We start from the raw sequence: 55765 nt of genomic DNA on the forward strand, positions 1-55765 counted from the left end.
AGGAATAGCCCCAGCAAAATTTTACTGGATATTCCGGAGTAAGCGTATCAGTTTTAGCATGCTGTTTAACAGTCTAACGGTTTGAACTGTACCAATGGTTAGTACCTTAGCTGTCACAAAAAATTACACGTAATAACCGCATTTGTTCAAATTTAATCAGTACCTTTTATCATTAAAGAATACGCCCAATGAAGGTATCTGTAAACAGAAAAAATATCACTTTTAGTCCTGACCCCTGTCGAGTAATTGCACGTTTTATGTTTTCAAGTGAAGAACGGGCTATGAATATCATTCGTTTTGTACTCGATATGAATGAGAAAGATGTTTCATTTGCTTTGCAGCAGACATTAAGGGATTATTCGATGCGACATCGAAACATTTCTAAAATATTCGAGAAACATTTTAACAGAGTCTCTCACATATTAAGGTATATGCAAATAGAGCCGGATACAATTGCTTTTTCCACTAAAATCTTAATTGGATCTTATTTTACAATGGAGTATTCCATTGAATCAGCTGCTTTTTTTAATCCTTCTATGGTAGATCATCCTGACCAAACGGAAATAGGGCATGATCAAAAAAGAGTGATCATAAGCTTTAGAGCTACAGGTGAAGGGCATATTTCATCTATAGTTTTTAGAACAGGGGTACTGAGTAAGGGCGACCATATTACGCTTGAACCAATTGGTAATATGTTAGAGGAGGCGGAATACATTTGGAGGTACACCTATGACAAGAAGACTTTTGCGCGTAAAATTGAAGAAATGCAAGATTTTCATAGTATTATCCCTCCTGAATTAATTTTGGATAAGTTGAATGATCAATTTACCTACGGAGAATTGCATAAATGTATTAAGGAAACAAGGACATCGGTACATTTGGAAAAAGATAAGGAATACCTTTATAATCAGATAATTTGGTTAGCATCATCTCATTATGAACTTCAGTTTTCGCTGGATACGAATATCTCGGAAAGAGTTATATTTCCAGTATCAGCCAACGAAAAAAATGGTATTGAAGATGCACGATTTGTTAAATTTAAAGATGAGGATAATAAAGTAACCTACTACGCCACCTATACAGCCTATGACGGAACTACCATTCTGCCTAAACTGCTGGCAACAGAAGATTTTTATCATTTTAAGGTAAGTCCGCTGCACGGCGATATCGCTAAAAATAAAGGTATGGCATTGTTCCCTCGAAAAGTGAATGGAAAATATGCCATGCTTTGCAGGATAGATGGCGTTAATAATTACATTGCTTTTTCGGATAGTATTACCATATGGAGAGAGGCAAAAATATTGCAACAACCTAAATACTCCTGGGAACTTATTCAAATGGGTAACTGCGGCTCTCCAATTGAAACGGAGGATGGATGGTTGGTAATAACGCATGGTGTTGGGCCAATGCGTGAATATGTGTTAGGTGCGGCATTGTACGATTTAAATAATCCTGAAATTGAAATAGGAAGATCTAAAACACCACTTTTGATACCAAATTCCGAGGAAAGAGAAGGTTATGTACCTAATGTGGTATACTCTTGCGGTTCAATGGTGCATAATGATCAATTAATTATACCGTATGCCATGTCAGACTATTCCTCTACGTATGCAACAGTAAACCTGAAAGAACTTCTTAATGAATTAAAAAATTCCGTATAACTCTAATGCCAAAAATAAATGGAGTGCTTATAACCAGCATCGTAGGAGCCACAATTATTCATGCATCTTGCGGGGTAAAGAAAGCAGGAGAATTAAAAAAATGAGTAATCACCCCAACTTTAAATGGTATAATATATCCATGCTATAGTTATGGGCAACCAGAAAAATACGAATAGCTTTGTTACAGAAATGTTTCAATATGAATGATTGCTTAGACAGAAAATATCAAAATTGACAAAAAAGTATGCGATATGGTGATTAGCATAAGGAACTTTGAACAACAAGACTATGACCGTTGCGAAGAATTGGTAAATGAAGCATGGCACTTTGATAAAATTATTGCAGATAAGAACTTGAGCAAAACAGCGTTACGGATGTATACAAAAGGTGGACTATGCTCTGGCAATATGAATCTTGTAGCTGTGTACCAAGGTAGGGTTGTTGGTTTTCTATTTGGGCTAAATCATTTAGCTAAAACAAAGCCCCGAGGAAGAATCAGGCTCGCGTTAGATGCAATCTTTTCTTTTAATTTTAAGAAAATGGATAAGGTTGAAAGAAATAAATTTATAAAAACACTGACTAATCATAACAAAAATAGAACTATAATAGAGCCAAGCAAAGCAAGCGAAATCTGCTTATTTGTGGTATCTCAAGATTTACGTGGTAAAAATATTGGCACTAAATTATGGGAAAAGTTTAGAGATTTTTGTATTGCAACTGGTGTTAAGAGAATTCGAGTAGAAACCAATAAACTTGGTGCAAGTAGCTATTATGAAAAACAAGGTTTTACACTAGTAAGCGATTTTGATTCAACCTTACATGAGTTAGCCACTCCAGGAGGACAGGCATGTATGTATGAATATTTTTGCAACACAACTTAAAGACAAACACAAAAGAAAGAATAATGGTAGCACACAACACTTAGCCTCCAATAAAGCGTTTCTTGCATACGCTTTAGATTGGAGGGTTTGTTGAACTAAACAATCTCTCGAAAAACAGATGATAAAATTATTAATTTTTATATAGTGGTTTCAATCGCTTTTTTTGAGCGAAAATAGCTGTAAGGTGCTGTTCCTTATTTTTTGTACGGTGCAAATAAATCGAGCTTTTTTTTAAGTCAAAAAAAATGAATCAGTTGCAAGTTACGAAGAAATATCTATCAACTAAGTTTAATTTAATTGTGAAATTGAAACCCTTTCTATATAAAAAGGAATATAAAGTAAGGTCATTTTGTAGTGATGTACTATTTTTACCCTAAGCTCCCGCAATGCGGGTTTAGTTCAACATGCTATATATTCCATCTTCTTTGCCGCAGGCGAAACACAAAAAACACGTAACATATAGCCATACGTAATGTTTAGTCGTTCTCTTAAGGTATATTAAAACACATTAAAAGTGTGAATTATATAACTTATTAACAGTTATATGTAATGTGCTAGCGCATAAATAGCCTTAACTTTATAGTATGAAAACTTTATTAAATATCATATCCATGTTACTATTTGTTATCTGGGGAATAATTTATTTTGGTTTTGATACCTCTGCAAATGTGAATATTCTGCCAGTAGTAGCGGGGATTGTTATACTTGTAACAATAGTTTTTAATAAGAAATTATAATATTGACTTTCAAACCAGAATCCATGTATCCAAAATTAAAAAATGCCACCTTATATCCGGGCTGGACTGATGATTTTTTCACAGCTCCGTTATGGCCGGATAATAAATGTAGTGTAGGAGTTTCCTCGCCAGCTGTTAATGTTAAAGAAGATGAAAATAAGTTTGATATTGAAGTTGCCACGCCAGGTTTGGAAAAAAAGACATTGAGATTGAACTTAACCACAAAATTCTGACTATTTCGTCGGAAAAGATGGATAAGAAAGAAGATAATACTGAAAAAATAAAAATAACCAGAAGAGAATTTTGCTATACTTATTTTGGTGAATTTTTTACTTTGCCAAACAGCACAAAAGAAGATGGGATTAAAGCTTCCTATAAAAATGATATAGTAAATATTTAGTATCCCTAAAAAAGAGCAAGCAAAGGATAAGGGCCTAAACGAATAGCAATAGGATAAGAAAAGTTCCTGAATAAGGAACTTTTTGCTACATTAATAGCTCGTAGATAATTATTTATGAATAAGAAAATTTTATGTAAGCTGAAAGGTCTAGAATTTCTTATTGTGATTGCAAATACCAAAATATGAATGTTTTAGAAGATAAAATTATTGAGTTTAAAGAGCAATATGAAGCTAAAAATGAATATTACCAATCGGCATTAAAATTTCTAATAGATCAAATAGGCTCCATTGAAGGAGTTGAGTCCGTTTCAGGAAGAGTAAAGGATTACCAAGAATGTATCACCAAATTTGAAAGAAAATACTTACCCAATATCAGTTCGGATAATACGACATACAAAATATTAGACTATTTGTCTGATTTTATAGGTATAAGAGTAATTTGTTATTATCTGGAAGATGTAGATAAAATAAGAAAAGGGCTACACAAAATATTTCACGAGGTAGATATTACCGATAAAACCTTGCTGCTTGAAAGAACTGAGGATAAATTTGGTTATAAAAGTCTTCATCTGGATTTAAAGTTAAAAAAGAATGGGAGCAGAGTTTCAGATAAGGGCAAATACTATAAAATACAGTTTGAATTACAGATACGAACCATTATTCAGGATGCCTGGAGTATTTTAGATCATAAAATAAAATACAAAAAGAGTATACCACATAGCCTTAAAAGAAGGATTAACCGACTTTCGGCATTGTTTGAAATTGCTGATGATGAATTCCTTCATATAAAAGAAGAAATAGCCCTGGAAGAAAATAGAATTAATCAGCGTATTCAGCAAGGGGCAGATGTAGAGATAAATAAGCCCTTGGATGTGTTTAGTTTTTTGTTTATTGCTTTAAAATATTTTCCCGACTATAAATTTGTTGAATTTAAGGTAGATGGATTTGTTCAGGAATTGCTTGGTGTGTACAAGTATATGACTGAGAGTGAGTTGAATGATGCGTTGGTCAAGTATTTATCTAAAACGGATTTAATTGCTGAGAAAGAAAAAAGGGGCTTAAATCCTTATAACATAATCAGGTATTGTTTATATTTAAGCAATGTTAAATTATTTCATCATATTCTATCTGATTATCAAAAACAGATAGTGCATAATTTAGATGTATAGCATCAGTTTGATATCAATATTGGATTATCAATTATTTCCATGGAGTATTTTACGATACACCTTTAAGTAGCCTTCTGTCATTTTTTGTCGGCTAAACATAGATGTTACCCATTTTGTACATTCATTTCTGTTGATATGTTGAATGTGACTTATGGCTTCAATGGCTTGATCTATGTTTGAAACAAGAAAACCTGTTTTTTCATGAAGGATTAGTTCGGGCATAGAGCCTTTATTGAAAGCTATAACGGGCGTACCGCAAGCCATAGCTTCTACCACGCTCAAGCCAAATGGTTCTTGAAAACTAATGGGGTGTAAAAGGGCACATGCCTGGCTTAACAGCTTCAGGCGTTGCTTTGGGCCGGAATTGCCCACATACACTATATCTTCATCATTGATATATGGTTTTACTTTTTGGTTAAAGTATTCTTGATCTTGTATAAAACCGGATATGACAAGTTTTCTTTTGGTTTTTTTCGCAATTTCAATGGCTTCGTAAGTACCTTTATCACGATGAATCCTTCCAAAAAACAGCAAGTAATCATCAGGCTCGCCGCTGAATATAAATTCGTTAATGTTTATCCCATTGTAAACGGTGGCCTCGTAATTAAGATCTGGGTTACGATTAGAATCGCTAATGGAAACATAATGACTGGTGCTATTATATTTCTTAAAAACCGGAATGATTTTTGGCGAGGAAAAACCATGAATTGTTGTAACTATGGGTGTTTTAATCAGGCGCGAATAGCTTAATGGTAAGAAATCGTAATTATTGTGAATAATATCAAATTGATTTGCTTGTTCCATTAAATGACTAATGTGCAAACACTCCGCTACTTTAGGGTCTATAGTAGTATCTTCGGCATATGCATGTTCGCAAACCGATGACAATTTGCCCTTTGTGTTAGAATCTCCTGTAGCAAATAAGGTTACATCCATACCTTTATCAACGAGTCCTTCTGTAATATTTGAAGCGACCTGTTCCCAAGGCCCATATTTTAACGGAGGTGTCCGCCATGCTATGGGTGCAAGTATTGCGATTTTCATCTGTTTGTATTTTAATTTTTATGGCCAGGCGGCACTACCCAAAGATAATCATCTTCCCGTGTGCGAAAACTTTTACCATGGTCGTTTCTTGTGTTTTAAATTAGTATTCCCTAGGAAATTAAACTGAAGGTTTCGCGATTTCCCTTCGTTCAACAAGTGATAGGTGCAAAGTATAATGTCTAATGATCTTATTGTTCACTTTACTCTGATTTATATGGCAGGCCTGCTGTTCTGTACACAATGATCAACCAAAGATTCAATATTAGCCGTTCCTACGCACATTACCGTGTCGGCACCTCCCCAGTAAATTTTCACGCTTCCATCATCTTCAGGTATTGCTCCACAACAGAATACTACATTATGCACATAACCTACCAACTCGTACTGTTCTTCAGGTTGCAAAATCCATTCATCACCAACGGCAATGATTTTGGATGGATCCCCTAAATCATGTAATGCAGCACCTAAGCGGTATACGCTTCCGTCCATGGTAGGAAAAACTCCATGATAGATATTTAACCAACCTCGAGGCGTTTTTATGGGCGTTGCTCCGGGACCTATTTTCATTTCATCCCAATGATATTGCACGGGCTTCATTATAAGTTTCGATTCGCCCCAGAATTTTAAATCGGGAGAATAGGATATCCAAATAGACCAAGGTGATATTTCTGAATGTGGACGATCCAGTCTGGCGTAAAGGCCGTTAATTTTCTCTGGAAATATCACCACATTTCGATAATCAGCTTCGGTTATAAACGTAAACCTTTCAACAGTTTCAAAATCTTTTGTTTTTGCCAATCCTATGCGCACGCCATGTTTTGAATATGCACTGTAGGTAATCAAGTATTCGTTATCCATTAAAACAATTCTCGGATCCTCAATGCCATAGGCTTCATACTCTTTATGCTCACCCTGAGCTGAAGGTTCCATAAAGGGTGCATCTTCTACCTTAAAACAATACCCATCTGTGCTGGTGGCTTTTCCCAAAATACTTCTTCCGTTGAGCTTGTGGGATCGAAATATCATAATATACAATCCCAGGTGCTTTACTACAGCAGCATTATGCACTGTTGCCACTGGATATGGGACATCATCCTTAGTAAGAATGGGGTTGTTTTTATATCGTTCAATTACCATGATTATTTATAATTCGGAATCTGTAGTTTCAAATAACTTGTTTTGGACGTAAGAAATAGATTCGTCATGTTTATGTAACTCTTCATGAGCTTGTAAAACCGTTAAGTGAGAAATGAGATACGCCAATGAACTTTCAGCACCCTGGTTGCGATTAACCCCATAACTTTCAAATCCATCGCAACAGCCATTGGTTTCAAAATCATATAAACTCATTCTAAGGTCATTTTCTCCTAAAAACCATAAAAATGAAGTATATAGGTTTTTAATGTATTCTTTATTTTTAGTAACTAAGAACGCCTGATGATACATTAAGACCATGGCCATTGCATCAACGGGTTGCTGTGCATAAACGGAACGTTGCTCATCTTTTTTATACCATTTTTCGTTACCTATAACAGACAGGTAGTTATCTTTAAGGGTATGTGACGTCAAAAAATCAATGCTATTAATGGCTACCTTTAATACGCTATCGTCATTTAAAAATTTAGAAGCATGTAAAAGTGATAAAGGCAAAATTCCATTATCATATGCAAGTAACGACTCGAACCAATGCCAATTTTTTGAATCGTTTTGTTCGTAGTGCGTAATGAGCTTGTGCGTCATCGTTCTAAGCCTTTCGGTCATAGAATCATCGCCAGGGCTTGTTTTAAGGTAATAGCACAATCCAATGATAGTATTTGCTATGCTTCGGATAGATGTTAATTTGTTGAAATGAGGGATGGCATTATAAAATATTTCCCGTCCTGTTTGGTAATAGGCGTCATTGGGCGCATTGGCCATCAGATAACCCAATGCCCAAATGGTGCGTCCAAATGAATCCTCAGAACCTACTTCGTCTAAATAATTTCGATTGAAACTTAAAAAGTTTTTGAAAGTTCCATCGTTGTTTTGCATGTAATGAATATAGCTTATATAAATAGGGGATAATTCCAGGGCACGTTCATCCTTTATTTGGCGATAACACATTAACACCATTAACAAAGCCCGTGCATTATCATCTAAACAATAACCTTCTTTTAGGTTTGGGATACCAAATTTTGCGTGTTGTATTATTCCGGTATCATCCGTTAATCGATTAATATGAGCAAGAGAAAAGGGTGGCATAATTAGCAGGTCTAATATGGTATCCTTTTTTTTAATTTCGTTTGCACCTTGTTCAGCTACTTTTTCTAAAAGAACAATGTATTTTAAACCTGTTAAAGGCCATGTAATACTTTCTCCATACTCCAGCGCCTTTCTTTTAAGCTTGTTGAGTTTGGCAGGATGGTCAAGAAGATCTTTTATTATGACAGATAAATCTTCCGAGTCGTTGAAATCAAAGAGCTTGCCTCTGCCATTGGCCAATAATTCTTCGGCATGCCAATAGGGGGTTGAAACAACAGCCGATCCAACGCCTACAGCATAGGAAAGCGTTCCGCTGGTAATCTGGGCTTTGTTTGTATAAGGTGTTATATAAATATCGGCCGCAGATAAGTATTTAAAAAGATCTTTAACATCTAAAAAATCATTTAAAAACACCACATGTTTTTCTAAATGAAGACTTTTAATAAGACGCATTAAATATATGCGATATTCTTCGCCGGAATACCTGAATACATTAGGGTGGGTTTTTCCCAAAATCATGTAAACAACATCTGGATGCTTTTCAATTATAGCAGATAACGCCTTTATAACTGTTTCAATACCTTTGTTACGCCCCACAAAACCAAAGGTCATCAGCATTTTTTTATTTTCGAGTTTTAACTCCTTTTTTGATTGCTTTGCGTTATATTTTATATCGGGTACGCCATGATCTATAAATTCAATTTTCTCTGCAGGAACATCGTAAATATGGATTAAAAATTCGATAGCTTTATGGCTCATTACCACAATTTTTTGAGCCATCTTACATATGGCGGCTAAAATCGCTCTTTCATTATAACTTGGCGTTTTTAAAATGGTATGGAGTGTAACAACCAAAGGAATTTCCAATCGATGTAATAAGGGTAGTATGTATACTCCACTTTGTCCCCCAAATATACCGAATTCATGTTCTAGCACACAAGCATCAGCACCACTATGATTGATGAATTTTGCAGCTTGTAAATAATCCTCCTGACGTTCTTGCCTAATGATCTGTTTAACCTCATCGGGGTATTTGTAGGTGTTTGTAAAATCGTTCATGGCCACTACAAATCCTTCGTTTGATAATTCAGGTTTTATACTATTGTTTACAACCGAATTAAACAGGTCGTGAGTAAATGCACCAATACCACATTCGCGCGGTGGGTAGGTGCCTATAAATGCAATTTTCATATCTTTTAAAAAATTAGTATCATAACACAAGCGTCATGTTTGTTAAATATGGAGTCTGTGGGGCTGAATCTATGTAGTTGTCCTTCTGAGTTATAGTGTTTCTCAGTGGTTTTTTTAGCGTAAAAACAAATACCCAGGTAGTTATAATGGCAACAGGCATGGTTAATGATTTACTTAGCCATGACTGTTGCAGTTAATAGTGCTATTATTACAATTACAGCACCTCGCTTTTTTTCATTTTTTCTGCACGTTTAGCTTCCTTGGCAGCGCGTTTCTGCTTTAGGTTTTTTTGAGGAGCCTTTTTGCTGTTTTTTTTACCTTCTCTATCTTTTGACATAATGTATGTATTAATTATTAAAGTATATATTTAATGTGGGGATAAGGGTAGGGTGAATTTTATTTCACTACCTTGGTTCATATGAGTGGCTATCCCCATTTTTCCCATATGAAGGCCGATAAACTCTTTGCAAAGCATTAGACCAAACCCGGTGCCTGCCTCTCCATTGGTGCCCAGCGACGATATACTGTTTTTGGAGCTAGATAAGGTGTTGACTAGTTTTTCATCGATACCAACTCCATAGTCTTTTATGGTAACCTCTAGGAATCCATGTTCCCTTTTTGACATTATATCAATATCCCCATGTTCAAAAGAATATTTGATGGCATTGTTCATCAGGTTACGCAGTATGCTTTTTACCATGTTTTTATCAGCATAAATCTTGTCTGCTTCAGAAACGGTTGAGATTATACCAACATGTTTTTGCGAGGCAAATAATTTAACGTTCTTAATTTCGTTGGCTAAAATCTCATTAAAAACAAAATATTCAGGTTGATACGACTTACTAATGTTTTTAGAATTAGCCCATTCAAGAAGGTTGTCAAGCATAAAAAATGTATTGTCAGCAGCTTGTAAAGAGAAAGTAATGTATTGCTTAATTGTGCTTTTATCCAGATCCAAGACTTCTTCTTTTAAAAGACTCAAAAAGCTAATAATGGTGCTCATTTGATTTTTTAAATCATGACCAATTATTGCTAAAAGCTTTTTATTCCCGGCTATCAGTTCGTTCTGTTTTTGCTGATGGTTTTTTTTAAGCTGGAATACTTTTGAATTTTCAGATGCTGCTATGGTATTCTTCTCTTTCATGCATTTAAAATTTATCTTTCAATGGCCACAAAGGACTTCGAAGAAAATTCAATAATCCCAGATGTTCCTAATATGCTAAAACTCATGTTTGTATTAGGCAATCACCATTTAAGCACTATACGATTTAATCATTCTGTCATATTGGATGCGTCTTCTTTTTCAAATAGAAACGGATTCATAACCGCTTTTAATTACAGTTGAAATCATTTTAAACCTTTCTTTCGCTTTAATATTATTAGAGGTATGGGCAGGAATTATTATACCCTCACCCGTATTAAGCCTATTTGACTTTTTGTCGATAATAATCTCTGCAGTACCTTCGATAATTTGAATAAACGTATCAAACGGAGATGTTTTTTCGGCCAATGCTTCGCCAGTATCAATAGCAACCACATTTACATTTCCGGTTGTTCTTCGGAGTATTGTTTTGCTCACGACTGAATTTGAAATATATTCAATCATTTCAATTAAAATGTGAGATTTCGCTTTTTCGATTTCAGGAGTATGCATAGGTACCTATTTTGTATTAAAGGTATCTCATTATAAAGGCTAATGTATTATACAATTGAATGTTTAATTTACATCATTCACACATTTTTGAAACAGAGATATTTATTGGGTAGAAGAGCAAGTTTAAATCAAAGCGTTAACCCACATTGCGTAGATCCGCCCTCGAAAACAAAAAAATCTGTTGATAACCTATGTATTTATCAACAGATTTCGCCAACGCATTTTCTATTGCGTTGAAATTCAATAGATTTATTTTTTTTGTGTTTTAGTGTTTTGAAATGTAGACCTACCTGGTATGTTATAAAACATGTATTTTTTAAATATTTTTTGTGATCTTATAAATCAATCAAAATATTTACCGTTAACAGCTTAATATTCAACAAAAAAGAAAGCATGAAATAGAAAAACAAAAATCCGTAGTCCTACCTGTCGAAACTTTGAAAATTGATTTGACTAAAATACAAATACTTACGAGCCTTACCCTGCAAAAAGGGTTAAGAAATAATTTTTGCGATAAGTGAGTGTAATGTTAAGCTTGCTTAGGTATTACCAAACGGAGCAAAAATCAATAGAAGTAAAAGCTGTTTGAACGCAGTGGGCCTGCCTGGCCGGCAGGCAGGTTCTTTTCTTATGGCGAAGAGCACGGATTGTTAACTTTTTCATGTCAGCGGCGGTGCAAATTGTTTTTCGTCTGCAGCTAAGGCAATTGGAGCGTGCTTTTGTCGGTCATCATTGATAAATTATAGTCCATAAACGATTCGAAAGTGATAGCCATAAACTGCAAATGTAATTGCTTCTATGAATAGTTTAGGTCTTTTAACTAAAGTCCATACCAACAGCTTCCAATACTCCATTCTTCCCTTATTAACTATACCAATAACATAAACAGATTTAAGGAAAGCGCCAAAAAGGGAAAAATTGATTTCTTTTTGTTTGTTATAACTGTGCTTATAGTTTAAAAATAATTGCCTTACTCTTTGGTAATAGGGTTTAGATGCATAAATGGAATGAATAATTTTTTTATACCCCAACATTAATTCATCGTAGTCCATCTTTGGTATAAAATTCATTGATGAATCGGTATTGTTTCCTGTTGATTCTTTTGTTAATCTGTTTTCTGCGCACAGACGTTGATACAGAAGTGTGTTTTTAGGGGCATTTAATAAACCGACCATTGCGGAAACAATACCACTTTTTTGAATGAAGTCAATTTGTCGCTGAAAGATACTGGGGGTATCACTGTCGAATCCAACAATAAAACCTCCGGAAACCTGTAATCCTGCTTTTTGTATTTCTTGAACTGATTTAAGTAGGTCTCTATTTTCATTTTGAACCTTATTACAATGATTAAGCGATACTTCATCAGGAGTTTCTATACCAATGAATGTAGATGTAAAACCAGTTTCAGCCATAAGGGCTAACATTTCTTTATCGTCAGCTAAATTAATGGAGCTTTGAATATTAAAAACAAATGGATATTTGTGACTGCGCATCCACTGTTTTAGCTTAGGCAGGTAGGCTGACTTTATCTCTTTTTTATTGCCAATAAAATTATCATCAACAATAGAGACAGACCCGCGCCAGTTAAGCTTGTATAGAGCGTTGAGTTCCTCAATGAATTGATTTGGGGATTTCATTCTAACCTTATGTCCCAAAAGAGTTGTTATTTCACAAAAATCACATGAAAAAGGACAGCCTCTTGAAATTTGCACGTTCATGAAGGCGTATTTCTTCATGTCTAATAAATGATAATCTGGAATTGGCGTCATATCAAGGTTTGCATACATATCGGTTTTGTATACTCGTTTAGCTTTCCCCGCGGATAAATCGGTCATAAAAATAGGTAAAGTAATTTCAGCCTCATTCAGAACGAAATAATCTATTTGCGGATAATTTTTGTATTCCTGGGTAAAAAGGGGGCCGCCAGCAACCATTGGTGTATTTAGGTTTTCACATTTGTTAATTACCTTATTAACCGATTCTTTTTGGATGTACATGGCACTAATAAAAACATAATCTGCCCACAGTATATATTCATCTTTTAGCAAAGTTACGTTCATATCAATAAGCTTTTTCTGCCATGATTGAGGTAGTAAAGCTGAAACTGTAATCAATCCTAAGGGAGGAACAGCTGCTTTCTTTGAAATAAACTTGAGTGCATGTTTAAAACTCCAGAAGGAATCAGGATATTGGGGGTAAAGTAATAATATTTTCATGATGACTATCTGTTACTTAACTATATCTGGGTATAGCTTAAAAGTTGATAGCAAAGTTCGTGACATACCGCTTAAATATTGTTATATTATTCTATAAAATATTTACATCATTCACATCTTCAAGCGTGTCACGTCTTTTGTTTTTCATTATTTTGAAGCGAGATGGAGTGAGACCTGTTATTTTTTTAAATTGATTTGACAAGTGTGCCACACTACTATAGTGCATTTTATGAGCTATTTCGGTAAGGTTAAGTTCGTTATAAACAATGAGTTCTTTCACTTTTTCAATTTTATGAGTCAGGTAAAATTTTTCAATAGTTATTCCCTTAACTTCCGAGAATAGGTTAGCTAAATAAGTATAGTTGTGATTAAGCCTTTTACTTAAATAATCAGATAAGTTTACTTTTATTTGATCATCAGTATAATGTACTAATTCAATAATAGTATTTTTTATTTTTTCAACCAGAATGCTTTTTTTATCATCCATCACAAGGAGCCCGGATTTTCTCAACGCTTTATCTAATTGTTTAATTTGTTCCCGCGATAATTCACCAATAATATTCGCCTCTCCAATTTTTACATCAACATATTGAAGACCTAGTTTTTCAAGCTCCGATTTTACTACCATCTGGCAGCGAATACAAACCATATTTTTAATGTAAATCTTCAACCCGTTATAGCTTTAACACATATTTCAAATGACTTATTTAAAGATACGACATAAACTACATATTTTGAAGAAATACCTATATTTATATATCCTGTAGATTACTATGTTAGAGATGTTATATTTTCTTTTTATGGCTTAAACTTCCCATCGCTGCCAACAAATCAAATGATAGCTGATGAACTGTCAATTACTAGGGTTAAGGTAAATCAAATTTTATTTTCAATATACTATGAGGGGGATGTTTTAAGAGAGAAACCTTTTCAAATTCAAAACTTTGTACATGAAATTGCTATTTGTAATTCCATTTGATGAAACTGCAAATAGCCCCAATAATAAATATATGGCTGATATCGATGGTAAAACATCGGCAGTAAGGTTGATTTTGCCTTTTACACCATGAGTAGGAGAAATAATAAATTTTGATTTTATTGAGGAAAGTATAGGTTTTAATCGTGGTCAGTTCCACGATGCAATTTTTAATAATACAGGTGGTATTCAGGAGATTGCAATTGTAACCTGTCCTTGTAAAAACGAGTATCAAAGATGGAAAAACTCAAGATAGAATACGAGCTAGATGAGCTAAGAAGAAAAAGGTGGAGAAATATGCAAGCTTCTTGATTAGTTAAATTTCCCTTTCGGAGATATTTTTTGCAATAAAACATCTATGATAAATACAAAATAGGCTACGTTGTCTCCGGCTCATTGCAGGAAATTATTTTTGACTGGTATGTAAATAGTGGTTGCTAGGGTAGCTGTGGCGTGCAGAAAGTATTGAACCGCTTCTTTAATTACGACCTTAAATTAGATGGCATTATTGGAAAAAAACAGTTAAAGCGATTAATTCTTGTCCTTTAGCAGCCTTCTTCTCAAAATAGGCAGGACTCCATTCTGTATATGCCTTGTGCGTGCTACTCAGATGATCTTTATTGATAATGTATATACCCATCGCAGGATTGCGTTGATGGGATGCTATTCGTTCATGATTATATAAGACCTCCGCAGTTGATTTTGTATAATGAATCTGGGTTGATTTTGCGATATATCGATAAGGCACATTGTAATAGTTCTTATCAGGTGAGAAATACGCATAACCCATTTTTTGCACCTTGGCTCTGCGATAATCTTTAAGTTCGTAACCCGATGACGGAAGCGGTTTTAAGTAGCTTCGCTCAACCGATTGGAAGAGTTCCTTTCTGCTTGCGCCTTTGCGTGTGAGAAGGCGATTATTGTAATCGAGAAGCAATTTTTTAATTTCCTGATTGAGCTCGTCCAGCGAAAAGAAAGTCATCTCCCTTAAGGGAATAATAAATGCGTTGATAGGCTAATTGGACAGCATTTTCGACCAATGCCTTGTCTTGGAGCATAGCTTCGGGTAGGGGTAATAAAGCAGTTGTAATGGCGCGCAAAGTCTTTAAATGACCTATTGATGTCTGGTTCGTATTTAATGGCTGTGGTTACTGCCGATTTTGAGTTTGTCCGATACAATGGCCTTGGGAACGCCGCCATAATACGCCAGGGCATAACCTGCTTGTTATCATATTTTTCCGTTTTTGACTATATGAGGTTTCAATGTAGGTGTATTGACTGTTTGGTAAAATCGCAACAAATACCTCTGCCGGGATTGGTTCTCCGGTCTCTTTATCGGTAATATGTAGCTTCTTCCCTGCATAATCAATAAAGACCTCATAGCCTGCTATATGCTCTATCTTCATCGAGCCCTTTGTCTTTGGATGCTTATGGTTATAATGCTCCATAAACTGGGTATAACCATAAAGCTTTTTTGACTCATGCCGATACGCATTGTAATGAAACAGAAAGGTAAAGCCCGGGTGGTTACGAGCTTTATTTACCTTCTCGAAATAGAGCATTACTTCATCGTAACGTGCATTTTTTATGGTAGTGTTGGCCAAATTGGTAGTTACTGAAGAAAACTCAACAGATAGTAAGGAGCTTTTAGATGTATTATTAGGTATAAGTGATGAAGGACGTGACAGTCTAATAATCGAAGCCACAACACGTACCGCACTTCGCAAGGGAGATTGGTTAATGATACCTGCATACAAAGGGAAAGCACTCAATAAACATGTTAATATTGAGGTAGGGAATAGCCCTGAACCATTGCTATACAATTTAAAAGAGGATATCGCTCAACAATACAATCTGGCTAGCGAAAATCCTGAGAAACTTAAAGAGCTAATGGATGCTTTTATCGAATTAAGAGGGGCAGATTACACTAAAACACAAAAGCTTGAGTTGAAATAAAACTCAATTAAATAAAATCAATGGAGGCACTTGTATGAATTTGTACAGGTGCCTAATTTTTTTTGATCATTTTTAATTCTAACTAATGTGGGGTAAAATAATGTAAGTACTAGGTAAAATCAGCAAATTAATTCAGTGATACATGTCATTTCCTTGTATTAATCAAAAGTATATAAGCATGGAATTTGAATTTTTACCTTTAGCATTGGTATTATTTGCGACCCTTTTTCAGGGCTCATTCGGTCTTGGAATGAAGTTTATGGACCACTTAAGTGGGAAGCCTGGTGGTTAGTCCACTCGTTGTTTGCAATGATTATATTGCCAACAGCATGGGCATTAATAGTAGTGCCTGACCTATTTTATAGCATTGCTCAGGCTCCTGTTGATATTAAAATCATGGCCATGATATTTGGAGCAGTGTGGGGTATAGGAGGTATCATGTTTGGTAAAAGTGCTCCATATATTGGCATGTCATTAACCTATGGTATTGTGCTAGGCTTATGTGCTGCAGCAGGTAGTCTTATACCATATTTTATGAAAGATGATCCTAATGCGGCTGCTCTCCGTATGTATTGGGAGGCGTTATTGTAATGGTAATAGGTGTAGCTTTAACTGCTTATGCAGGTATCTTACGCGACAAACAAAGCAACGAACAAGAAGGTAAAAAGATAAATCTTAAAGCAGGTCTTATAATTGCTGTTTTGAGTGGGTTCTTTTCGGCTTTTCCGGGAATTGGTTTTGATGCAGGTTTTGCAGAAGGTAGTGGTATTGGATATTATGCACAGGAAGCCGGAGCAACAGCGCGCAATAGTAGCTTAGCAATTTGGGTGGTTGTTCTGTGGGGCGCATTTATTTTAAATGCCATGTATGCTATCTTTTTATTGTTTAAACACAAAAGTTGGAATTCATTTAAAAAGTCAAAATCGGGCAAAGCATACATGTGGTCTATTGTAGCTGCTCTATGTTGGTTTGGTGCCCTGGGTGTATACGAACAGGGAGCTACTCTAATGGGTAATATGGGCTCGGCAATAGGCTGGCCAATTCTTATGGGTGGAGGCTTGATTGTTAGTAATGTTTTGGCTTACTTCAATAAAGAGTGGACAGGTGCTACAAAACCGTTTGGCTGGTTAATGTTTGGCGTAGTCGTCATTTGTATAGGAATGATCATAATTGGATATTCTAACACGGTTGGCTAGTTAAATAAGTGATGAACTTGCTACTGGAAAAAAATGAAAATAAAATATTTAGAGATCTTTGTATTAAATGATAAGTTGGATAAGCCATTTTATTTTTCTCAATGGTCATATAGTGAGCGAAAAATATCTTTGGTGAAGTTAACCACTGACGAAGGTATAGTAGGATGGGGAGAAGGATACGGGCCAGCTGATGTTCTGGCCGCTGGCGTAAAGTTATTGTCGCAATATGTAATAGGTATGAATCCATTAGATAATGAGACTATTGGGGATGTAATGTATCGCCGTTCTTTGGATTATGCTCGCCGAGGTATATTGGTAGCCGCCACAAGTGCTATTGATATGGCTGTGTGGGATGCTAAAGGAAAGATTTTAAATGTGCCGGTACATCAATTGCTGGGAGGTAAAAAACGAGACATAATCACGCCTTATGCAACAGGTTTATATTTCAGAGAAGAAAAAAATTTAACTCAGGCTTTGGCATATGAAGTTATTGAGTACAAAGAATTAGGATATAAGGCTGTTGAGATGAAGGTAGGCATGACCATTGAATAGGATATTGAGATGGTACGTGAGGTAAGGAAAGCAATTGGTGATGATATGGAACTGATGGTAGATTCTAATCATGCTTATAATTTGCGCGAAGCCATAAAACTTTCAAAGTCCATTGAGGATTATGATATCGGCTGGTTTGAGCCACCTGTTTCTCCGGAGTTTTATAATCGATATGCAGAATTACGAAATGCCACAATAATTCCAATAGCCGGAGGAGAATGTGAATATTTAAGATGTGGATTTCATCCGCTGCTTCGAACAAATGCTGTGGACATAGCGCAGCCTGATATTGCTGCTTGTAGCGGATTAACAGAGGTGAAAAAGATTTCAGTTCTAACTTCAACCTATGGCAAAGAAATAGTGCCTCACAGCTGGGGAACATACATTGCTATTTCGGCTGCCATGCATTTTATTAGTAACTTGGATAATGTGCCTGGCCGTATGTTCAATTCAAATTTCTGGATGGAACATGATCGAACAGATAATGAGCTTAGAGATAAGGTAACCATTCCTGATTTTGAGGTTAAGAATGGAGAAATCAAGGTTTCGGATAAACCCGGTTTAGGGGTTGGTATTGATGAAGATGCACTTAAGAGATTTTGTAAGTAAATATTAAAAATTTTATCATATGAATTTCGGTTATAAAAAAATGTATATTGGTGGTAAATTAGTTGATGCCATCTCAGGAGTCCAAAAGGATATCATTAATCCTGCACTTGAGGAAGCTGTTGGTTCCATTGCTTATGCCCAAAAAGAAGACGCTGAATTGGCTTTAATTGAAGCCCAGAAGGGTTTTAAGGTATGGTCATAGATGCCACTTAAAGAACGTACCGAACGGATGATGAAACTTCGCGCCGAAATATTGAAACGTGAAGATGAACTGAGAAATGCCGTGGTATATGAAATGGGTAAAACCTATGAAGTCGCTGCTGAAGATGTGGGATTACTGGCTGATGGATTATAATTTTACCCGCAAGCCATGAAAAATATGCACGATGAAATTATTCCTGATTCGGAAAATACACATCATCACCAAATAGTAAATTTACCTGTGGGTGTTGCAGTAGCTTATTTAGCCTGGAATTTTCCTTTACTAAATGTAGGCTATAAAATTGGGCCTGCATTAGCAGCAGGTTGTTCTATTGTTATTAAGCCTTCTGAATTATCGCCTATTTCAGCCTATTTGGTTGGTGAAATTGCTGAAAGTATCAATTTCCCGGCAGGTGTTATAAATGTAATTAGCGGGCCGGTAAGCGAGGTTGCCACTACCATGACCAAAAGTCCGATACCTAAAGTGCTCACCATGATTGGTTCGTCTGCTTCTGGTAAACGAGTTATTGCAGATTCGGCTACAACCGTTAAACATGTTAGCCTTGAGCTTGGAGGTAATGCGCCATTTATTGTGCATAAGGATGCTGATTTAGAATTGGCCGCAACATTGGGAGTCGCCTTAAAATATGGAAATTCAGGTCAGATATGTGTATCCCCTAATCGTTTTCTAGTTCATGAAGAGGTTTATGATACTTTTTTAAATACCTTTAAAGAGAAAACCAAGGCACTTAAAATAGGTTTTGGTATTGAAGAAAAGCCAGATATGGGACCATTGGTGACCAAACATGATCAGGAACGGGTATTGAAAATGGTGGCCGATGATGTGGCATCTGGAGTAGATTTGGTAATGGGCGGTAAAGTTCCTGAAGGCTTTGATAAAGGTTTTTACGTTGAGCCAACCATACTTTCTGGTATTAAATGCGATAGCCGTTGTTTTCGTGAAGAAATTTTCGGACCTGTTGCTGCTATGATGAAGTACGTTACAGTAGAAGAAGCGATTGAATTAGGTAATAATACGGAATATGGTTTAGCATCCTACTTATTTTCTAATGATCAATCAGTCATTCGAAAAGTATCAGAAGAACTCATGTTTGGTGAGGTGCAGGTGAATGGTGTTAAGTATGCCATCTATCTTCCCCATGGCGGTATAAAAGAAAGTGGAATTGGACACGATTGCTCATACCTGGCACTTAATGATTACCTGGTTAAGAAACGTATTTCAACAGCATTGTAAAAAAAAGATTTAAGTATCAAGATACAAGAATTATACATCATGTAAATCATCTCGTTACTTGCTACTCACTACTTGATTCTATAAAATGTACACATTTGATAAGCAGGCTATGAGGCCTGAAATGATTAAACGAATTGATGACGCCGGTGTAATGGCAGTGTTGGTGGTAGACCATGTAAAACATGCTGTGCCTTTGGCAAAGGCCTTATTGGCCGGAGGTGTCGATGCCATTGAATTAACGCTACGCACACCTGTTGCTATAGAAGCTGCTAAGGCAATCAAAAAAGAAGTGCCTGAAATGACGCTTGGTTTTGGAACTGTTTTGTCTACCGAGCAGGTTAAAACAGTTGTAGATGCTGGTGCAGATTTTGCTGTAGCACCGGGATGTAATCCTAATGTAATAGCGGAGGCTCGAAAGCAAGGCTTAGATTTTGCTCCGGGTATAATGACACCAACTGATATTGAAATGGCAATCCATGAAGGCTGTCGGGTTTTAAAACTTTTTCCTGCTGAAACTTCTGGAGGAATGGCACACCTGGAAAGCATGGTGGCACCTTATCAATACCTTGATCTTAAATTTATTCCCTTAGGAGGATGTAATATGGAGAATGCCCGAACTTATTTGGAATCGCCATTAATAACTGCCATTGGTGGCTCCTGGATTGCAAAGCGCAAAATGATACTCGATGAAAACTGGGAACTCATTACACGTAATGCCAGAGAAATACACACTTTAATTAAGGAGATTCGTAATAAATAACAAATCTACCAGTTGCTAAATACTAACAACTGGTAGCTAGAAGGTAAAATCATGAAAAGAATTATAACATTCGGAGAAATAATGGGGCGTATATGTCCTGAAAATTTTCAGCGCTTTCGTCAGAGTATGCCGGGGAAGTTAGATATGACATTTGCAGGAGCTGAAGCTAATGTGGCTTCTTCAATTGCTATGCTAGGGGGCAAAGTACGTTTTGTAACCGCTTTACCAAATAACGAAATGACTGAGGCCTGTTTACAAGTACTAAAAGGAATTGACGTAGATACTACAGGAATTAAATTGACAGATTATGGTCGTTTTGGCTTATACTTTGTGGAGCGAGGTGCCAATCAGCGTCCAAGTCGTGTAATGTATGATCGAGACTATTCTGCGGTATCCATGACAAAAGGCGAAGCCTACGACTGGTGTGAATTGCTGAAAGATGGAGCCTGGTTGCATACTACTGGTATTACACCTGCTTTGTCCGAAGTTTCTGCGCATGCCACAGAGGTTGCTGTTCGAACTGCAAAAGAAAAAGGCTTAACGGTGTCATGCGATTTAAATTTCAGAAAGAAGCTTTGGCAGTGGCAAAATGGCACATCGCCAAGTATATTGGCTGAAAAAACAATGCGTGCCATTCTTCCATATGTGGATGTAGTAATTGCCAATGAGGAGGATGCACACGATGTATTGGGAATATCTGCCGGCGATACAGATATTGAAGGTGGTCAGTTGGATATTGATAAGTATGTTGATGTGGCTAAAGAAGTTGTAAAGCAATTTCCGAATGTAAAGAAAGTGGCAATCACCTTACGTGAGAGTCTATCTGCCACTCATAATAATTGGGGAGCCATGCTGTATGATGCAGCATCAGATACGGCTCATTTTGCGCCTTTAAATGAGCAAGGGGAATACATGCCTTACGAAATAAAGGCCATAGTTGATCGTGTTGGTGGTGGTGATTCTTTTGGCGCTGGTTTAGTTTTTGCTTTGAATACGCCTGAATTGTCAAAACCAGATCAAGCGATTCGATTTGCCGTGGCAGCCTCCTGCTTATGTCATTCCATTAATGGTGACTTTAATTATTCATCACGTTCTGAAGTAGAAGCCTTAATGGGTGGATCCGGATCAGGTCGTGTTGTACGATAAAAAAAAATGAAAATGAGATTATACACATGCGCAGGAGCCCTTATTTTGTTGTTGTCTTTCATAGCTTGTTCAACAAAAACTGATAAAGCACAAGCTCCACGACCAAATATTGTGGTTGTTATGTGTGATGACTTAGGTTACGCTGATGTTGGTTTCAATGGATCAACAGATATAAAAACACCTGCCTTGGATCAGTTAGCCAATGAAGGAATGAAGTTTACTTCAGCCTATGTGATTCATCCATTTTGCGGCCCCAGTTGTGCGGGTTTGATGGTTGGTATATAATTGCAGAGGCCAATGGAGAGGAAAACAGTGAGGTATATCCGTATGACTTAAAGGAATTGGCTGAAATAAATAAGAAGCCTGAAAGTCAATACTTTTTCCAGGTAAATAGTATTATTTCAGATAAGGAAGAAAGCTTGCCGCTTTTACCTGGTCAGGATGTGTTGCCCGATTTCCCTTTTTAACCTTTGAGGGGAGCGTATAGATGAATATTTTCCTTGATAAATTTGTTTCAGCTTACGTTAGTCTACAAAAACAAATTTTCAGTTTAGGACCTCAGCACTCCAACTGAATTGCTAATAGATTACTTTTCCAACCATACCGCTCACCACTTAGGTTGGTTTAAAATATAGACAAAAAAATGTTGGTAAATATCGCATACCGCAATATTTACTCTAAAATGATATGTTTTAATACAAATCCTTAATTTTCTCCATGTTCTTTTGAATCAAAGCTTCCGTTGTTCTCGCATAACGCTGAGTCATTTTTGTGCTGGAATGACCTAAAGTCTTTGATACAACCTCCAAAGGCATATTGTTTTCTAAGGCAATGGTTGTAGCCAAGGTATGTCTGGAAGTATGGGTTGATATGGGTTTATCAATACTGCATATGGTTCCAATTTCTTTCAAGTAGGCATTCATTTTTTGGTTACTAAGAACTGGGAGGACTGCGCATTTTTCAATAAGTTCCGGTTCGTATTCATACTTGGCCATTAACTTTTTGGCAGCCTTAATGACAAAGATGGTACTCATCTGATCGGTCTTAGTTCTCTTTTTATGAATCCAGGTAATTCCATTGCCATCTGTTGTGATATGCTCGCGTTTTAGAGATTTGGTATCGGAAAAGGCTAGTCCGGTAAAACAACAAAAGACAAAAACATCACGAACCTGTCTTAAGCGTTCCATGCCCATTTCCTTATGGATGACAATATCCAGTTCTTCTTTGGTAAGATAAACTGCATCAACTGGCTTTAGTTTGAATTTAATAGTTGCAAACGGGTCTTTAGTCATCCAACTATTTGCTAGGGCAATTCTGACTATCTTTTAAAGTTCTTCAGGTATTTGATAGTTGTGTTATGGGCGCATTTGCGTTCTGGTTTAAGGTACAACTCATAATTACAGATAAACTGGTGATTCAGGTCTTCCAAAGCTATGTCCTCACGTTTATATTGCCAACGAATAAAACTGCCTTTTTCTGCTTTTTATTGCACACTTTTGCACATAAAAAACCCTGTAAGTGTTGACTTATAGGGTTTTGCTTCGTTTTGCTTAGAAGCTATGTGGAGAGAGAGGGAACTGAAAATTTGCTTTATGTGCCCTATCTTCAATATTTTACGAATTCAATTTTTAAAGTCCTCTGTAAGTCCACCAAAAATGGGCAAAAATGCCCGTTTTAAATGCGTTTCAATGAACTCATTTCCCTCCAAAAGTAGCAAAAAGGAACCGAACCTAAAAATGGATTTTGTGTCAAGTTTTTTGATCAGAAAACTTGACGTTTGGAATTGAGAAGATTTAACGAGAGTAAATATTGGCAAAATTTACACTCGTTATGTTTTGAAAGGTAAGAACTACTCTCTTTAGAGGAATTAAATCTGATGTTTAAAAGAAATTAAATTTAGCTTATAAAGATCTCCTTATAATTTTCCTCAATAATGAAAACTTCTTCTTCAGTAAGTTCTTCAAAATGATTTTCTCTCTTTTTCTTTGATAATTTTCCTTTGCTTTGATTTAATAATTTAATAAGAAGGTCAACTTTTGTGTCGGGTAAATTAATAAAGGAATTTATTCTGTTAGTTAACATGACGTACTTTTCCAGGTAATCAATTTCCTCCGGAATAATTCTATTAATTGTTTCTTCAACGCATTCATAAAGAAATTCAGCTTGACGGGTTAAATCAAAGTAACGATACAAATCAATTGTGTCGTTTAGTATTTTTATATTATGGTCGGAAGTAGGTTCCCATTCAATCAAATCGATTCTTTGAGATGAGAAATCTTCTAATACATCCTGGTAATCACTAATTCGATCTAATATTGCTGATGAAACAGGGAATATCATGTCTCGTTTTGTATAACCCATCCATGTTAAGATGTGATGTATCAAATACCTGTGTATTCTTCCATTGCCATCAGAAAGAGGATGGATAAACACAAAGCCAAAGGCAATGGTAGTTGCTGTAAGTATGGGATCGTATTCGCTGTTTTGAAGAAGATTATTTGTGTTTAATAATCCATTCATTAGAGAGGTGAGATCTTTAGCTTTTGCGGATATGTGATCAGGTATTGGCGTATAAGTTTCTCGGTCATGTTCACCAATAAAGCTTTCATCCTCCCTGACGCCCATATTTTTTAATTTCTTAGAACCAATTACTACATGCTGGAGGCGTTCTATTTCTGATAGAGTCAATGGTTTTTTACCTGCTTGTCCTATTGCTTTACTCCAGTTTCTGGCTCGCATACTTGGAGGATATTCTCCTTCTATAGCAAAAGAGGCTTTTGAATCTTTTAATAACAGGAATGCAGCAGTCCTTTTAATTAGCTCTTTATCGTTATTGTTTAATCCTTTATCTATGGAATCTCTAATATTTGTAGAAATATATTTCTCAAGTTTTTGGGTCTTTCTAATTAGAGGGCAGAACTCAGGTGTTCCAGGTAAGTTATTTTTTATTCGATGTCTGGTAGAGTTTTTGGTTGGACCAGGATACTGTTGCTTTGGATTTAGTACTTCTACATAAGTACCTTTTTTTAAGTTAGGGATATCAAGTTTTATTCCAAATAACCATTCGTATAAGAACCAAATTTTTCTAGCGTATTGTCCGGTTGGTTCGCTCAAAATATATTCCTTTATCTCCTCTTCGCCAATAAGTTGAAACATTGATTTTAGAATTAGTAAATCAATGCCTTCGTATTTTAAAGCAAAGACAATATGACTTATAGGATTACTATTGGGTTTGTGTCTCTTGGTGAACACTTGCCACCTTTTTGTACTATATCTTTGGTACTTATCTGTAATTATGGATAATTGCTTGGGGGTAGGTAAAACCTTACCTGTGTTTTGCTCTAATTCTTGAAGCATAAAAGCATAACCAGCTAACATTCCTTCTTCAGGGAGTGATTGTCCGTGAAAAATACTTACTTTTTGTGAAAAACGATTACTCATGTGCCTAAACTATGAATTATAGTTACGAAGATAACATGAAAAACAATTACTTTCCATGAAAAACAATTATTAATTAAATGTTTTTATGAAAAGTGGTTACGGAATCGTTTAAAGGAAGCTGTTTTTAGGAAATGAGTTGTTTTGTATTGCTTTGATATATAGTTATATGTCACTATATACTAAAACTTCCACATCGCTATATACTAGATTTGATACATAGGTATATACTAAAAATGCTACAGAGTTAGTTTGTTGCGATAATTAATTACAGTTTCTCCTTAAATATGTTTGTATATGAGATGAATGGATTATACCTTATCGGGTATAAATAGGCCAATATAGTTGAGAATTATACCCGAAAGGGTATTGCTAAATAAAATTACAATTCTCCAAACTCTTCCTGACCAATACAAAAATGTTCCAGGATAAGCTCCAGTTCTTTGTGAGTAAAATAATGGGCACGTTTATTACGTGTCAGCTTATCAAGCTTAGTGCTTAATTCCTGTGATAGCTTTATCTCCTTTCGCAGTAATTGCATGGCGGAAGTTGTGTTTGAACTTTGAGGGTATAGCTTAACAGCTAAATCTTGTTTAATATTTTTCGGGGTAATATCATCGTATTGCGTTTAATATTATTCTACTTCATTTTGATGGTTGTAAAATTATATTATAAATCACAAAACGAACGACTTACGACTGTGCCAATTTGCGACACAACTATGCCAATCACTACCATTTAGAACATTTTTTTGTCTTCATACTCCACAGACTCTAAAGATCACCCCAAAAGCATCTAAAATATACCCTCATAAATGAAGCATTTTCACCATTTAATGATAGCTGCTGTTTTCATATTGGTGGTGATTTGGGTTAAGTACTATTGATAATGAGCAAAGCATCCACAAAGTACTCTCATAAATTTAGGAAGCATTCAAAAAGCACGCTTAATATACACTACAACATAGGCAAAGCTCTAAAAAGCAAGTACAATATACTCTGGATATGGTCTGTATATACTCTGAAAGTACTCTGAAGCTTGAAAAAGCACTCAAAAGCTATCTGTTTATTAGCTCAGATAGTGCTTTTGAGCTTGATTTCCCTAGGTTTTCTGTAAGTTTTATCATGATTTTCCCAAAGAAGTCCTTATAGCAGCTCAAATTCTTCCTGACTAATACAAAAATGTTCTAGGATAGCTTCCAGTTCTTTGTGCGTGTAATAATGAGCTCTTTTATTTCTTGTCAGTAATTCAAGTCTGTTATTCAATTCCGGTGACAATTTTATTTCTTTCCGGAGCAACTGCATCGCTGCATTAATATTTGAGCTTTGTGGATATAATTTAATGGCCAAATCTTGTTTTAATATTGTTCTTCTAAATATCATTTTAGTGAATCATTTTTGCGTTTTTCTGATTCAATTATAGAGAAATAGAATGCAATTTCAAAAGGAATGTAGAACATGGTAATAAATAGTAATAAAAGTAAAATCAATTGATTTTTAGATAGTAATAAATGGTAATAAATAGAAAAATGTCAAGGTTTAGAAGTGTGAAGTAATTTAGTCTGTACTCAGTAATATTTACTTGCGCTCAATTAAAAACCGCTAAAACGATAAAATACGATACAAAACAATTTTTTACTTGCTTTTACTATATTAGTATTTTTCAAAAAGGCCATATTTCAGCTGCTAAATTCAAGAAATTAAGGGTAAAATAGAAGTTCAGATATAAATGGTACTGAAAAAATCATTAAGTTTATTAATTAATTCAGCTTAAGTACTTAGTATCTCAGACCAAAATGAATAGACCTCACTTATATTTTAAAAATCCAGTTGAAGGAACAAGAACGTTAAAAGGACGACCAGGAGGAGGTGGAAAAGAAGATGATGAGAGAAATGCAAATCCAAAGGATTACCGTTTAATGGCATCTAATTTTTCTGATTGTCTTGCGAGATATGAGTCTGATTACATGGAAAGAGTTGAGGCAAGAACGATTGAGGTTGAAGATCATTTTGATTCCATAGAACTGAATTTCTTTGCTGGATTTGATGAAGTTAAATTCAAAGCTTATTACATAGATAATTTTGGGATTGAGTTATTACGATTAACTCATTTTAACCGTAAAGGGTTATTTGCAATTGAAGATGAAGAGAAGTTTGCTTCTTTTTTTCAGCAGCTAAATATTTTCATAAGCAATCAAGAGAATAATCTTAATAAACAATTTGATGCAAAAATCAAGTTTGTTAAAAGTTTCAAACTGTTCTCTACAGATGAACGATTAGGAAATATTAATAATTATAGTGTTATCCATTTGTCTTTTATGGGAGTTAACTCATTTATTGAAGATGACGTAATCGCTCCACAAAAAGAAGCTTTGAAATTGTTTCTTGAAGAAAACAACATTAAGTATGACTTTGATGAACAATTTGGAGAAGTATATGATATTCATGAAGACCTTCTAAGGATTATTCTTGATAATTTTGATTTTATATATGCCACTTGTTCTGGTTCCGGTGCTATAGTAACACCAAGTAAATTTAATATACCCAAACGTGAATATGGATTTGAGATAACTAATGCAGAGGAAGAGCTTCCAGTAATAGGAATTATTGATTCAGGTGTATCTTCTCAAACTCCTTTGTCTTCAATATTAGTAGGTGATGATGGTGAATATGATACAACTGGAACAGGCTCTTTTTATGATAGTGCTGACCACGGAACAGGGGTAGCTGCATTCGCAGCCTTTGGAAATAAATTAATTCCAGGTTATAACGGATTGGTGGAGGCTGATGCAAAAATATTACCCATTAAAATAATCGATGGTAGCAATGGGGCTATCTCTCAGAAGAAAATTGTTGATTTTATCCGGGAAGCAAATTTAGTTTATGGGGTTAGGATTTTTACTCTTGCTATTGGCTATACGGATTTTCCTTTAAAAGATAATCAAGAGTTTTCATCATATGCAGCTATGCTAGACAATGTAGCAGCAGAATTGGATATTCTAATTTTTATTTCTACAACCAACCACTTTATTAATAATTTGGAGATTAAAGATTATCCAAATAAATTTCAAATTAGCAATGCTAATATAGCTCCACCAGCAGAGAGCATGAATAATATGACAGTAGGTGCAACGGCAAATAATTTTGATACCAATGGAGTATATGGTCTTGCTGGAAATCATACTCATCCGGCATTATATTCTCGTAAATTCCATTATGATTTTGAGAATAAAGATGTTTTTAATCAAGCTACAGTAAATAAGTATTTAAGTAAGCCTGATATATTGATTGGTGGTGGAGATTATTATGAAACTTCTTTGTTTGGCATGGATGTTCTTGATGAGCAAGGTAAAACTTGTTTGGAAGTACTTTCTTCTGATTTAAGCGAAAGGACATTTCTAGCATTGGGGACAAGCTATTCAACTCCTTTAGCAGCAAATGTGGCTTCCAGATTGCTTAAAATATATCCAGGTATTAACATGCAAAGTGTTAAAGCACTTTTGATCAATGCATCTGAAGAAATAAAGTTAGGACAAGAGTTCAATACTTTCTCAAAAACAATGACTAGGCGTATAACAGGTTATGGGGAGTTAAATAATCAAATTTTATTTTCCAATAACAATGAGGTAACAATGGTTGTTGAGGATAAGGTTTCGGTTGATGAAATTAAATTATTTCCTCTAAATCTTCCAGATTACCTGAATATTGCCGAAAGAAAAAATGGACTATTGAAGTTTACAACGACTTTGTGTTTTAAATTTCAACCTAAAACGGATAATCAATTATCGTATTGTCCTATTCATCTTACATATGCCATAGGTAAAAATGTGGATATTGAAATGTCACATATTGAAGAACGAGAGAATAAGGATGGGGAAATTCGTCAGGTGGAAATTCAGGATGGTTATAATGGCAGTAAAAAGGACAAATATTGTTTAGGAAATAAAGGTTGGGTACAAGACTTTTATTATAGAGAAAAGATAGTGAGTAATGTACAAAAACATTCGTTTAATGTTAAGCGTCAGGATATTATCAATGAAGAAAATACTTTTAAAGTAGCAGTGAATGCAGCGTTTCATAAAACTATGACCGATGCAAACAAAGAAGCATTTAAACGAGAGATACCTTTTAGCTTGATTATCAAGATAGAACAACAACCTTTAAAGGATGAAGAACTGGATTCTTTATACGAAGGATTAATGGCTGTTAATGAACTTGAGATAATGGGTAGAATTGACCTGGAAGCCGATTTGGAAAGCTAAAGCAATTGTTATTTTGTTAGAGGTTCTTTTTCCTTTTCAAGAAGAATCTTTAAAATGTCAGTATTGATATAGTACTCTTCTTTGTTATTAGTATGACTGTCAAACAAGGTTCTTTTGATAGCCGTTAATATGGCCTTTTGAACTAGATAATACGATAAACCTTCAGATAAATTGACAACTTCGTTTAACTCCTTTTTTGTTTTGAACATAAAAGGCGTTTTAGAAATAGTTTTATCAATTAATTCAGATAGCTGTTGCTTATTGGGCAGATCAAGATTGACTTTTAGATCAAACCTTCTAAGTAAAGCATCATCTAACATTTGTAATTGGTTAGTAGCCGCTATTACAATACTATTTTGAGGTAAATAATCAAATAACTGAAGAATTGTATTAACAACCCTTTTCATTTCCCCATGATCCTGGCTGTAATCCCGTACTTTACCCAAAGAGTCAAACTCATCTAGGAAGATAATACAATTTTCACCTGATGCTCTTCGGAATATCTTGGCTAAATTTTTACTTGTTTCTCCTAATTTAGAAGATACGATAGCACCCAAATTAATTACATACATCATTTTATCAAGCTCTCCAGCCAGAACATATGATGCCAATGTTTTGCCACAACCGGAAGGACCGTAAAATAGAATTCGATTTGAAACAGGTAAATCAAATTGCTTAAGAATATCAATACCTTGATGTTCTTTTACAAAGTATTTTAGTTCCTCATGAATATCCTCTGAGCAAACAAGATTTTCAAAGGTATAATCAGAAGTCAGCTTTTCGATAATGAGTTCGTTGATCTCCCTATCGTCTTCACGTAAAAAGTATTTCTTAGAACCTACTTTTGTCAGACCTTTTGATTGTTGACTACGCAATCCTTCTTTTAAAATGGATTGTAACTGCAATGCAAAGTTAGTCTTCTTGGTTTGCCTTGAATAATCTATTAGCTTATTCAACACTTCAAGAAGTTGTTCTTGATCATTCTCAAGACCATATCTAGCAATATCTTTTATGTAATCAAACTGACTCATTTGGGCACAAATGTACTTATAAAGATAATATATTAACGCACTTGAGGAAAATAAGTTTGACTAGAAGTTTTTATCGTATCAAAATTATTGTTAGATATTCAGATTAACCTCTCTTCTAATTGCCCCTTCCATGTCATAAACCCCTTTTTGTCATCTGAGTAATCATGAAATATCCTGCTAAAATTTTCTGGTTGATTTTCAATGAAGAACTGACGTCCTTTATTACGGATGATGCTTAAGTCTTTATTAATTGAATTTAGGTTAGCCTTCAACTTACTTTTATCGATATGCCAGATATACGTAGCTTCTTCTGTGTTTAGTGTTTCTGCAACAATGTAGTAATTTTTTTCACCCTCAAGCAGAAATACAAAAGAAAAGGGAGAAAGGATGAATCTGATTTTAAGGATATGTGATAGGTGGAGTTTTAGCAAGTATTTAATTTGTCTGTAATGTTTAACGGATTCATCTTTAAGAATCTCATTGATTAGTTCATCCTCCGAATTATAAATGCCATTTCCGTTTTGGAGATCGTTTAAATCGACAATATTTGAGGTATTGGACTTTTTAGAGCCCAATATGTTCTTGTTTAAAAATTGAAATTTAACGCTGTCGATTATTTTAGAATTAATCTTGTTAATATCTGGTGACGTAGCTTCCTGAGCAATTAATTTATCATCTTTAAATTCAGCATAAATATCAACCTCAATATTCTTGATTTTTAATTGTTTGGCAAAATATGATTTCAAGATTGTGAATTCTGGTCTGATAGTGTCATTGTCAATTGAAAATTCGATGAGTTCTCCGGTTTCCTTGTCAATGTAGTTTAAAAGAATACAACCATAATGAAACTCTAAATCATCAAATTTAAGTTTTACCCTTTCTCTAATTTCATTAATTGTTGGTTTATCTTCTTGCTGATTATCTATGTCATCAAATAAGGATCGTAACTTTTCAAGCTTTCTATAATGCGCATTCCTTTTAAGGAACATCTTATTCAGGTAATCTATTTTGTAATCCCTGTAATCGTATATGGTTGGTGTAATTTCAGAACGTTGAACACGTCCAATATACTGGATTAGCTTTCCTTTAAAGGAGAAAGGGTACGCTAAAAATAACCTGGAAACATTTTGAATATCGCTTCCCTCACCAAAGAACTGTCCGGTAGTTATTAATACATCATAGCTACCTTCATTTAATATTTGCCACTTATTTTTTCGGGAAGTTATAGAATCCTCTCCACTAAGGGTAATTGTTTCGTATTGTTGTTTAAGAAATTGATTCAAAGTATTAATATGCTCTTTCCTCTCAGTAATAACGACACATTTGTTTCCGTTATCCAGTTCATTTTTAATATCATTAATGATTTGTTTGTTCCTGGCAGAATCGTGTATCAGAATTTGAGAGAGCGTTTCAAAAGAATCTGTCTTTGAGTTAAAAGGAACATCAAGATCGGTGTTCTTGATTATTACTCTTGCTTGCTGACCATTATTAACTTCATTGGGCTGAACTTCGCATATGGTGCTACCTAAGTGTATGGAAATTAGTTTGTCCTCAGTGTGCTTTCGAAACGGGGTAGCCGTTAAGCCATATAAGTAATAAGCGTTTAATTTATTGATGGTATCAGCAAATGATTTAGCCGGAATGTGGTGGCATTCGTCAATTATTATTGTTCCAAAAGTATTTACTAAATCATTAGAACCCTCTTTGTCAAGTTTCTTTGCAAGAGATTGAATCATTGCTACTGTTATTGATTCACCAATTTTTAATTTTCCTTGTCCGATAATGCCGATTTTGTGTTTAGGTATTCCTAAGAATGTTTGAATACTATCGATCCATTGATCAGCAATTTGCTTCCTATGTACAACAATTAACGCAGGCTGTTTCTTTTCTGCAATCAGTTTTAAACCAATAATAGTTTTACCACTACCCGGAGGAGAAACAATAATTCCAAAATCTTTATTCGAAGTAGCTTCAATAGCTTGCTTTTGGTATTCTCTTAATTGAATATCGCATGAGTAGGATATTTCCTTACGATTATTTCGTTTGTCAATAAATTCAAAGTCAATTTTACTCTTTGTGCAAAACATAATGAGTTTTCGTGCCATACCACGAGGTATCAAGACTTCATTATCATTTTCTTCGATAAAATTGAAATACCGATCAATATTATGCGTACTCTTACCAAGCTTTTTCTTTATAAAATATTCGGTATTAGTGAAATTTAGTTCCTCTTTTAAAAAGTTTATCAGCTTAGTGTTTATGCCGGATCTATTAAGGATGATTTTATTACGGAGCGTAATAGTTAATTTGCCAATATTTTTTGGTATTGATGACGAAATGGACTTAGGATTGGATTTGTATTTTGATAGTATAGTTTGAAATTTTTCAGATGATAGACGTTTTATACTCTCCAAGAATTGCCATTGGTTTTCAAATGCTTCAAAACTTGTTTCGTCAATGAAACAGTTATTTTCTTGGGCTAATGTATGTCTGTTAAAGGGAAGAGCAATTAAGTTGCCAAAACCTTTACCCGATAGATAATCCTGATTAGGGAACAACCTATCAAAGCTTGAGTATTTATCAAATTCGGAGATAATTCCACATCCTTTCAATAGTGCTATAAATACTTTTCTGGTTTCTATTGCTGGTAGTGGACTATCAAAGAAGATCCAGACATGTGCTCCTTTTCCAGACCGTGAACGTTCTATATATGCTGGAATATTGTATTCGTTGCACTTGTTTTTAAACATCGAGGATTCTTCCTTCCAATTTTCTTTATCAAAGTCAGCCACTATAAACCAAGAGGTGTTATCTTCTAAGAGAGGATAGATTCCAATAAATTGTTTTCCTTCAAGGTGTAGTTTTATTTCATTGGGAGTAAGTTGTTTTTTTACCTTATCATTAAAGTTGGCTAAAGTTCCTCCTCCAATTTTGTGTTGTTTGTATACGTATGGATCATAGCTGTATGCAGGCATATAACCTGTCTTACTTCCCTTCTCCCAGCGGATAGCAAAAACGTCTTTACGACACCTAAATAGTTGCTGAATAAGTTCTATCTGATACTCTATGTTGCTCATTTAATCTTTAATAGCTAATCTCTACAAAGAAAACAATAATCTGTATTAAATTTGCTATAGATATTGTAGGATGAGCCTCTGTGATAATATGATTAAAATCTTCGAGGATTCCTCATGATGTAATCTGAAGCTTGTTTCTCAATGTCGGCTAGATTGAAACCTCTGTTTTCTGTAAGCCATTCTTCTAATTCTTTTGTTTTGAAATATAATCGTTTGCCTCTCTTATAGTGAGGGATTAAGCCTCCACTTGTTAGTTTGTAAATGTAAGACCGAGAGAACCCTGTATAGGCAGCAACCTCATTGATATCAATTGCTTTTTTAAGGTCATGTTCTAGCGCCGATTCTGTTCTTTGTAAGGACGCATATTCTTTAATTAAATAATCTGCAAATTCAATTAAATCTTGCTTTGTAACTGTCAAGCTTATTTGTTCAGGCAATTCTTCGATAAGATTTCTCATGACGATGTATTTTGAATTTAATTACTGAGAATTAAAGATATCAAATCAACGATTGTAATTGAGGTCTGTTATTAAATTCCTCATTATTGATTAAATTTAAATAGCTCTAGTGAGGCTATAAAAACAAATTTTCAGTTGTGAGGCTCAGGCCTCCAACTGAATTTTAATAGGCTTTTTTCAATTGGGGTAGAAGGATTAGTATTTAACGTTTCTACAAGTAAAAACGTTACATGTATCAAAAGCAAAGCGAAATATTTTACCCAAATTAACATTTTATCTTTTCAATAAAAATCTAGTATATATATTGCATGTAGATGTGGAAAAGTAACGTTTTTACCAGTAATAACGTTACATGTTGTGAATTTGTAATATATTTGCAAGCAAATGAAAATAGCTGAATTAGTTAAATATAGAATTGATCGTTTTGCAGAGGGGTATGTGTTTACCTATTCTGACTTTAATGTAGATGCTGACAAAGAAAGTGCATTAAAGATAGCATTGTATCGTATGGTCAAGTCGGGAACAATTGAAAGGCTATCAAAAGGTCGCTTTTACAAGCCTAAATCAGGTATTGTTAAGAAGTTAAAACCCAATGAGTACGAAATCGTTAAAGACCTCTTAATCGATGGAGGTAAGGCAATTGGCTATATCACAGGATATTCCGTATTTAATAGTTTAAAACTATCCACACAAGTTCCCAATGTCATCCAGATAGCAGTAAACTTTGATAAAAAAGGAATTAAAAGAGGTATATACACTGTTAAGTTTGTTCGTCAATGGAATAAAATCACAAAGGCAAACATACCGTTACTTCAATTATTGGATTGCATCCGTTTTATTAAAAGTATACCGGATACAACTGTTGCAAACTCAATAAACAGGATTACCCTCTTATTAAAAGAATTACCTGAAGCTGAAAAAAAGCAGCTAGTTGAATTAGCTATTAATTATCCTCCATCAACCAGAGCATTATCCGGAGCAATATGGGAGCAATTAGGTTATAATGATTATGCCAGTAAACTTCAAAAAACATTGAAGTCTACAACCTGGTACTCTTTTAATATTCCGCAGGAATTATTGCCTAACAGATTAAAATGGAAAATAAAATGACACTACATACAGAAAATGAATTGTTTGAAGCGGCCATTAAGGAAACTGCTGATAGTTTGGGCATCAAAGATTACTTCATCGAAAAAGACTATTGGATTAGCCTGGTATTAAAACGACTATCCGAAAGCAAGTATGTAGATTTGGTTGTGTTTAAAGGTGGTACATCTTTATCGAAGGGACATAAACTGATAAACCGCTTTTCTGAGGATGTTGACGTAGCTGTAATTCTTACTCCTGGAACGAGCGGAAACAAGATAAAAACCTTAATCAGAACGGTTGAAAAAGAAATAGCAACTGACTTATCAGAGAAAGAAATAATAGGTGTTACCAGTAAAGGTTCTCGATTTAGAAAAGCTGTATATGAATTCCCGGTAACCTTAATGCAGAAACAAAAATCAGCGGTTCCGGAATCAATCATCGTTGAGATTAACTCTTTTGCAAATCCATTTCCATACAACAAAGTTGGTATTCAAAGCATGATAGGCGAATACTTGCAAAGCCAGAATCAAGATGAGTTGGTTAAAAAGTATGATTTAGCAGCTTTTAAAGTTAATGTTTTGGATAAAGAGCAGACCTTAATCGAAAAGTTGGTATCGCTAATTCGATTCTCCTTCGATGAAAATCCTATTGAAAGTATTTCTGGAAAAATAAGGCACTTTTACGACCTTTATTACTTACTTCAAGATGAAACTTGTAACAAATACGTAAACTCTGATGAATTCAAAGCGCAGTTTCGCAAAGTGCTGGCACACGACCAACAGCAATTCGATGAACCATCAGGATGGAACAAGAAAACTATTCAGGATTCCCCTTTAATAAAAGATTTCGATTCAATTTGGGAGAAACTGAAATTAACCTACACCAATGAGTTGTCGATGTTGGCGTATTCAGAAATACCAAACGAGAAAGATGTGGCACAAAGATTTAAAGAATTGATTAAAATATTAGCTGAATTATAGAGAAGGAATATTTTCATATATAGGGAAGAGTTTAATGAAACAAATTTTAAGTTGAGGTGCTGAGCACCTCAGTTGAAATATTCGGTACATTTCAAGTAACACTCTATAAAAGCAAATTTCGGGTTGATACCCTCAGGCCTTCAACTGAATTGCTAATAGATTGCTTTTCCAACCATACCGCTCAGCACTACGGTTGGTTTAAAATATTCACGAAAAAAAGTTGGCAAATATCGCATATCGCGATATTTACTCTCAATGTTATGGTTTAATACAAATCCTTAATCTTTTCCATATTCTTTTGAATCAAAGCTTCCGTTGTTCTCGCGTAACGCTGAGTCATTTTTGTACTGGAATGACCTAAAGTCTTTGACACTACTTCCAGTGGCATATTATTTTCCAATGCGACTGTTGTAGCAAAAGTATGTCTGGCCGTATGAGTTGATATCGGTTTGTCAATACCGCATATGATTCCAATTTCCTTTAAATAAGCATTCATTTTTTGATTGCTGAGAACGGGGAGAACTGCACTTTTTTCAATAAGTTCCGGTTCGTATTCATACTTGGCCATTAACTTTTTGGCAGCTTCAATAACAAAGATGGTGCTCATCTGATCGGTTTTAGTTCTCTTTTTATGAATCCAAGTAATTCCGTTTCCATCAGTTGTAATATGTTCTCGTTTTAATGACTTGGCATCGGAGAAGGCTAATCCGGTAAAACAACAAAACACAAAAACATCACGAACCTGTCTTAAGCGTTCCATGCCCATTTCCTTATGGATTACAATATCCAGTTCTTCTTTGGTAAGATAAACTGCATCAACTGGCTTTAGTTTGAATTTAATGGTAGCAAATGGATCTTTCTTCATCCAACTATTGGCTAGGGCAATTCGCACAATCTTCTTAAAATTCTTTAGATATTTGATGGTAGTGTTGTGTGCACATCTACGCTCTGTTTTAAGGTATAACTCATAATTACGGATAAACTGATGATTCAGGTCTTCTAAGGCTATATCTTCACGTTTGTATTGCCAACGAATAAAATCCTTGGTATGCGTATAACAGGTTTCGTAACGTTGAACTGTATCAGGAGCGAAGTCTATGCCAATTAGCTTTCTGGCATTGTCGTTATGTTCCTGGAATACTTTTAGGATGGTGCGTCTGGTTTCCTTCTTACCAACAATCTTCTCTTTGATAATTCTTGGAGATACCTGTTGATTATCCATAATCAGGAAATCAAAGTAGGATTTAATTTTTGAAGAGTGAAGCTCTATTAGTTGATTAACTTCCTGTGATTTTTCAGAACTGCCTTTTGCTAATTGTTTTGTTTCGTTCCACTGTTTAGGTAGAATACTTTTCTTTAAGGCGTACTCATCTCTTTCATTTGTTAATGATGATTCTAACGAAGATAGGAGCTTCTCCGTTTTTAAGCAATTTTGTCTTCTTGATAAAGAAGTTGATTTTAATGGTCTCAAGTCCACTCATAATAATAAATTTTTGGTGTTAAAATTATTTTTATGAGTTCATTTTTAAACGATTTAAAACCGAGTAATAGAGTGCAATACAGAGCTTTTTTAACTCTTTCTGGTGGACTAAAATGAGGACTTTTTAAGTCCACCAGAAATCCACCTAAAAACTGCCTTTTTCTGCCTTTTATTGCACACTTTTGCGCATAAAAAAACCCTGTAAGTGTTGACTTACAGGGTTTTACTTTGAATTGCTTTCGCACTCAGCGGAGAGAGAGGGATTTTCAACCCTTTTTGTATCTCGCTTTAAATAAACTCGTTACACTTCCTAAGAAATGTTAAGTAACCGAATCAGCAACCGATTTACCATTTTCAAAACTTTTATTTATCGTTTTTCTTCCCAATTTTCAGTAGGTTTTATAAGGTAACCGAATTAGAAACCTAAATGGCTAGTCGTGTTTGCTGAGAGCTCACTCGGCTACTGGAGGGCTTTGCGATTGTCCCCAACCTTTTTTCTTGTAGCTCTATTTCTTCTCGTAAATGTCTATTTTCCATTTCGAGTTTTTCTGCAATGCCTTGCCCTGCTATTAACCAATTTAAGTCAACTTTAGGAAGAACATTGAGACAAGCCGTAATAAAATCAAAGCTAGGTTTGCTCTTTCCATTTATCACATTTGATACAGCTACAGCTGAAAAATGTGATTTTTCTGAAAATTTCTTAATGCTCTTCAAATCAGAGCTTTTGATGAGGATTTTTAACCTTTCTCCGAATGATTCCATAATGTACACTTTAATTTAATACAATTATAATTTGGTAAAACATAAAGTACTCTTTATATTCGCAATCATAAAACATCAAGTACACTTAATGTTTACGACACAAATATAAAGAATGCTTTATTAAAATGCAAGTGTAATATTAACACACTAGGGAGCTAAAAGTTTAAGGATTAACAAGAAAACTAATTGAAATGATAAATAAAGATTTCTTAGAAGAAGTAATTAAAAAGGCGTTGCCAGAAGTGAACTACTTGATTGATGAAAAAAAACAAGTGGCAGAAATATATGTGGCAGTTGGAGTTAGAATATCAATCACCAATACTGATAAAAGAGATTTTTTTGCTGCACCTTTTGTGATGAAAGCTCCTGGACAACAATTGGCCATTACAATGGAGCTTTCAACAGATAAAAAGTTTTTAGTGAAATTACTCAGAAGTACCGCTACAGCTAGTGAGGAGTATCTACGTCGTCAACAGTGGATATCGCTTCGTCTGAACAAATAGTACTTATTATGACATCAGCTACCTCTTCTTTATCACCAATACAAGCCGTTTGGAAGCCTAATAGGGTTAGTTTTAATCTATCGTATTGGAACTGTACAAATCCCATCTCGATAGATGCTTCAAGTACAAATCCAAAGTTTACGTTTTTCCCCTTGTTTGCAATGGCTTGGGTAATATCGAAACCACTCATAAGGTTTTCAGGCTTGCTGAAGAAAGCATTCATTTCAATAAGTAACTCAGATAAATACCCAGCTTCGTTTTGGGTAAATGAGTCTTGCCATGACGTTTGTATCTGTGGCATCATAATAACTAAAGTTTTATTGTTTGATAATATCCGCACCAATATGGGATTGCCGTCCCGGTGCGGATTTCAAATCTAATAAAAATAAGCGCATAAGCGCAGTAAAACTTATAAACACCGAATCATGAAAATACTAATTATAGCAACCTTTATAATGGGATTCTTGGCAGCCCAGGTTTTACGCCACAAGCTTAATAAACTCAAAGTTCACCGAATCATCAGGCTAATTATATGGTTTGGATATGTTGGAGCTTACATCAGCTTTGTCTCTGTTTATTCTTCATATCTGTACAGCGATTACCAACCGGAAGGATGGCCACATTATATCAAGTTTTTAGTTTACACACCATTGTGTGCAGGGTTGCTTTGGAGCATACATACACTCTCTGATAGATTTCAGGAATGGTTAGATAAAAAGGACAATGACTGCAAAAGCAACGAAAACTTATCAATGGATAAGCAATTTGTAAATGAGACCACTGATAAGGTTCTCTCCATTATCAATGAAAATGCATCTAACAAGATTAAGATTCACATCCTGACGAAACACTATAACCTTTCAGAAGAAAAGTTAACAGCAATCTTATCACAATATAATTACGAAGAAAAGTAAAAAGCTACCGCTCAACGCTCGTGCAATGGCTCATTGATAGCCCGACCAATTGCGCACAACAAAGCATTGACCGCTAGTAGAAAAGTTAAAAAAACCGAAAAAAAGCGCCAAAAACGGAAGGAAACTACCCAAAGCCGAAAGTAACAACGCAAGGCTTTGGATATTGTCTCCCTTTCAATTTTAGGCGACCAATCAGAATAATAATTGAAATAGTAACCGATTTAATGCAAAAAATCATGGTAGAAACAATCATTAACAAGGTAAATCAAATTATTGCCGGAAGTAGAGACAAGATTACAGCTATGGAAAATGACCGAAACATTTTGGTAGAAAAAATCACACGCGACAACTCCATGCGAGTAGTGTACGACAAGGCTACTAAGAAATTCACCATTTCAGGAACCTTTGTAGAGTTTGAAGCATAATGAGTATCGCAGCAAAAATACACACGCTTTCCATAGCGTTACCTTGTGGCCAGGAACAAACGCCTATGTTCCTGGCTACTCTACCTGGCTTATCACAGACCATACAAGCAAGCGTTTACGCTTCATACTATAGAGAGGGGGCGGTATCTGTACAGGGTGCTGCCTTTTCTAGAAGAAACATGTTAGAGAGGTTTTTTAGTTCAATCAGCGCACAACGGTTCCGGCCTTGTGCGCTTTTTTTATCCCTAACTCAATGAAAGGAATCGACATTATTCTAAAGATGGCACGACAGATAAGGGATGCCGTTCGCAAACACAATATAAGGCTCGAATTATTGGGCTTTGACCAACAGAGAGAAAAAGTGAAGTTTCATTCTTCGCTTAAGATGTACAAGAACTGATTAATGCAATAGATATGACAATACAGAAACCAATTATTAAAACTGATAGAGATGGTATGCTTGAGCATAGAACCATCGCCTTTAACTTCTTTAATGAATATAACATTAACAAGGGTTTAAAAGACCAACTCAGGGAATCACATATGAGCCTTTACTTTTTAATGGTCGAAGTAGCATCCCATCAATTAGAGGTTGATAATGCAGAAGTAGACACATCGAGAGGATTTTCAATTCAAGGCGCACCTGGACCTTACTCCAAAATATTACGGTGCGATGTTAAGGCCATAAGTAGACGGTTTGCCAGGCTCGAAGAAGCCGGTGTTATAACAACCCATCCCGACATGTTTAAAAGCCTATTAGGCAGGGAACGTATTGTGACCAATAAAATCAAAGAAATACTCATTAATCCCGACTTTCTATTGATATATGATAAGTCAGACCCCAATTATATCCCAACATCTTCATATCGAACAATGCAAGAACTGCCCGATATGACCAAAGAAAGGTACAAAATGGTAAGCGGTTCATCGGTGAATCTTGAATACCGCGATAACTACTCTGATTTTATCATCAACAAATAGTTCTATAATGATTATTAGGAATCCACAAGTACATACACATGGCTTTTATTTCAAATGCCATAAACGATTGGTTACCAATTTTTGCGACCATTACAACGAGGGTAAAAAGAGCGGAGAGCAATTAAAAAGCCAACACCGTAGGCTTATACGCAAGCTTATTAAGTATGCTGCAATGGTTATTGATGCAGATAGAAGATATCTGAATAAAGATGGGGTTTCGATGGACTACAAGCTTGGAGCTTGGGAGAAAATAAACCTTAGCCGATTCTTAGAAGCAAAGGACTTTGAAGTACATCCTGATACCATAAAAAGATACAAAAAAAGGCTCATTAAAGCGGGTATAATTAAGGCTTCGAGTGCCGACTTTGCCGAGCATGGTAGAAGCAAAAAACACCGCTCTGACGTGTTAATAAACCCCGATTTATTCCTGGTATTCGACCTCGACAACCCCGATTATATCCCGACCACTCCATTTTTTTCTGAAACGGATTTACTGGCTTTGAGTAATACGAAAAGTGCAAGTTGTGTACCTGTATCAGGTAGTAGGTTACCTCAAGAACAAAATAATAGAATAATGGATGTTGATACTGTTGATAAAGGTGTTTCCTCCGGAAACGAATTACCAACTCTACCTGAACAAAACCTTATACCCGACACAACCACCAAGCAAGTCGACCCCGACCAGGAAAACAAGCGAAATTTGGAGAAATTTGCGCAAAAATCGACCGAACAGAGCGTAAATACCCCTGCTCCGCAGGAACCTGAACAGGGTTCCGCGCGAAAAACTGTAGAAAACACGCAAAAGGCTGACACATTGGCAGCTCTAAAGCTTTCGTTTGCGCGAACTTTCTACATCTACCTGGTGCAAAAGCTCTTTACCAATCACGATATCTATCACGGTGAGACCCAAAGAGCCATTGATTACCTGGTGCAAACCTACTTCTCAACCGTAACGAGCGACCAACATGCCAGGATAATGCTGAAAAAGTACAAAACGAGGGTAGACATGGCTGCATCCTACATTAAGCGCAAAAACTTCGATTTCAGCAACATATATCCATGCGCTTACCTGGCCGTGAAAAACAAAAAAGGCTTTGCAGCCACAAAAGCCTGGTACGATACCAGGATAAGCTACAAAGCTACCCAGGCTAAGCAAAAACAAGAGTACGACAAGCAGCTCGAGGAGAAAAAAGTAATGCAACAGTTACAACAAAAATTCACCGATAAGCCTGATTTATCGGAAGTAAACAGGGCAATGGCGTTCCTGAGTGCGAATTTACCGCACAAACAAAATGAATACATGCATTTCGTTGACAATCAGCAATAAATAACCACTCAAAAGAACATTGATAATGCGAAAAAGACCAACAAAAAGCGCAAATAAAGACACAAGCAAGTACAAATTTGTTGTTTGGACTACTCCAAAAGGTGAGTATGGGCGCACATTAACTTACTATTCGTTTCCGGCAGAGGAAGCCAAAGGAATGCAAGCCGTACTTGGCGGCTTAACCGTTCGTATTCTGCAAAAAAGCTTAAACATGGACTTCTTTCAGGCCGTGTTAAAACCCAATGGTAGCGATGAAATACTACGCACCATAAATGGCAATCGCTATTACCAGGCTAATGGGCGCAAAGATGCAACGGTACGCCTGGTTGTTTACAATGAGCAAAATAAGCGCGAGGTGTTCTTTCCGGACACAGCGGAGCATGGCAAGAACCACCAATTTATAATTGGAAGTATGCAGCAACGCATATTGAACGGTCAGTTGAATGGCCGTTACAAAAATGCCATGTTCATTAATACAGAGAATGATAAAGAGATTTGTAGGCTTCGCGGAGAGGTATAAAAAAAGCGTTCCGACCAAAGAACGCTTCTTGACAATCAGGTAACCACGCCTGATTTAATGCAAGCCCAAATGTACGAATAATCATTAATAATTCATTTTTAATAATCTAAATTTTTCAGTCAAAATGGAAAGAAACGAAAAGAACCAGGAAAGAAAAGATGCAGTAGCATTCACAGCTACGCAAACATTGGCCGCATTGATTAAAGCGGATGTGCAAAAAGCCGAAGCAAACAAAGAAGCTACGGTTAAGTCCGCAATTGGCTTTGCGGTAACACTACACGATTGTATGGATGAGATGTTTAACGAGAAACAGGAAAGCGAAGATTAAACGTCAACCATCAATCACCTCACACACAGGGGGAGCTTCTCCCCCCTTATTAATAACCTTTTTAAAAGAAAAAACATGAATAAAGCAGCATTGAAAAAAGCAATCCAGGAATCGGAGTTTATTTCTGACCCTGAAACATTTGAAGCGTTGATATCGGATGCAGATAAACTGGCAAAAGCTATCAATCCATTGGCCACCGGTTCCGATACCATCGCAACGGCTCACCTTATACTAAAGTTTGAAGATGCATTCCTGGAGGATGATGAAGAGCCAGTAACGGAATTAGAACAGGAGTAATACGCGCAGAAATGGATAAAAATACGATAGCAATCACAGAAGAAGTATTGAACGAAGCCATTGAATTGGTGGAGTTCAAGCGCATGGGTAAGAAAATGGTCATTTGCCTTATTACAACCAAGAATGGCCATGAGATAATTGGCCAGGCCGGTATTGTTGACCATCGCAAATTTGATGTATCACTTGGTGAAAAATTCTCATTAGTTGATGCAAAAAACAACCTGGCTAATCTCCTAGCTTACCAGGCACAAAGCAACCTACAGACAATACTAAAAGAAATTGAAAAGTAGCGTGTTATGGTATCTAAATTAAGACCTTTTTTAGCTGAAAAAGCGCAAAATAACGAGTTATCAGAGGACTTTTACAATGGCGTTGGGATTTCTTCCCAACGCATTGAAGCAATCATTTTTGGGCGGTGTGGTGCAACGATACGAGAAATAAACAACGTTGCAAAATACTACAATATCCCATCATCCGACCTGATAGAGCGTGAAGCTCCAAAGCTAATTGAGACAAAAACATGTGAGCATTGCCAGGAAGAATTTATACCAACCAACGCCAGGCAAGAGTATTGCTCCAACAAATGCAGAAACCGCGCTTTTCGCGCTAATAAGTAATATATGACAACAGATTCTATACAGCCAGGTCAAACTTATGAATCGCTCTACATGGATGGTGCAGTAGCAGATACATTCTATGTTACCAAAATAAAAGACGAAACCGCGCATTTAACCTCATTAACTACCAGTAAGCCGGTACGAATCGAACTCAATAAAATGCTGATTGATATGCAGCATGGACAATTAAAGCTAAAGAAATAGACCTATGAAAAAGCACTTCATTATTACAACAGATAAGAATACAGCACTTGCCATAGAAGAGCATTTTACGAGTTATGGCAGAGGACAAGATTATAGTTTTGAAATTGGTAAAGTTACCCATGAAACCGGGTTCAGCGATGTTCAGATTATAGCCAAAACTGATGCAGGGATAAACCCTGAACATATCTTTTTCTTGGGATTATATACAGGAATGCGAGTAGAACGAAAACTTATGCGCAATGACCATTAACATCACAATATCAGACAAAGTAATTGATTGGGCATTATGGATTGTTGCTATTTGGCTCTTCCTGGTATTCCTCAAAGTAATGCTTGACTTGTACGAACGTAGACTTAAAAAGAAGCTCGATGAATAAAAAACTACAAACCTTATTAACTAACCTGGCATTACTGGGAATGATAGCGGAATTAAGCTACATAAACAGTAAAAGCTTGCTTCACCTGGCTAACAACCAGGGGAGCATTCACCAGGCATTTGCGATAATTGGCGCAATATCTTTTAGTATTGTTACCATCATTATCATGCAGCAAAATCATTTAAAGTGGCAAAAGCTTGCCTTTCCTCTATTCGATGCAGCATTAGTGTTCTTAGGCTTTAACCTGGATATTCACCCGAATATGCGCATTTACTTAACTGTTTTCATGGCCATATTTGCCGGTCTTATCATGTACAGCCTGGGATTAATAGAATATAGGTCCGGTGAAACAAAAGAAACCAAAGAAATAGCCTACCAAAAGAACCGTGCAAACTCACTTGGTAAAGAGTTAGAAGCGACCAAAAGTAAGTTGAACGACACGCAACGAAAGGTTGATGAAATGCAAACTTACTATGCTGATTTGGAAAGTAACCAGGAGGAACTACAAAGTAACTTGATAATGGCGCAAAGTAAGTTGGAGGTGATGGAACCAATCTACACCAAACACGAGCTTGGTCGCATACGCAAAAAGAACCCCGATAACCGCACAGAGAGCGAAAAACAACTATTAGCAACCGTAAATTAAGCCTTATGAAATACGAATTAGACAATTACCAGGAAGTAATTAAGAATGCAGTACATGGTGATGGTGCTGCCTTGGCAAAGATTGATGCTCATTTGAAAAATTGGGTAAAACATGCCGGTATCGACCATGCCCGAATTGAAAAACAACAACTTTGTATATGGGCATTAGGCTACGGAAACCGACAACAAGTAGATGCCCTGGATGTATTAATGCAAGAAATGATTAACCAAAAAGAACTATAGCAATGGCTAAATTCAAGTACGAAATATGGACTAAGTACCTATCAGAAGACCCGAATACAGAACCTACATTATGGGTTACGAGAAAAACAATGAAAGAAGTTGGTAAGCTCTTAGGTTTATCACAGAACCAAGTTAGAGCAAGACTGCATTGGACGAAAGAGGGAAAAATAGGCAATCTTTGGCACGTAAAAGATGGCTGTTTTGGATATCAAATACTCAGATTAAAGAATGATTGACAGAGCGTTGGTAGTTAAAAAGGTTTGGCTTGACAAAATCTTTGATAATGGTAAGGTTTGGGAAATGCGCAGTTCCAGGACTAACATTACTGGCCGAATCGGATTAATAGAATCCGGTTCCGGTCTTATTGTTGGCGAAGCCACTTTAAAAGGATGTGTAGATTATGAAATTCCTAAAACGAACTATTTTAGGAGATTTCACCAGGTTGATGATTTGCAGCTCCTGGATAAATGGAAATATGCCTGGATATTGGAGGATGCCAAACGCTACGATAAACCAATACCTTATAATCATCCTAAAGGTGCAGTAATATGGGTTAAATTAGAACTGTAAAAATACGTTAGCGGCAAATATTTCTATCTTTGTAATAAATACATTAGCATGACAAGGTTAAAAATCATAAAATCAAAATACTTAGATGTTTATCGTAAAAAGCAACCGATAACTTTAAGCAAGCATTTCAAGAAATTGAAAGAAAGGCCATTTGAATTAAAATCGTTTGGATATTGGGCTGCATATTCATCTGTTTATTCATCAATGATTGAGGGAAACAATATTGATTTTGATACTTACTTAAAGTTTACTGCTTCGGGAATGAATACCAACAGTAAACCTATGCGCGAAATTGAGAATTTGAAAGACGCATATGAGTTTGCCAGTACCCATGCTTTGAATAAGAAAAATATCTTAGAAGCGCATAAAATATTGTCAAAGGAATTAGTTGAAGAGCAATATCAAGGAGTGATTCGCGATAAAGAGGTTTATATTTTCGGTGGAGGGGAATTAGTTTATACAGGAGCAAAAGCAGATATTGTTAAAGCTGAAATGGATAAATTATTTGACGACATTGCAATCTTAAGAAAAAGAGAAATGAGTATGACCGAAGTTTTTTATTACGCTTCAATGATTCATTTAACAATGGTTAAAATTCATCCTTTTGCAGATGGTAATGGACGTATATCACGATTAGTTGAAAAATGGTTTTTAGCTGACAAATTAGGTAAGAATGCCTGGTATATTGCTTCTGAGAAACTTTACAGAACACGCATTAAATCATACTACAAACATGTTGATTTAGGGACAGAATATGAAACGAATAACTTCAATTTATGTATTCCATTTTTAAAAATGCTTCCAATGGCATTGCGTATAAAATAAAATCAACCTACAAGTTGATTCAAAAAAAGGAGCATCCATTGTGGTTGCTCCTTTTTTTATGCTCTTATCGCATAACACTCTTAAAAGGCACGTTTTCACGCGGAATGCCAAAGCTATTATAAATCGACCGAACCTCTGCCGAATTAAGTATTTTGCGGTATCCGGTATCAAATCCCTTATTCTTCATCCAGGACGTTAGCGTTTTTACTGATACACCATATTCAAGAGCTAGTTGCTTCTTCGACTTCGCTTTTAAGTCGAGATTGTCGCAGTTTATACCATTGTTATTCATTGCACGTCAATTTTCTATAAACCAAAGTGCAACCAATCAATCACCGCTTTAAAGTTAACAATAAAATTTACGCTTCCAAGATACCGAAAGAAAACCCCCTAAAACGGAAGAAAACCCCCTAAAAGTGCGCAAAAACACCAAATAAAGAAAAATGAGGAAGCAAACGGAAGCAAGCCGAAAGTGACATTTTGCGCGGCTGCACCTTTGTTTCATGCAAAAGTTATTCGTTACATCATTAGTAGTTGCAGCAGCCGGATTCTTCGGTTATCAAGTCTTTAAAGACAAGATAAAAGCTGCCACTAAATCCTTTGTCAAGGAGAATTTTTCTATCCGCTTGTCGGGTTTAAGGATTCATAGACTTGACTTTAAAGGCATAGATGTTCGTGTAACCCTTGATTTGATAAACCTATCATCAATCACCGCCAAGGCTGAGAACATTCGAGCGGAAATCTTTTACATGAAGAATGGTTCACCCTCACCCCTGGCAACTACAACATTCCCGGATGCCATTACAGTAGCTCCAAAAGACACAACGCAAATCCCTGGTTTGCGCATTCAATCACCTTTAAAAAACCTGCTTTACAACTACAGCATGATTGCTGATACACGTGCAGAATTTAAAGTAGTGCTAACGGCCACTGTAAACGGACAGACATTTACTATCAATCAAAACTTTTCACGTTATGCAGCCAATTAAGTATTTAAACGGATTGGGTGTTGTAGCAAGCGGAAAGCGCACCCTGAAAGATGGAACCAGGTACGATAAGTATTTTGCTCCACCCAAAAGGCAAGATAAGTATTTGACTTATGCCGGTAATACCAATGATACGATTGGCTTTATGGCCGAGATTATCAAGAATACCCTGGCTGATACCAAAGCCATTGCCCCGGTGTTAAAAGGAAGTGATTTACGCACGACCCTGGATAACATCTTCTCCTTTGTATTTGACCACATCCAGTACAAGCCTGACGACCCTCAGAACGAGGAATTAAGGCGACCTGTACGCGCATGGGGTGACCGGATTACCGGAGTGGATTGCGATTGCTATTCCATTCTAATAGGTTCAATCCTAAGTAACCTGAACATTCCATTTGCTTTACGCATGGTAAAAATCGGAGGTAAATCATACTTCCAACATGTGTATGTAGTAGTGCCTAAGAATGGTCGCAGAAACGGCCTTACTACTGGCGATTACTACACAGTTGACCCTGTACTGGACACATTTAATGAGGAACATCCTTTCACCGGCAAATACGATTTATTTATGCAGCCAATCAAATACCTCAATGGTGTTCCCTCTGCTTCCTTGAATGGATTGCAGGGGAGCAACATTGACCTCTATTATTCAGAGGAAGCGGCAGAAACACCGCAAGAAAATGTCATCTTCTTTGATGGTCTTGACTACTACGACCGTGCTAACGTACCTGGCATTAATGGCCTAAACGGTTTACAGGGCTTAAATGGCCTGGGCTTTCTTAAAAAGATTTGGGGAGCCGTTAAAACAGCCGGTAAAGTCATCAAGAAAATTGGAGGAAAGACACTTAAAAAGATAGTGCATAAAAAAGATGGCACTAAACGAGGTGTATTCAAACTGTTCTCCAAAAAGGATAAAAACGCACAGGGCGCAATGCAACCAATGCAATCAAGAGGTTTGTCTCCTGTTTCGGTTACTGCACCAAAGTCATTAACACCAATAGGTACTCCAGGCACTTCTAATGCGAGTGTAAGCCCTAAAGACATGATTGATATTGCCAAGAACATGGATAACTCTATGGGCGTGGATTCAATCCTGAATTTAACCAGGGCAATGTTACCGGATAACACAATGGTTGCACAGTTAATTGATGCCAAGGCGCAAGCAACTGCCGCAGCAAATAAAGGTGTTAGTCCATTGGAAACGCGCTTAATGGCCAGTGATGCAGCTAAAGCACAAACCGCTGAAGCTAAAGTAATGGCTGCCGAAAATAAAGCTGACATGCTGCAAACCATGTACAGCATGAACCAGGGCAAACAGGCCGGATTCTCATTAAACAACCCAATGTCAATGCTGATGATAGGAGGTGTACTCCTTACCGGTATGATGTTGCTAAGACCAAAAACAGCCTAGCCAATGAACACTACTATCTACTACGCTCCTGATGCAGTTGGAAGCCTGGCTTCCATCTTCACCGATGGTACATACGTGTATGAACGTGTGCATCAATTGGGTTCGTTAGGTGCATTAGATGGATGGTTAAGGCGCATAGGTAAGAAGTTTAAAAAGCGTGTTCGCAAGATTGGTAAAGGCATTAAGAAGTTTGCTAAAGGTGCGGTTAAAGTGGCTAAAAAAGTAGGCAAAGTAACTATGAAAGTGGTTCGCAAGGCTTTACCAATAGTCAATACAGCATTGACTTTTATTCCTGGTGTTGGATGGGCGGCTAAAGCCGTTTTGACAGCAGCTGAATTAGGCATTAAAGCCTACGACAAGCACAAAGCCAGGAAAATGGCAAAAGCAAAAGCCAACCTAAAGCGCAAAATGGCTGAACTCAATAGCAAAACAACCAGGTTAGCTAAAAACGCCAACAAGGTTAAGCCAGTTCAGCGAGTTGACAAGGCTCCAATTTCACAAACGATAAACAACCAGGTAAAGCTTCGACCTATCAAACCGGCTGCACCGCAATACTCCGCTATGGACTTCATGCGGATTAATGCCGCAGTTAACCGCGATAAGGTGAAAGTTGATGATGTAGTCAACATCGTGCGAAACCAGGTGAGACAAAACTATTAACGACTTGAAAAATTAAACCGGCAATTGCCGAAAAACTAGAAAAATGAAAGCAGAATTAACAAAAGTTGGAGCCGTTGCCGGTGGTGCATTTATCGGCGGAGCTGCCATGAAAATGACAAAGAAAGCCGATGGGACTTCTAACCCAATCGGTTCAGTAGGAGCAACCGCTTTAGGTATTTACCTGGCGACAAAAGGAAAGTCTCCAATCCTTAAAAACCTTGGCCTTGGATTAGCCGCAGTTGGTGTGGTTGGTGTAGTTGGCAATGTAGCACAGAAAGTTCCTGCAATGCAGAAATTCACTCCTACCATCAACGGTTTAGGTGAGCTGTACGAGGACGAAGATGGAAACATCATCGAATTAGGTGGCATCAATGGACCTCAATTGGTTCAGGACGAAAACGGAAACACTTACATGGTCGATGGCCTTGAAGGTGACGAAATCGAGGACTTAGTAGGTCTTGCCGGAGACGAAGACTACGACGAAGAGTTCGACGAGTACGAAGACCTATCCGGAGTAGGCGAATTAGACGATTTAGTCTAAGCAAAAACAGCAAACAAGTGAAGAATACCACCGCTTCATTGCGGTGGGTTTTTAAGTAACTAACAAATAAAAAAGCAGTCAAATGTTAAAGACAGACTACACAAAAGGACAGCGCGTATTAGTCGCTAAAAAAAGTAAAATGAACAAGCAAATGCAAGCTGAATTTGCTGGGAAAAGAGTTCGTTTTATGGATTCAGATATTAACCACATTGTGGAAATTTCAACCGCAGGGGGTGTATATCCATTGTTACGTACTACCAATGATAAGGTTGTTGGTGTAAGTGACTTTGACAGCAACAAGCTTGAAGCCGGTGTTAATGCCGCAATCGAGCGTATTAAAGTTGCTTATGGTAAAGATGCCACAGTAAACAATACTGAAATCAAGGACATCGCTTTCTCATCATTGGCAAGCGCATTCCCTGAAGTATTGAAGCGTGCAAAGCTTATCATTAAGCAAGACAACAAAACCTTGTTAAAGCTTCCGGTTGAGCGTTTCACTCACGGTGCAGCTTCTCAAAAGACCCAGGGAGAGGAAGATTCTCTTGAATTAGGTACTCCGCTTGTTCTTATCGAGCAAAAGCCGGTTGACATCGAATTAGAGTTCGGTGCTGATTCAGCAATGGTACAAGGTGCTGACGACCATTATTTGCAAGTGCGCTTAATGGGAACTGAAACTGCCGCTAAGTAGGTTTTTTTCATAAAGAGGGTTATTAATTAACACGAACGAAAGGGTGGTGCGCGTCACCACCCTTTTTTCATTAAAGCAAAAGCACAATGGACAGAAAAGAATATTTCATCCAATCAGAAACAATTAGCTACGCTACCGGTACTGCCGCAGGAACTAAGCGCGAAGACATTACTTTAAGAGCAGACTTTGAGCGTTGTATTGGAGTGGCTGTATTTGAATCAGGAAACGGTGGTATTCCATCATACCGTATTGGTCTTGATGATAAGGACAAACAATACATTTCCGTGGTTCATAAAGACCTGTTAATGTCAGACAAAGCAGCCGGAATGAAGATTGAAGACCGTTTTATGAAGCAAAACATAAAAGCATCCGGTCAGAAAGTACAAATTTCAACCGCTATCCCTGCCTTGTTAACGGCTGACCTGGAGTATGATTTTGTATTCCTTTTGGAACGTGAACCACAGAAATAGTAAAGCATGAATCTACTCAAAATGAAAGTGGTGGTTGATTCTGCCACACAAAACAATGCAACCTTTGATTTGAATAATTGTGTTGGATTCACCGTTATAAACAACGGTGCAACTGATTGTACAATACATTATCAAGGTGGTGCAGCACTTATGACAGTTGCCAAAGGCACAGCGCGTGAGTTCCCTGGTCATTCAGGTTACACCTTTTTTGGCACAATGCAGATTAAGTTCGTTGGAGCTACAAAGGGTGACGTGGAAATCATTAAGAGTATTGCATCAACCGAAGAATCGTAAAGCATGAGTACGGGTAGAATCATACAGAATAATTCAGGGGCAATGGCCGAAGCTCCGCAGCAAGTATTTGTTTCGGATGGTACGCAAAAGTACCCCTACGGTCACCCTGAATACTTCTCAGGGTTTAAACCCGATGGCATGTTGTTGCTTGATTTAGGCAATAACGAATACAGCGAGTTTCGTGTAGATACCAACCGTGATTGTACCATCACACTGTATCAATACCTGGTTGGTTCCAGGTACAAGCTTTTTGTATATCGAAGCCAGGACACACCGGTTAATATTCATTTTTCAGGTGAAGACCAGGTATATGTTGTACAAGGTACTGCCGATGCACAGCAATTTCTTGTGTTAAACATTGAAGTTGCTGAACTCAATGGTAAGATTATTAACCGCATTGGTGCAACATCCGAAAAGCTTGAGGAACTGGTTAACAGCCTGACTACAAAAACCATTAAGATAAGCGAAGCCTTTACCTTTAATGGCGTTTCTATTGGTGGTTATGCCGATGGTGATACAGTTGAAAAAGATACCTTATTGCATGATTACCTAAAGAAAACAGCGCAAAAGACATTGCCTGTTAGTTACTCCGCGCCAAGTATTGGACTAAGCCCATCGAGCCAAAATGTTGAAGCCGGAACATATGTTAGTCCTGATATCCTTGCTTCATTCACCCAACGCGATGCAGGGGCACTCAACCGTTATTTATTACAACGTTCTACAGGAGGTGGAGCAAATGTAGGTTTAATTGATGCAGCCGTTTTACAAGCCTATAACCAGGCATCTATTCAGGTGCAAGATGGTGTACATTTGAATTACACCGCTACTATCTTCTACAATGAGGGCATTACCAAGGTTAATAATGTTGGAGAGGAAGACCCAACCGGAAAGATACTGGCCGGAAGCCTGACCAAAAGCCTTAAATACACTGGTAATAGGAACGTGTTTTACGGCATGGATACCAATAATGCCAACCCTGCCACAAGTGCCGAAATACGAGCTTTAAGCGATAAAAAACTGAATCCAGGCAACGGAACATCAATAACATTGAACATCCCTGCCGGAACAAAACGAATTATCATTGCCTATCCTGATACTTTACGCGACTTATCGAGCGTGAAATATGTAGAGCTAGGTAATGCAGAGGTAGCAGACACCTTTAGCAAACTAACCATGAATGTGGAGGGTGTAAACAATTACCTGGCTATTGGCTACAAAGTGTTTGTGTACATCTCTGCCGTTGCTTTTAGTGGCACGGCTACTTATAACGTGACTATTTAATATGGCAGAACCGATATCACTACCCAAAGGCTACAAACGATTAGGCGCATTCGCAATTGATGAAGATTCAGTCTTTATAACACAGGCTGCCCTGGATGCTTATTTAGCCGGTGGCTCATCCTATGCTGGCCAGGTAGTTGCCCTAGTCCTTGATGCACAAAACGAAGCGCAGATATTCAAGGTAAACAAGGATAAAACACTGGGTAATATAGGAAGTGTGGATATTACTGTTGATGTCAATCCAACCGATAACAGTGAGAATCCTGTAAGTTCAGATGGTGTGTTTAAGGCTTTAAACAGTGAAGTTGTTCCTTTTTCTTCTGTCATTCGATTTGATAGAAAAAAGGCTTCACAACACACACAAGATTCAGATATTCATTTTACACTTGATTCAGAAGGACATATCAGTGATAAAGAAATATTCCATGAATTAACGGGCAACGGTCTGAATACGTTGTCTATTGATAAAGATGCTTTCAATGTTTTTGGCGAATTGGATAATGCAGACATTAATCACATTTTTATGTGGTACTCCCCATTTAATAAGCCTTATGCAATTATAAAGCAATTCAACAAAGAGGTTGCAGGTAATGTACCTCCAATAGCAATATCACCTGCAATAACAGCTGACCCTTTGCAAGTTAATTTTGAGGCAAACATTTCGTACGTTTATAGCGATACTGAAGGGGATGCAGAAGATAAAACCTCATTAGGAACTTCATATAAGCTAAAAAGATATGATAGCTTGTTAGAAGCTCAGGATGATGTAAATGGAATTATTGTAGCTACAGGTGCTACTTATGGAACAACACAGAAATACACGTTTGTAACAGAAGATACTAACAGGTATTTTATAGTGGAAATAACTCCAAAGGCACTAAGTGGAACTAGGGTTGGTTCTGTTTACAAATCTCCAGTCGCAGGACCTGTCTCGGGCGAATTTAGTATTGATAGTTTAGGAACAAATAAGCTAAAAGGATATTATACAGACCCTAATGAGCCAACTAATGTGGTTTTAGATACTAATGCCCCAGTTTCAGTAGAACAATGGCTTGATAAATCAGGAAACAATAACCATTTAATCAATAATACAAAAGCTCAGCAACCTTTGATTAATATGTCTGCCATGCAGTTCGATGGTGTTGATGACTTACTTTCTGTTATAGTTGCATTATCAGGAGCATATGAATTTTACTTCGTGGTTACACTTGATACGCCTAATGATAATGCTAGATTGATGGATACCGCAGGAACATCTAGGTCAATATTACAGAATAGGGGAGTATATTCTTATGTTACCGCTACAAGAGTAGATTACCCAGGTGGAAGTCCTTCTGCTGATACTAAAGTATTATATCAATTATCCATTGATGGTGCTGATAGTTATCTAAAAACACGAAGTGAACAATTTAACACTGGAGAATTAGGCGCATTTGATATTAGTACTTTACATATTGGTAATAGGGCTGATGGTTCTTTGGGTACAGAAGGTAAAATATTTGATATAGTCATACTTGACAAATCGGAGGCAACACAGGAGGATATTGATAATGTACGGAATGCATTGTTATTAAAACATTTTCAATAATGAGAGCAATATTTTCAGCATTATTAACTGAAGCCATTGAAAAAGTAGAGGAGGAAAAAACTGTAGAGTTGGCAATGATTTCTATCAATTACAATTCAAATGATTGGGAATACTTGTCACAATATTCAGGGTATAATGTTATTTCAACTAATACTGTTACTGTTGACGAAAGCCCAATAGGCACTTTAGCAGCAAACACAGGATTAGACTACGATAAGGCTAACAATGAACTAATAGTAGTGCAAACTCCTAATTTACCTACTCTAAGATTTAATAGAAACGTCAATTTAGTTGAGACAATGGGGAAGCTTTCAACACAAGGCTTAGCATATGATTCTGACACTGATAGATATTACCATTTAACTACATCGGGGATAACTGCCAAAAGAAAGGATAACACTATTTTGTTCGTATTAACTTTTCCCAATAGTCAGAATAATCCCGGTAGTATTTACTGGAGTAGTATCCTGCAAATGTTCCTAATTACATACGATGGTTCTAACTATATCAGATTCTGGAGACCTGATTTTAATAATAACACGCTAGAGTTAGATAGAGAGTTAGTAGTTAATGGTGCATCGGAAGGAGTCTCAATGGATGAGCGCAATTCTTCCATTTGGGTAAATGGTGTTGATGAAAAGCTTAA

70 protein-coding genes and 1 pseudogene (1 of these 71 only partly in view) are annotated in these 55765 nt (G+C 36.4%); 48 read left to right on the forward strand and 23 right to left on the reverse strand.

The annotated features are described in order from the left end of the window. The first annotated feature begins 188 nt into the window (after positions 1-188). From ACT29I_RS14180 to ACT29I_RS14200, 5 genes are all read left to right on the forward strand, one after another. On the forward strand, positions 189-1661 hold the full coding sequence (locus tag ACT29I_RS14180) for a glycoside hydrolase family 130 protein (RefSeq protein WP_430933107.1): 1473 nt from the start codon (positions 189-191) through the stop codon (positions 1659-1661). A 251-nt stretch (positions 1662-1912) separates the two neighbouring features. Next, on the forward strand, positions 1913-2542 hold the full coding sequence (locus tag ACT29I_RS14185) for a GNAT family N-acetyltransferase (protein WP_444793751.1): 630 nt from the start codon (positions 1913-1915) through the stop codon (positions 2540-2542). 760 nt (positions 2543-3302) lie between these two features. Next, positions 3303-3512: a hypothetical protein gene (locus tag ACT29I_RS14190; protein ID WP_430933109.1), complete on the forward strand. Its 210-nt coding sequence runs from the start codon at positions 3303-3305 to the stop codon at positions 3510-3512. Positions 3513-3514: 2 nt separating this feature from the next. After that, positions 3515-3679 (forward strand): Hsp20/alpha crystallin family protein, encoded by a 165-nt coding sequence (locus ACT29I_RS14195; RefSeq protein ID WP_430933146.1) that lies wholly within the window; start codon positions 3515-3517, stop codon positions 3677-3679. 182 nt (positions 3680-3861) lie between these two features. After that, positions 3862-4848: a GTP pyrophosphokinase gene (locus ACT29I_RS14200; RefSeq protein ID WP_430933110.1), complete on the forward strand. Its 987-nt coding sequence runs from the start codon at positions 3862-3864 to the stop codon at positions 4846-4848. 27 nt (positions 4849-4875) lie between these two features. Here the strand turns inward: ACT29I_RS14200 and ACT29I_RS14205 are convergent, their stop codons facing one another. The 10 genes from ACT29I_RS14205 to ACT29I_RS14250 form a co-directional block, all read right to left on the reverse strand. After that, entirely contained in the window at positions 4876-5892 is a 1017-nt protein-coding gene (locus tag ACT29I_RS14205; RefSeq protein WP_444793752.1) for a glycosyltransferase family 4 protein, read from the reverse strand. Between the two features lie 210 nt (positions 5893-6102). Continuing rightward, positions 6103-7029 carry a glycoside hydrolase family 130 protein gene (locus tag ACT29I_RS14210; RefSeq protein ID WP_430933112.1) on the reverse strand — a complete coding sequence of 309 codons (927 nt, stop codon included), beginning with the start codon at positions 7027-7029 and terminating at the stop codon, positions 6103-6105. A 6-nt stretch (positions 7030-7035) separates the two neighbouring features. Then, positions 7036-9324 (reverse strand): glycosyltransferase family 4 protein, encoded by a 2289-nt coding sequence (locus tag ACT29I_RS14215; RefSeq protein ID WP_430933113.1) that lies wholly within the window; start codon positions 9322-9324, stop codon positions 7036-7038. Positions 9325-9538: 214 nt separating this feature from the next. After that, complete coding sequence (locus ACT29I_RS14220; RefSeq protein ID WP_430933114.1) at positions 9539-9661, reverse strand: hypothetical protein; 123 nt, start codon at positions 9659-9661, stop codon at positions 9539-9541. Between the two features lie 30 nt (positions 9662-9691). Further along, entirely contained in the window at positions 9692-10468 is a 777-nt protein-coding gene (locus ACT29I_RS14225) for a sensor histidine kinase (protein ID WP_430933116.1), read from the reverse strand. A 159-nt stretch (positions 10469-10627) separates the two neighbouring features. Then, complete coding sequence (locus tag ACT29I_RS14230) at positions 10628-10978, reverse strand: cupin domain-containing protein (protein WP_430933117.1); 351 nt, start codon at positions 10976-10978, stop codon at positions 10628-10630. A 740-nt stretch (positions 10979-11718) separates the two neighbouring features. Beyond that, a complete protein-coding gene (locus ACT29I_RS14235) occupies positions 11719-13194 on the reverse strand; it encodes a B12-binding domain-containing radical SAM protein (protein WP_444793753.1) in 1476 nt (491 codons plus the stop codon). 91 nt (positions 13195-13285) lie between these two features. After that, the gene (locus ACT29I_RS14240) at positions 13286-13822 is read right to left on the reverse strand and encodes a helix-turn-helix domain-containing protein (RefSeq protein WP_444793754.1); all 537 of its coding nucleotides are present in this window, start codon (positions 13820-13822) and stop codon (positions 13286-13288) included. 853 nt (positions 13823-14675) lie between these two features. Next, the gene (locus ACT29I_RS14245; protein WP_444793755.1) at positions 14676-15152 is read right to left on the reverse strand and encodes a Mu transposase domain-containing protein; all 477 of its coding nucleotides are present in this window, start codon (positions 15150-15152) and stop codon (positions 14676-14678) included. Between the two features lie 166 nt (positions 15153-15318). After that, the gene (locus ACT29I_RS14250; RefSeq protein WP_444793756.1) at positions 15319-15774 is read right to left on the reverse strand and encodes a hypothetical protein; all 456 of its coding nucleotides are present in this window, start codon (positions 15772-15774) and stop codon (positions 15319-15321) included. Here ACT29I_RS14250 and ACT29I_RS14255 point away from each other — a divergent pair. The 12 genes and pseudogenes from ACT29I_RS14255 to ACT29I_RS14310 all read left to right on the forward strand — a co-directional run bounded on the left by ACT29I_RS14255 (position 15758) and on the right by ACT29I_RS14310 (position 22312). After that, complete coding sequence (locus ACT29I_RS14255; protein ID WP_444793757.1) at positions 15758-16126, forward strand: hypothetical protein; 369 nt, start codon at positions 15758-15760, stop codon at positions 16124-16126. The genes ACT29I_RS14250 and ACT29I_RS14255 overlap by 17 nt on opposite strands. Positions 16127-16363: 237 nt before the next feature. Next, positions 16364-16717, forward strand: a complete 354-nt coding sequence (locus ACT29I_RS14260; protein WP_444793834.1) for an L-rhamnose/proton symporter RhaT — start codon at positions 16364-16366, stop codon at positions 16715-16717. Then, complete coding sequence (locus ACT29I_RS14265; RefSeq protein ID WP_444793758.1) at positions 16717-17322, forward strand: hypothetical protein; 606 nt, start codon at positions 16717-16719, stop codon at positions 17320-17322. Before ACT29I_RS14260 ends, ACT29I_RS14265 begins: the two co-directional genes overlap by 1 nt. Before the next feature lie 33 nt (positions 17323-17355). Then, positions 17356-17874 carry a hypothetical protein gene (locus ACT29I_RS14270; RefSeq protein WP_444793759.1) on the forward strand — a complete coding sequence of 173 codons (519 nt, stop codon included), beginning with the start codon at positions 17356-17358 and terminating at the stop codon, positions 17872-17874. Positions 17875-17883: 9 nt separating this feature from the next. Then, on the forward strand, positions 17884-18483 hold the full coding sequence (locus tag ACT29I_RS14275) for a mandelate racemase/muconate lactonizing enzyme family protein (RefSeq protein ID WP_444793760.1): 600 nt from the start codon (positions 17884-17886) through the stop codon (positions 18481-18483). Positions 18484-18502: 19 nt separating this feature from the next. Beyond that, complete coding sequence (locus ACT29I_RS14280; RefSeq protein WP_430933127.1) at positions 18503-18685, forward strand: hypothetical protein; 183 nt, start codon at positions 18503-18505, stop codon at positions 18683-18685. Between the two features lie 27 nt (positions 18686-18712). Continuing rightward, positions 18713-18838, forward strand: coding sequence for a hypothetical protein (locus ACT29I_RS14285; RefSeq protein ID WP_430933128.1), 126 nt, complete (start codon positions 18713-18715; stop codon positions 18836-18838). Positions 18839-18850: 12 nt separating this feature from the next. Further along, positions 18851-19939: pseudogene (locus tag ACT29I_RS14290) on the forward strand (aldehyde dehydrogenase family protein); the annotation flags it as partial. Between the two features lie 85 nt (positions 19940-20024). Continuing rightward, complete coding sequence (locus ACT29I_RS14295; RefSeq protein ID WP_430933129.1) at positions 20025-20699, forward strand: bifunctional 4-hydroxy-2-oxoglutarate aldolase/2-dehydro-3-deoxy-phosphogluconate aldolase; 675 nt, start codon at positions 20025-20027, stop codon at positions 20697-20699. Between the two features lie 51 nt (positions 20700-20750). Continuing rightward, positions 20751-21845, forward strand: coding sequence for a sugar kinase (locus ACT29I_RS14300; RefSeq protein ID WP_444793761.1), 1095 nt, complete (start codon positions 20751-20753; stop codon positions 21843-21845). Positions 21846-21857: 12 nt separating this feature from the next. Beyond that, the gene (locus ACT29I_RS14305; RefSeq protein ID WP_430933131.1) at positions 21858-22130 is read left to right on the forward strand and encodes a sulfatase-like hydrolase/transferase; all 273 of its coding nucleotides are present in this window, start codon (positions 21858-21860) and stop codon (positions 22128-22130) included. Beyond that, complete coding sequence (locus ACT29I_RS14310; protein WP_430933132.1) at positions 22103-22312, forward strand: hypothetical protein; 210 nt, start codon at positions 22103-22105, stop codon at positions 22310-22312. The genes ACT29I_RS14305 and ACT29I_RS14310 overlap by 28 nt, the downstream gene beginning before the upstream one ends. A 225-nt stretch (positions 22313-22537) precedes the next feature. On the opposite strand, the gene ACT29I_RS14315 is transcribed toward ACT29I_RS14310, so the two are convergent. From ACT29I_RS14315 to ACT29I_RS14335, 5 genes are all read right to left on the reverse strand, one after another. After that, positions 22538-23137, reverse strand: a complete 600-nt coding sequence (locus ACT29I_RS14315) for a site-specific integrase (RefSeq protein WP_430933133.1) — start codon at positions 23135-23137, stop codon at positions 22538-22540. A gap of 26 nt (positions 23138-23163) precedes the next feature. After that, positions 23164-23274, reverse strand: coding sequence for a phage integrase SAM-like domain-containing protein (locus ACT29I_RS14320; protein ID WP_430933134.1), 111 nt, complete (start codon positions 23272-23274; stop codon positions 23164-23166). A 467-nt stretch (positions 23275-23741) separates the two neighbouring features. Then, the gene (locus tag ACT29I_RS14325; protein ID WP_444793762.1) at positions 23742-25286 is read right to left on the reverse strand and encodes a Fic family protein; all 1545 of its coding nucleotides are present in this window, start codon (positions 25284-25286) and stop codon (positions 23742-23744) included. Positions 25287-25665: 379 nt separating this feature from the next. Beyond that, entirely contained in the window at positions 25666-25896 is a 231-nt protein-coding gene (locus ACT29I_RS14330) for a DUF4248 domain-containing protein (protein ID WP_430933147.1), read from the reverse strand. A gap of 532 nt (positions 25897-26428) precedes the next feature. Further along, complete coding sequence (locus ACT29I_RS14335) at positions 26429-26665, reverse strand: DUF4248 domain-containing protein (RefSeq protein ID WP_430933138.1); 237 nt, start codon at positions 26663-26665, stop codon at positions 26429-26431. 413 nt (positions 26666-27078) lie between these two features. Between ACT29I_RS14335 and ACT29I_RS14340 the strand changes: the two genes are divergently transcribed. Next, complete coding sequence (locus tag ACT29I_RS14340; protein ID WP_444793763.1) at positions 27079-29544, forward strand: S8 family peptidase; 2466 nt, start codon at positions 27079-27081, stop codon at positions 29542-29544. Between the two features lie 8 nt (positions 29545-29552). Here ACT29I_RS14340 and ACT29I_RS14345 read toward each other — a convergent pair whose 3' ends face one another. The 3 genes from ACT29I_RS14345 to ACT29I_RS14355 form a co-directional block, all read right to left on the reverse strand. Further along, positions 29553-30575, reverse strand: a complete 1023-nt coding sequence (locus ACT29I_RS14345; RefSeq protein ID WP_430935032.1) for an AAA family ATPase — start codon at positions 30573-30575, stop codon at positions 29553-29555. 98 nt (positions 30576-30673) lie between these two features. Further along, positions 30674-33652 carry a TOTE conflict system archaeo-eukaryotic primase domain-containing protein gene (locus ACT29I_RS14350; protein ID WP_430935033.1) on the reverse strand — a complete coding sequence of 993 codons (2979 nt, stop codon included), beginning with the start codon at positions 33650-33652 and terminating at the stop codon, positions 30674-30676. Between the two features lie 92 nt (positions 33653-33744). Beyond that, positions 33745-34110, reverse strand: coding sequence for a helix-turn-helix domain-containing protein (locus tag ACT29I_RS14355; RefSeq protein ID WP_444793764.1), 366 nt, complete (start codon positions 34108-34110; stop codon positions 33745-33747). Positions 34111-34494: 384 nt separating this feature from the next. Between ACT29I_RS14355 and ACT29I_RS14360 the strand changes: the two genes are divergently transcribed. Then, on the forward strand, positions 34495-35220 hold the full coding sequence (locus ACT29I_RS14360) for a type IV toxin-antitoxin system AbiEi family antitoxin domain-containing protein (RefSeq protein WP_444793765.1): 726 nt from the start codon (positions 34495-34497) through the stop codon (positions 35218-35220). Further along, a complete protein-coding gene (locus ACT29I_RS14365; protein ID WP_430935036.1) occupies positions 35217-36179 on the forward strand; it encodes a nucleotidyl transferase AbiEii/AbiGii toxin family protein in 963 nt (320 codons plus the stop codon). The genes ACT29I_RS14360 and ACT29I_RS14365 overlap by 4 nt, the downstream gene beginning before the upstream one ends. Before the next feature lie 265 nt (positions 36180-36444). Here ACT29I_RS14365 and ACT29I_RS14370 read toward each other — a convergent pair whose 3' ends face one another. The 3 genes from ACT29I_RS14370 to ACT29I_RS14380 form a co-directional block, all read right to left on the reverse strand. After that, positions 36445-37401 carry a tyrosine-type recombinase/integrase gene (locus ACT29I_RS14370; protein ID WP_444793766.1) on the reverse strand — a complete coding sequence of 319 codons (957 nt, stop codon included), beginning with the start codon at positions 37399-37401 and terminating at the stop codon, positions 36445-36447. Positions 37402-37555: 154 nt separating this feature from the next. Next, positions 37556-37660: a hypothetical protein gene (locus ACT29I_RS14375; protein WP_444793767.1), complete on the reverse strand. Its 105-nt coding sequence runs from the start codon at positions 37658-37660 to the stop codon at positions 37556-37558. 422 nt (positions 37661-38082) lie between these two features. Beyond that, positions 38083-38421, reverse strand: coding sequence for a helix-turn-helix domain-containing protein (locus tag ACT29I_RS14380; RefSeq protein WP_444793768.1), 339 nt, complete (start codon positions 38419-38421; stop codon positions 38083-38085). 191 nt (positions 38422-38612) lie between these two features. Between ACT29I_RS14380 and ACT29I_RS14385 the strand changes: the two genes are divergently transcribed. Further along, positions 38613-38924, forward strand: a complete 312-nt coding sequence (locus ACT29I_RS14385) for a hypothetical protein (RefSeq protein ID WP_444793769.1) — start codon at positions 38613-38615, stop codon at positions 38922-38924. On the opposite strand, the gene ACT29I_RS14390 is transcribed toward ACT29I_RS14385, so the two are convergent. Beyond that, positions 38869-39228, reverse strand: coding sequence for a hypothetical protein (locus ACT29I_RS14390; RefSeq protein ID WP_444793770.1), 360 nt, complete (start codon positions 39226-39228; stop codon positions 38869-38871). The two genes, ACT29I_RS14385 and ACT29I_RS14390, sit on opposite strands and share 56 nt — an antisense overlap. A 121-nt stretch (positions 39229-39349) precedes the next feature. Here ACT29I_RS14390 and ACT29I_RS14395 point away from each other — a divergent pair, with 121 nt between their 5' ends. The 17 genes from ACT29I_RS14395 to ACT29I_RS14475 all read left to right on the forward strand — a co-directional run bounded on the left by ACT29I_RS14395 (position 39350) and on the right by ACT29I_RS14475 (position 47197). Beyond that, positions 39350-39838 (forward strand): hypothetical protein, encoded by a 489-nt coding sequence (locus ACT29I_RS14395; protein ID WP_444793771.1) that lies wholly within the window; start codon positions 39350-39352, stop codon positions 39836-39838. 236 nt (positions 39839-40074) lie between these two features. Beyond that, on the forward strand, positions 40075-40263 hold the full coding sequence (locus tag ACT29I_RS14400; RefSeq protein WP_444793772.1) for a hypothetical protein: 189 nt from the start codon (positions 40075-40077) through the stop codon (positions 40261-40263). A 253-nt stretch (positions 40264-40516) separates the two neighbouring features. After that, entirely contained in the window at positions 40517-40663 is a 147-nt protein-coding gene (locus tag ACT29I_RS14405) for a hypothetical protein (RefSeq protein ID WP_444793773.1), read from the forward strand. 14 nt (positions 40664-40677) lie between these two features. Then, entirely contained in the window at positions 40678-41244 is a 567-nt protein-coding gene (locus tag ACT29I_RS14410) for a hypothetical protein (protein WP_444793774.1), read from the forward strand. A gap of 7 nt (positions 41245-41251) precedes the next feature. Then, positions 41252-42571, forward strand: a complete 1320-nt coding sequence (locus ACT29I_RS14415) for a hypothetical protein (protein WP_444793775.1) — start codon at positions 41252-41254, stop codon at positions 42569-42571. A 25-nt stretch (positions 42572-42596) separates the two neighbouring features. After that, positions 42597-43091 (forward strand): hypothetical protein, encoded by a 495-nt coding sequence (locus ACT29I_RS14420; RefSeq protein WP_444793776.1) that lies wholly within the window; start codon positions 42597-42599, stop codon positions 43089-43091. Positions 43092-43215: 124 nt separating this feature from the next. Next, entirely contained in the window at positions 43216-43419 is a 204-nt protein-coding gene (locus tag ACT29I_RS14425; protein WP_444793777.1) for a hypothetical protein, read from the forward strand. A gap of 75 nt (positions 43420-43494) precedes the next feature. Further along, positions 43495-43716, forward strand: a complete 222-nt coding sequence (locus ACT29I_RS14430) for a hypothetical protein (RefSeq protein WP_444793778.1) — start codon at positions 43495-43497, stop codon at positions 43714-43716. A gap of 11 nt (positions 43717-43727) precedes the next feature. After that, complete coding sequence (locus tag ACT29I_RS14435) at positions 43728-44006, forward strand: Gp49 family protein (RefSeq protein ID WP_444793779.1); 279 nt, start codon at positions 43728-43730, stop codon at positions 44004-44006. A 6-nt stretch (positions 44007-44012) separates the two neighbouring features. Further along, positions 44013-44333, forward strand: coding sequence for a hypothetical protein (locus tag ACT29I_RS14440; RefSeq protein ID WP_444793780.1), 321 nt, complete (start codon positions 44013-44015; stop codon positions 44331-44333). Positions 44334-44336: 3 nt separating this feature from the next. Beyond that, the gene (locus ACT29I_RS14445; protein ID WP_444793781.1) at positions 44337-44537 is read left to right on the forward strand and encodes a hypothetical protein; all 201 of its coding nucleotides are present in this window, start codon (positions 44337-44339) and stop codon (positions 44535-44537) included. Positions 44538-44541: 4 nt separating this feature from the next. Next, on the forward strand, positions 44542-44787 hold the full coding sequence (locus ACT29I_RS14450) for a hypothetical protein (protein WP_444793782.1): 246 nt from the start codon (positions 44542-44544) through the stop codon (positions 44785-44787). Next, positions 44777-44914: a hypothetical protein gene (locus tag ACT29I_RS14455; RefSeq protein ID WP_444793783.1), complete on the forward strand. Its 138-nt coding sequence runs from the start codon at positions 44777-44779 to the stop codon at positions 44912-44914. The genes ACT29I_RS14450 and ACT29I_RS14455 overlap by 11 nt, the downstream gene beginning before the upstream one ends. Beyond that, positions 44907-45560: a hypothetical protein gene (locus ACT29I_RS14460; RefSeq protein ID WP_444793784.1), complete on the forward strand. Its 654-nt coding sequence runs from the start codon at positions 44907-44909 to the stop codon at positions 45558-45560. Before ACT29I_RS14455 ends, ACT29I_RS14460 begins: the two co-directional genes overlap by 8 nt. 5 nt (positions 45561-45565) lie before the next feature. Beyond that, on the forward strand, positions 45566-45802 hold the full coding sequence (locus tag ACT29I_RS14465) for a hypothetical protein (protein ID WP_444793785.1): 237 nt from the start codon (positions 45566-45568) through the stop codon (positions 45800-45802). Positions 45803-46030: 228 nt separating this feature from the next. After that, on the forward strand, positions 46031-46372 hold the full coding sequence (locus ACT29I_RS14470; protein WP_444793786.1) for a hypothetical protein: 342 nt from the start codon (positions 46031-46033) through the stop codon (positions 46370-46372). Between the two features lie 48 nt (positions 46373-46420). Beyond that, the gene (locus ACT29I_RS14475; protein WP_444793787.1) at positions 46421-47197 is read left to right on the forward strand and encodes a Fic family protein; all 777 of its coding nucleotides are present in this window, start codon (positions 46421-46423) and stop codon (positions 47195-47197) included. A 64-nt stretch (positions 47198-47261) separates the two neighbouring features. On the opposite strand, the gene ACT29I_RS14480 is transcribed toward ACT29I_RS14475, so the two are convergent. Further along, a complete protein-coding gene (locus ACT29I_RS14480) occupies positions 47262-47489 on the reverse strand; it encodes a hypothetical protein (RefSeq protein ID WP_444793788.1) in 228 nt (75 codons plus the stop codon). Between the two features lie 211 nt (positions 47490-47700). Here ACT29I_RS14480 and ACT29I_RS14485 point away from each other — a divergent pair, with 211 nt between their 5' ends. The 10 genes from ACT29I_RS14485 to ACT29I_RS14530 form a co-directional block, all read left to right on the forward strand. Next, positions 47701-48186, forward strand: a complete 486-nt coding sequence (locus tag ACT29I_RS14485) for a hypothetical protein (RefSeq protein ID WP_444793789.1) — start codon at positions 47701-47703, stop codon at positions 48184-48186. Further along, positions 48173-49597, forward strand: a complete 1425-nt coding sequence (locus ACT29I_RS14490) for a hypothetical protein (protein ID WP_444793790.1) — start codon at positions 48173-48175, stop codon at positions 49595-49597. Before ACT29I_RS14485 ends, ACT29I_RS14490 begins: the two co-directional genes overlap by 14 nt. A 3-nt stretch (positions 49598-49600) precedes the next feature. Continuing rightward, positions 49601-50257 carry a hypothetical protein gene (locus ACT29I_RS14495; protein WP_444793791.1) on the forward strand — a complete coding sequence of 219 codons (657 nt, stop codon included), beginning with the start codon at positions 49601-49603 and terminating at the stop codon, positions 50255-50257. 43 nt (positions 50258-50300) lie between these two features. Continuing rightward, the gene (locus ACT29I_RS14500) at positions 50301-50798 is read left to right on the forward strand and encodes a hypothetical protein (protein WP_444793792.1); all 498 of its coding nucleotides are present in this window, start codon (positions 50301-50303) and stop codon (positions 50796-50798) included. A gap of 82 nt (positions 50799-50880) precedes the next feature. After that, complete coding sequence (locus ACT29I_RS14505) at positions 50881-51486, forward strand: hypothetical protein (RefSeq protein WP_444793793.1); 606 nt, start codon at positions 50881-50883, stop codon at positions 51484-51486. 86 nt (positions 51487-51572) lie between these two features. After that, positions 51573-51956: a hypothetical protein gene (locus ACT29I_RS14510; protein WP_444793794.1), complete on the forward strand. Its 384-nt coding sequence runs from the start codon at positions 51573-51575 to the stop codon at positions 51954-51956. Positions 51957-51962: 6 nt separating this feature from the next. After that, on the forward strand, positions 51963-52250 hold the full coding sequence (locus tag ACT29I_RS14515; RefSeq protein WP_444793795.1) for a hypothetical protein: 288 nt from the start codon (positions 51963-51965) through the stop codon (positions 52248-52250). A gap of 3 nt (positions 52251-52253) precedes the next feature. Beyond that, positions 52254-53531: a hypothetical protein gene (locus ACT29I_RS14520; protein WP_444793796.1), complete on the forward strand. Its 1278-nt coding sequence runs from the start codon at positions 52254-52256 to the stop codon at positions 53529-53531. A gap of 1 nt (position 53532) precedes the next feature. Beyond that, complete coding sequence (locus tag ACT29I_RS14525; protein ID WP_444793797.1) at positions 53533-55119, forward strand: hypothetical protein; 1587 nt, start codon at positions 53533-53535, stop codon at positions 55117-55119. Beyond that, positions 55119-55765 carry the 5' portion of a hypothetical protein gene (locus ACT29I_RS14530; protein WP_444793798.1) on the forward strand. The gene runs 517 nt beyond the window's last position, so only the first 647 of its 1164 coding nucleotides appear in the window; the start codon lies at positions 55119-55121; the stop codon falls past the right edge of the window. Before ACT29I_RS14525 ends, ACT29I_RS14530 begins: the two co-directional genes overlap by 1 nt.

The sequence above is a fragment of the Saccharicrinis sp. GN24d3 genome (genome assembly GCF_052400645.1).
GTDB lineage: Bacteria > Bacteroidota > Bacteroidia > Bacteroidales > Marinilabiliaceae > Saccharicrinis.

Excerpts from the sequence above, each read along its gene's own strand:
- ACT29I_RS14180 (WP_430933107.1), top strand. The coding sequence starts at position 189 with ATGAAGGTATCTGTAAACAGAAAAAATATCACTTTTAGTCCTGACCCC.
- ACT29I_RS14185 (WP_444793751.1), top strand. The coding sequence starts at position 1,913 with ATGGTGATTAGCATAAGGAACTTTGAACAACAAGACTATGACCGTTGC.
- ACT29I_RS14190 (WP_430933109.1), top strand. The coding sequence starts at position 3,303 with ATGTATCCAAAATTAAAAAATGCCACCTTATATCCGGGCTGGACTGAT.
- ACT29I_RS14200 (WP_430933110.1), top strand. The coding sequence starts at position 3,862 with ATGAATGTTTTAGAAGATAAAATTATTGAGTTTAAAGAGCAATATGAA.
- ACT29I_RS14205 (WP_444793752.1), bottom strand. The coding sequence starts at position 5,892 with ATGAAAATCGCAATACTTGCACCCATAGCATGGCGGACACCTCCGTTA.
- ACT29I_RS14210 (WP_430933112.1), bottom strand. The coding sequence starts at position 7,029 with ATGGTAATTGAACGATATAAAAACAACCCCATTCTTACTAAGGATGAT.
- ACT29I_RS14215 (WP_430933113.1), bottom strand. The coding sequence starts at position 9,324 with ATGAAAATTGCATTTATAGGCACCTACCCACCGCGCGAATGTGGTATT.
- ACT29I_RS14220 (WP_430933114.1), bottom strand. The coding sequence starts at position 9,661 with ATGTCAAAAGATAGAGAAGGTAAAAAAAACAGCAAAAAGGCTCCTCAA.
- ACT29I_RS14225 (WP_430933116.1), bottom strand. The coding sequence starts at position 10,468 with ATGAAAGAGAAGAATACCATAGCAGCATCTGAAAATTCAAAAGTATTC.
- ACT29I_RS14230 (WP_430933117.1), bottom strand. The coding sequence starts at position 10,978 with ATGCATACTCCTGAAATCGAAAAAGCGAAATCTCACATTTTAATTGAA.
- ACT29I_RS14235 (WP_444793753.1), bottom strand. The coding sequence starts at position 13,194 with ATGAAAATATTATTACTTTACCCCCAATATCCTGATTCCTTCTGGAGT.
- ACT29I_RS14240 (WP_444793754.1), bottom strand. The coding sequence starts at position 13,822 with ATGGTAGTAAAATCGGAGCTTGAAAAACTAGGTCTTCAATATGTTGAT.
- ACT29I_RS14245 (WP_444793755.1), bottom strand. The coding sequence starts at position 15,152 with ATGACTTTCTTTTCGCTGGACGAGCTCAATCAGGAAATTAAAAAATTG.
- ACT29I_RS14255 (WP_444793757.1), top strand. The coding sequence starts at position 15,758 with ATGGTAGTGTTGGCCAAATTGGTAGTTACTGAAGAAAACTCAACAGAT.
- ACT29I_RS14265 (WP_444793758.1), top strand. The coding sequence starts at position 16,717 with ATGGTAATAGGTGTAGCTTTAACTGCTTATGCAGGTATCTTACGCGAC.
- ACT29I_RS14270 (WP_444793759.1), top strand. The coding sequence starts at position 17,356 with ATGAAAATAAAATATTTAGAGATCTTTGTATTAAATGATAAGTTGGAT.
- ACT29I_RS14275 (WP_444793760.1), top strand. The coding sequence starts at position 17,884 with ATGGTACGTGAGGTAAGGAAAGCAATTGGTGATGATATGGAACTGATG.
- ACT29I_RS14280 (WP_430933127.1), top strand. The coding sequence starts at position 18,503 with ATGAATTTCGGTTATAAAAAAATGTATATTGGTGGTAAATTAGTTGAT.
- ACT29I_RS14285 (WP_430933128.1), top strand. The coding sequence starts at position 18,713 with ATGATGAAACTTCGCGCCGAAATATTGAAACGTGAAGATGAACTGAGA.
- ACT29I_RS14295 (WP_430933129.1), top strand. The coding sequence starts at position 20,025 with ATGTACACATTTGATAAGCAGGCTATGAGGCCTGAAATGATTAAACGA.
- ACT29I_RS14300 (WP_444793761.1), top strand. The coding sequence starts at position 20,751 with ATGAAAAGAATTATAACATTCGGAGAAATAATGGGGCGTATATGTCCT.
- ACT29I_RS14305 (WP_430933131.1), top strand. The coding sequence starts at position 21,858 with ATGAGATTATACACATGCGCAGGAGCCCTTATTTTGTTGTTGTCTTTC.
- ACT29I_RS14315 (WP_430933133.1), bottom strand. The coding sequence starts at position 23,137 with ATGACTAAAGACCCGTTTGCAACTATTAAATTCAAACTAAAGCCAGTT.
- ACT29I_RS14325 (WP_444793762.1), bottom strand. The coding sequence starts at position 25,286 with ATGAGTAATCGTTTTTCACAAAAAGTAAGTATTTTTCACGGACAATCA.
- ACT29I_RS14335 (WP_430933138.1), bottom strand. The coding sequence starts at position 26,665 with ATGATATTTAGAAGAACAATATTAAAACAAGATTTGGCCATTAAATTA.
- ACT29I_RS14340 (WP_444793763.1), top strand. The coding sequence starts at position 27,079 with ATGAATAGACCTCACTTATATTTTAAAAATCCAGTTGAAGGAACAAGA.
- ACT29I_RS14345 (WP_430935032.1), bottom strand. The coding sequence starts at position 30,575 with ATGAGTCAGTTTGATTACATAAAAGATATTGCTAGATATGGTCTTGAG.
- ACT29I_RS14350 (WP_430935033.1), bottom strand. The coding sequence starts at position 33,652 with ATGAGCAACATAGAGTATCAGATAGAACTTATTCAGCAACTATTTAGG.
- ACT29I_RS14355 (WP_444793764.1), bottom strand. The coding sequence starts at position 34,110 with ATGAGAAATCTTATCGAAGAATTGCCTGAACAAATAAGCTTGACAGTT.
- ACT29I_RS14360 (WP_444793765.1), top strand. The coding sequence starts at position 34,495 with ATGAAAATAGCTGAATTAGTTAAATATAGAATTGATCGTTTTGCAGAG.
- ACT29I_RS14365 (WP_430935036.1), top strand. The coding sequence starts at position 35,217 with ATGACACTACATACAGAAAATGAATTGTTTGAAGCGGCCATTAAGGAA.
- ACT29I_RS14370 (WP_444793766.1), bottom strand. The coding sequence starts at position 37,401 with ATGGATAATCAACAGGTATCTCCAAGAATTATCAAAGAGAAGATTGTT.
- ACT29I_RS14375 (WP_444793767.1), bottom strand. The coding sequence starts at position 37,660 with ATGAGTGGACTTGAGACCATTAAAATCAACTTCTTTATCAAGAAGACA.
- ACT29I_RS14380 (WP_444793768.1), bottom strand. The coding sequence starts at position 38,421 with ATGGAATCATTCGGAGAAAGGTTAAAAATCCTCATCAAAAGCTCTGAT.
- ACT29I_RS14385 (WP_444793769.1), top strand. The coding sequence starts at position 38,613 with ATGATAAATAAAGATTTCTTAGAAGAAGTAATTAAAAAGGCGTTGCCA.
- ACT29I_RS14390 (WP_444793770.1), bottom strand. The coding sequence starts at position 39,228 with ATGATGCCACAGATACAAACGTCATGGCAAGACTCATTTACCCAAAAC.
- ACT29I_RS14395 (WP_444793771.1), top strand. The coding sequence starts at position 39,350 with ATGAAAATACTAATTATAGCAACCTTTATAATGGGATTCTTGGCAGCC.
- ACT29I_RS14400 (WP_444793772.1), top strand. The coding sequence starts at position 40,075 with ATGGTAGAAACAATCATTAACAAGGTAAATCAAATTATTGCCGGAAGT.
- ACT29I_RS14405 (WP_444793773.1), top strand. The coding sequence starts at position 40,517 with ATGAAAGGAATCGACATTATTCTAAAGATGGCACGACAGATAAGGGAT.
- ACT29I_RS14410 (WP_444793774.1), top strand. The coding sequence starts at position 40,678 with ATGACAATACAGAAACCAATTATTAAAACTGATAGAGATGGTATGCTT.
- ACT29I_RS14415 (WP_444793775.1), top strand. The coding sequence starts at position 41,252 with ATGATTATTAGGAATCCACAAGTACATACACATGGCTTTTATTTCAAA.
- ACT29I_RS14420 (WP_444793776.1), top strand. The coding sequence starts at position 42,597 with ATGCGAAAAAGACCAACAAAAAGCGCAAATAAAGACACAAGCAAGTAC.
- ACT29I_RS14425 (WP_444793777.1), top strand. The coding sequence starts at position 43,216 with ATGGAAAGAAACGAAAAGAACCAGGAAAGAAAAGATGCAGTAGCATTC.
- ACT29I_RS14430 (WP_444793778.1), top strand. The coding sequence starts at position 43,495 with ATGAATAAAGCAGCATTGAAAAAAGCAATCCAGGAATCGGAGTTTATT.
- ACT29I_RS14435 (WP_444793779.1), top strand. The coding sequence starts at position 43,728 with ATGGATAAAAATACGATAGCAATCACAGAAGAAGTATTGAACGAAGCC.
- ACT29I_RS14440 (WP_444793780.1), top strand. The coding sequence starts at position 44,013 with ATGGTATCTAAATTAAGACCTTTTTTAGCTGAAAAAGCGCAAAATAAC.
- ACT29I_RS14445 (WP_444793781.1), top strand. The coding sequence starts at position 44,337 with ATGACAACAGATTCTATACAGCCAGGTCAAACTTATGAATCGCTCTAC.
- ACT29I_RS14450 (WP_444793782.1), top strand. The coding sequence starts at position 44,542 with ATGAAAAAGCACTTCATTATTACAACAGATAAGAATACAGCACTTGCC.
- ACT29I_RS14455 (WP_444793783.1), top strand. The coding sequence starts at position 44,777 with ATGACCATTAACATCACAATATCAGACAAAGTAATTGATTGGGCATTA.
- ACT29I_RS14460 (WP_444793784.1), top strand. The coding sequence starts at position 44,907 with ATGAATAAAAAACTACAAACCTTATTAACTAACCTGGCATTACTGGGA.
- ACT29I_RS14465 (WP_444793785.1), top strand. The coding sequence starts at position 45,566 with ATGAAATACGAATTAGACAATTACCAGGAAGTAATTAAGAATGCAGTA.
- ACT29I_RS14470 (WP_444793786.1), top strand. The coding sequence starts at position 46,031 with ATGATTGACAGAGCGTTGGTAGTTAAAAAGGTTTGGCTTGACAAAATC.
- ACT29I_RS14475 (WP_444793787.1), top strand. The coding sequence starts at position 46,421 with ATGACAAGGTTAAAAATCATAAAATCAAAATACTTAGATGTTTATCGT.
- ACT29I_RS14480 (WP_444793788.1), bottom strand. The coding sequence starts at position 47,489 with ATGAATAACAATGGTATAAACTGCGACAATCTCGACTTAAAAGCGAAG.
- ACT29I_RS14485 (WP_444793789.1), top strand. The coding sequence starts at position 47,701 with ATGCAAAAGTTATTCGTTACATCATTAGTAGTTGCAGCAGCCGGATTC.
- ACT29I_RS14490 (WP_444793790.1), top strand. The coding sequence starts at position 48,173 with ATGCAGCCAATTAAGTATTTAAACGGATTGGGTGTTGTAGCAAGCGGA.
- ACT29I_RS14495 (WP_444793791.1), top strand. The coding sequence starts at position 49,601 with ATGAACACTACTATCTACTACGCTCCTGATGCAGTTGGAAGCCTGGCT.
- ACT29I_RS14500 (WP_444793792.1), top strand. The coding sequence starts at position 50,301 with ATGAAAGCAGAATTAACAAAAGTTGGAGCCGTTGCCGGTGGTGCATTT.
- ACT29I_RS14505 (WP_444793793.1), top strand. The coding sequence starts at position 50,881 with ATGTTAAAGACAGACTACACAAAAGGACAGCGCGTATTAGTCGCTAAA.
- ACT29I_RS14510 (WP_444793794.1), top strand. The coding sequence starts at position 51,573 with ATGGACAGAAAAGAATATTTCATCCAATCAGAAACAATTAGCTACGCT.
- ACT29I_RS14515 (WP_444793795.1), top strand. The coding sequence starts at position 51,963 with ATGAATCTACTCAAAATGAAAGTGGTGGTTGATTCTGCCACACAAAAC.
- ACT29I_RS14520 (WP_444793796.1), top strand. The coding sequence starts at position 52,254 with ATGAGTACGGGTAGAATCATACAGAATAATTCAGGGGCAATGGCCGAA.
- ACT29I_RS14525 (WP_444793797.1), top strand. The coding sequence starts at position 53,533 with ATGGCAGAACCGATATCACTACCCAAAGGCTACAAACGATTAGGCGCA.